This window comes from Halopseudomonas sp. T1L2 (assembly GCF_055397385.1).
On record NZ_AP040865.1, the window covers coordinates 1,981,767 to 2,039,437 of the forward strand.

At 60.8% G+C, this 57,671-nt stretch carries 48 protein-coding genes, 2 tRNA genes and 1 riboswitch (2 of these 51 cut by a window edge); of the genes, 15 read left to right on the plus strand and 35 right to left on the minus strand.

The genetic code is table 11. The features are described 5' to 3' along the window. Positions 1 to 1,798, plus strand: the 3' portion of a protein-coding gene (locus ACZ5WQ_RS09295) for a response regulator (protein WP_285676429.1). Its footprint begins 944 nt before the window's first position; the window shows 1,798 of its 2,742 coding nt (coding positions 945-2,742); its start codon lies off the left edge, out of view; its stop codon occupies positions 1,796 to 1,798. Between the two features lie 189 nt (positions 1,799 to 1,987). Here the strand turns inward: ACZ5WQ_RS09295 and ACZ5WQ_RS09300 are convergent, their stop codons facing one another. The 8 genes from ACZ5WQ_RS09300 to rnr all read right to left on the minus strand — a co-directional run bounded on the left by ACZ5WQ_RS09300 (position 1,988) and on the right by rnr (position 11,528). After that, on the minus strand, positions 1,988 to 4,228 hold the full coding sequence (locus ACZ5WQ_RS09300; RefSeq protein WP_464382215.1) for a YgiQ family radical SAM protein: 2,241 nt from the start codon (positions 4,226 to 4,228) through the stop codon (positions 1,988 to 1,990). Between the two features lie 2 nt (positions 4,229 to 4,230). Continuing rightward, positions 4,231 to 5,634 carry a replicative DNA helicase gene (gene dnaB / locus ACZ5WQ_RS09305; RefSeq protein ID WP_088273910.1) on the minus strand — a complete coding sequence of 468 codons (1,404 nt, stop codon included), beginning with the start codon at positions 5,632 to 5,634 and terminating at the stop codon, positions 4,231 to 4,233. A 135-nt stretch (positions 5,635 to 5,769) separates the two neighbouring features. Then, on the minus strand, positions 5,770 to 6,216 hold the full coding sequence (gene rplI / locus ACZ5WQ_RS09310) for a 50S ribosomal protein L9 (protein WP_088273451.1): 447 nt from the start codon (positions 6,214 to 6,216) through the stop codon (positions 5,770 to 5,772). An 18-nt stretch (positions 6,217 to 6,234) separates the two neighbouring features. Continuing rightward, positions 6,235 to 7,134, minus strand: a complete 900-nt coding sequence (locus ACZ5WQ_RS09315) for a YybS family protein (RefSeq protein ID WP_464382216.1) — start codon at positions 7,132 to 7,134, stop codon at positions 6,235 to 6,237. Between the two features lie 39 nt (positions 7,135 to 7,173). Continuing rightward, positions 7,174 to 7,404 (minus strand): 30S ribosomal protein S18, encoded by a 231-nt coding sequence (rpsR, locus tag ACZ5WQ_RS09320; RefSeq protein WP_083723771.1) that lies wholly within the window; start codon positions 7,402 to 7,404, stop codon positions 7,174 to 7,176. A gap of 40 nt (positions 7,405 to 7,444) precedes the next feature. Next, positions 7,445 to 7,870, minus strand: coding sequence for a 30S ribosomal protein S6 (gene rpsF / locus ACZ5WQ_RS09325; protein ID WP_088273449.1), 426 nt, complete (start codon positions 7,868 to 7,870; stop codon positions 7,445 to 7,447). A gap of 373 nt (positions 7,871 to 8,243) precedes the next feature. Then, positions 8,244 to 8,990, minus strand: a complete 747-nt coding sequence (gene rlmB / locus ACZ5WQ_RS09330; RefSeq protein WP_464382217.1) for a 23S rRNA (guanosine(2251)-2'-O)-methyltransferase RlmB — start codon at positions 8,988 to 8,990, stop codon at positions 8,244 to 8,246. Positions 8,991 to 9,005: 15 nt separating this feature from the next. Beyond that, positions 9,006 to 11,528 carry a ribonuclease R gene (gene rnr / locus ACZ5WQ_RS09335; RefSeq protein WP_464382218.1) on the minus strand — a complete coding sequence of 841 codons (2,523 nt, stop codon included), beginning with the start codon at positions 11,526 to 11,528 and terminating at the stop codon, positions 9,006 to 9,008. A 238-nt stretch (positions 11,529 to 11,766) separates the two neighbouring features. Here rnr and ACZ5WQ_RS09340 point away from each other — a divergent pair. Beyond that, positions 11,767 to 11,853: transfer RNA gene (locus ACZ5WQ_RS09340), tRNA-Leu, on the plus strand. 48 nt (positions 11,854 to 11,901) lie between these two features. After that, positions 11,902 to 11,988 (plus strand) — tRNA-Leu (locus tag ACZ5WQ_RS09345). A gap of 166 nt (positions 11,989 to 12,154) precedes the next feature. On the opposite strand, the gene ACZ5WQ_RS09350 is transcribed toward ACZ5WQ_RS09345, so the two are convergent. From ACZ5WQ_RS09350 to ACZ5WQ_RS09405, 12 genes are all read right to left on the minus strand, one after another. Further along, positions 12,155 to 13,444: an adenylosuccinate synthase gene (locus ACZ5WQ_RS09350; RefSeq protein ID WP_088273446.1), complete on the minus strand. Its 1,290-nt coding sequence runs from the start codon at positions 13,442 to 13,444 to the stop codon at positions 12,155 to 12,157. A 48-nt stretch (positions 13,445 to 13,492) separates the two neighbouring features. Continuing rightward, entirely contained in the window at positions 13,493 to 14,683 is a 1,191-nt protein-coding gene (locus tag ACZ5WQ_RS09355) for an ATP phosphoribosyltransferase regulatory subunit (protein WP_228245204.1), read from the minus strand. 54 nt (positions 14,684 to 14,737) lie between these two features. Then, positions 14,738 to 14,932, minus strand: a complete 195-nt coding sequence (locus ACZ5WQ_RS09360; protein ID WP_088273909.1) for a DUF2065 domain-containing protein — start codon at positions 14,930 to 14,932, stop codon at positions 14,738 to 14,740. Between the two features lie 191 nt (positions 14,933 to 15,123). Continuing rightward, positions 15,124 to 15,999 (minus strand): protease modulator HflC, encoded by an 876-nt coding sequence (gene hflC, locus ACZ5WQ_RS09365; RefSeq protein ID WP_269686896.1) that lies wholly within the window; start codon positions 15,997 to 15,999, stop codon positions 15,124 to 15,126. Continuing rightward, positions 15,999 to 17,198 carry an FtsH protease activity modulator HflK gene (gene hflK, locus ACZ5WQ_RS09370; protein ID WP_228245202.1) on the minus strand — a complete coding sequence of 400 codons (1,200 nt, stop codon included), beginning with the start codon at positions 17,196 to 17,198 and terminating at the stop codon, positions 15,999 to 16,001. Before hflK ends, hflC begins: the two co-directional genes overlap by 1 nt. Positions 17,199 to 17,303: 105 nt before the next feature. Beyond that, positions 17,304 to 18,605, minus strand: a complete 1,302-nt coding sequence (gene hflX / locus ACZ5WQ_RS09375; protein ID WP_228245201.1) for a ribosome rescue GTPase HflX — start codon at positions 18,603 to 18,605, stop codon at positions 17,304 to 17,306. Between the two features lie 17 nt (positions 18,606 to 18,622). Beyond that, positions 18,623 to 18,877, minus strand: coding sequence for an RNA chaperone Hfq (gene hfq / locus ACZ5WQ_RS09380; RefSeq protein ID WP_088273441.1), 255 nt, complete (start codon positions 18,875 to 18,877; stop codon positions 18,623 to 18,625). A 133-nt stretch (positions 18,878 to 19,010) separates the two neighbouring features. Beyond that, on the minus strand, positions 19,011 to 19,973 hold the full coding sequence (gene miaA, locus ACZ5WQ_RS09385) for a tRNA (adenosine(37)-N6)-dimethylallyltransferase MiaA (RefSeq protein ID WP_464382219.1): 963 nt from the start codon (positions 19,971 to 19,973) through the stop codon (positions 19,011 to 19,013). A 32-nt stretch (positions 19,974 to 20,005) separates the two neighbouring features. Then, positions 20,006 to 21,877, minus strand: a complete 1,872-nt coding sequence (mutL, locus tag ACZ5WQ_RS09390; protein ID WP_464382220.1) for a DNA mismatch repair endonuclease MutL — start codon at positions 21,875 to 21,877, stop codon at positions 20,006 to 20,008. Between the two features lies 1 nt (position 21,878). After that, positions 21,879 to 23,291, minus strand: coding sequence for an N-acetylmuramoyl-L-alanine amidase (locus ACZ5WQ_RS09395; RefSeq protein WP_228245198.1), 1,413 nt, complete (start codon positions 23,289 to 23,291; stop codon positions 21,879 to 21,881). A gap of 10 nt (positions 23,292 to 23,301) precedes the next feature. Beyond that, positions 23,302 to 23,775, minus strand: a complete 474-nt coding sequence (gene tsaE / locus ACZ5WQ_RS09400) for a tRNA (adenosine(37)-N6)-threonylcarbamoyltransferase complex ATPase subunit type 1 TsaE (RefSeq protein WP_464382221.1) — start codon at positions 23,773 to 23,775, stop codon at positions 23,302 to 23,304. Further along, the gene (locus ACZ5WQ_RS09405) at positions 23,772 to 25,274 is read right to left on the minus strand and encodes an NAD(P)H-hydrate dehydratase (protein WP_464382222.1); all 1,503 of its coding nucleotides are present in this window, start codon (positions 25,272 to 25,274) and stop codon (positions 23,772 to 23,774) included. Before ACZ5WQ_RS09405 ends, tsaE begins: the two co-directional genes overlap by 4 nt. A gap of 69 nt (positions 25,275 to 25,343) precedes the next feature. Between ACZ5WQ_RS09405 and queG the strand changes: the two genes are divergently transcribed. Next, positions 25,344 to 26,405: a tRNA epoxyqueuosine(34) reductase QueG gene (queG, locus tag ACZ5WQ_RS09410; protein WP_464382223.1), complete on the plus strand. Its 1,062-nt coding sequence runs from the start codon at positions 25,344 to 25,346 to the stop codon at positions 26,403 to 26,405. 3 nt (positions 26,406 to 26,408) lie between these two features. On the opposite strand, the gene orn is transcribed toward queG, so the two are convergent. Further along, positions 26,409 to 26,951 carry an oligoribonuclease gene (gene orn / locus ACZ5WQ_RS09415; RefSeq protein ID WP_228245190.1) on the minus strand — a complete coding sequence of 181 codons (543 nt, stop codon included), beginning with the start codon at positions 26,949 to 26,951 and terminating at the stop codon, positions 26,409 to 26,411. A 99-nt stretch (positions 26,952 to 27,050) separates the two neighbouring features. Between orn and rsgA the strand changes: the two genes are divergently transcribed. Continuing rightward, complete coding sequence (gene rsgA, locus ACZ5WQ_RS09420; protein ID WP_228245189.1) at positions 27,051 to 28,073, plus strand: small ribosomal subunit biogenesis GTPase RsgA; 1,023 nt, start codon at positions 27,051 to 27,053, stop codon at positions 28,071 to 28,073. A gap of 6 nt (positions 28,074 to 28,079) precedes the next feature. On the opposite strand, the gene motB is transcribed toward rsgA, so the two are convergent. Together motB and motA are read right to left on the minus strand one after the other, a co-directional pair. Then, positions 28,080 to 29,138: a flagellar motor protein MotB gene (motB, locus tag ACZ5WQ_RS09425; RefSeq protein WP_464382224.1), complete on the minus strand. Its 1,059-nt coding sequence runs from the start codon at positions 29,136 to 29,138 to the stop codon at positions 28,080 to 28,082. A gap of 3 nt (positions 29,139 to 29,141) precedes the next feature. Beyond that, positions 29,142 to 29,996, minus strand: coding sequence for a flagellar motor stator protein MotA (gene motA / locus ACZ5WQ_RS09430; protein ID WP_228245187.1), 855 nt, complete (start codon positions 29,994 to 29,996; stop codon positions 29,142 to 29,144). A gap of 108 nt (positions 29,997 to 30,104) precedes the next feature. On the opposite strand from motA, the gene ACZ5WQ_RS09435 reads away from it, so the two are divergent. Genes ACZ5WQ_RS09435 through asd form a run of 3 tightly spaced genes read left to right on the plus strand, consistent with a single transcriptional unit; the run spans position 30,105 to position 33,403 of the window. Further along, on the plus strand, positions 30,105 to 31,679 hold the full coding sequence (locus ACZ5WQ_RS09435) for a hypothetical protein (RefSeq protein ID WP_464382225.1): 1,575 nt from the start codon (positions 30,105 to 30,107) through the stop codon (positions 31,677 to 31,679). Between the two features lie 56 nt (positions 31,680 to 31,735). After that, positions 31,736 to 32,545, plus strand: coding sequence for a rhodanese-like domain-containing protein (locus tag ACZ5WQ_RS09440; RefSeq protein ID WP_228245185.1), 810 nt, complete (start codon positions 31,736 to 31,738; stop codon positions 32,543 to 32,545). A gap of 9 nt (positions 32,546 to 32,554) precedes the next feature. Beyond that, positions 32,555 to 33,403, plus strand: coding sequence for an archaetidylserine decarboxylase (asd, locus tag ACZ5WQ_RS09445; RefSeq protein ID WP_464382226.1), 849 nt, complete (start codon positions 32,555 to 32,557; stop codon positions 33,401 to 33,403). Between the two features lie 3 nt (positions 33,404 to 33,406). On the opposite strand, the gene epmA is transcribed toward asd, so the two are convergent. Together epmA and efp are read right to left on the minus strand one after the other, a co-directional pair. After that, the gene (gene epmA, locus ACZ5WQ_RS09450) at positions 33,407 to 34,369 is read right to left on the minus strand and encodes an elongation factor P--(R)-beta-lysine ligase (RefSeq protein ID WP_464382227.1); all 963 of its coding nucleotides are present in this window, start codon (positions 34,367 to 34,369) and stop codon (positions 33,407 to 33,409) included. 69 nt (positions 34,370 to 34,438) lie between these two features. Continuing rightward, entirely contained in the window at positions 34,439 to 35,005 is a 567-nt protein-coding gene (gene efp, locus ACZ5WQ_RS09455; protein ID WP_228245181.1) for an elongation factor P, read from the minus strand. 106 nt (positions 35,006 to 35,111) lie between these two features. On the opposite strand from efp, the gene epmB reads away from it, so the two are divergent. From epmB to ACZ5WQ_RS09470, 3 genes are all read left to right on the plus strand, one after another. Continuing rightward, complete coding sequence (gene epmB, locus ACZ5WQ_RS09460) at positions 35,112 to 36,161, plus strand: EF-P beta-lysylation protein EpmB (protein WP_335600337.1); 1,050 nt, start codon at positions 35,112 to 35,114, stop codon at positions 36,159 to 36,161. Between the two features lie 163 nt (positions 36,162 to 36,324). After that, positions 36,325 to 38,109 carry a molecular chaperone gene (locus tag ACZ5WQ_RS09465; RefSeq protein ID WP_464382228.1) on the plus strand — a complete coding sequence of 595 codons (1,785 nt, stop codon included), beginning with the start codon at positions 36,325 to 36,327 and terminating at the stop codon, positions 38,107 to 38,109. Positions 38,110 to 38,169: 60 nt separating this feature from the next. Continuing rightward, positions 38,170 to 40,239, plus strand: a complete 2,070-nt coding sequence (locus ACZ5WQ_RS09470) for a GGDEF/EAL domain-containing response regulator (protein WP_464382229.1) — start codon at positions 38,170 to 38,172, stop codon at positions 40,237 to 40,239. A gap of 44 nt (positions 40,240 to 40,283) precedes the next feature. Here ACZ5WQ_RS09470 and serB read toward each other — a convergent pair whose 3' ends face one another. After that, entirely contained in the window at positions 40,284 to 41,495 is a 1,212-nt protein-coding gene (serB, locus tag ACZ5WQ_RS09475) for a phosphoserine phosphatase SerB (protein WP_228245177.1), read from the minus strand. Between the two features lie 162 nt (positions 41,496 to 41,657). Here serB and ACZ5WQ_RS09480 point away from each other — a divergent pair, with 162 nt between their 5' ends. Continuing rightward, positions 41,658 to 43,217 carry a hypothetical protein gene (locus ACZ5WQ_RS09480; RefSeq protein WP_464382230.1) on the plus strand — a complete coding sequence of 520 codons (1,560 nt, stop codon included), beginning with the start codon at positions 41,658 to 41,660 and terminating at the stop codon, positions 43,215 to 43,217. A 17-nt stretch (positions 43,218 to 43,234) separates the two neighbouring features. On the opposite strand, the gene parC is transcribed toward ACZ5WQ_RS09480, so the two are convergent. From parC to thiC, 8 genes are all read right to left on the minus strand, one after another. Next, positions 43,235 to 45,520, minus strand: a complete 2,286-nt coding sequence (parC, locus tag ACZ5WQ_RS09485) for a DNA topoisomerase IV subunit A (RefSeq protein ID WP_464382231.1) — start codon at positions 45,518 to 45,520, stop codon at positions 43,235 to 43,237. A 51-nt stretch (positions 45,521 to 45,571) separates the two neighbouring features. Beyond that, complete coding sequence (locus ACZ5WQ_RS09490) at positions 45,572 to 46,051, minus strand: retropepsin-like aspartic protease family protein (RefSeq protein WP_228245362.1); 480 nt, start codon at positions 46,049 to 46,051, stop codon at positions 45,572 to 45,574. A gap of 41 nt (positions 46,052 to 46,092) precedes the next feature. Next, on the minus strand, positions 46,093 to 47,118 hold the full coding sequence (locus ACZ5WQ_RS09495) for an esterase-like activity of phytase family protein (RefSeq protein ID WP_464382232.1): 1,026 nt from the start codon (positions 47,116 to 47,118) through the stop codon (positions 46,093 to 46,095). Further along, on the minus strand, positions 47,118 to 49,013 hold the full coding sequence (gene parE, locus ACZ5WQ_RS09500) for a DNA topoisomerase IV subunit B (protein WP_088273420.1): 1,896 nt from the start codon (positions 49,011 to 49,013) through the stop codon (positions 47,118 to 47,120). The genes ACZ5WQ_RS09495 and parE overlap by 1 nt, the downstream gene beginning before the upstream one ends. Before the next feature lie 143 nt (positions 49,014 to 49,156). After that, positions 49,157 to 49,957, minus strand: a complete 801-nt coding sequence (gene cpdA, locus ACZ5WQ_RS09505; RefSeq protein WP_228245172.1) for a 3',5'-cyclic-AMP phosphodiesterase — start codon at positions 49,955 to 49,957, stop codon at positions 49,157 to 49,159. 72 nt (positions 49,958 to 50,029) lie between these two features. After that, entirely contained in the window at positions 50,030 to 50,491 is a 462-nt protein-coding gene (locus tag ACZ5WQ_RS09510) for a DUF1249 domain-containing protein (protein ID WP_228245361.1), read from the minus strand. Then, positions 50,491 to 51,147 (minus strand): NUDIX domain-containing protein, encoded by a 657-nt coding sequence (locus ACZ5WQ_RS09515; protein ID WP_464382233.1) that lies wholly within the window; start codon positions 51,145 to 51,147, stop codon positions 50,491 to 50,493. The genes ACZ5WQ_RS09510 and ACZ5WQ_RS09515 overlap by 1 nt, the downstream gene beginning before the upstream one ends. 103 nt (positions 51,148 to 51,250) lie before the next feature. Next, entirely contained in the window at positions 51,251 to 53,134 is a 1,884-nt protein-coding gene (thiC, locus tag ACZ5WQ_RS09520; RefSeq protein WP_464382234.1) for a phosphomethylpyrimidine synthase ThiC, read from the minus strand. 73 nt (positions 53,135 to 53,207) lie between these two features. Then, a riboswitch (TPP riboswitch) is annotated at positions 53,208 to 53,307 on the minus strand. Between the two features lie 220 nt (positions 53,308 to 53,527). On the opposite strand from thiC, the gene ACZ5WQ_RS09525 reads away from it, so the two are divergent. Then, entirely contained in the window at positions 53,528 to 54,964 is a 1,437-nt protein-coding gene (locus tag ACZ5WQ_RS09525) for a TolC family outer membrane protein (RefSeq protein WP_464382235.1), read from the plus strand. 62 nt (positions 54,965 to 55,026) lie between these two features. On the opposite strand, the gene waaA is transcribed toward ACZ5WQ_RS09525, so the two are convergent. Continuing rightward, complete coding sequence (gene waaA / locus ACZ5WQ_RS09530; protein WP_464382236.1) at positions 55,027 to 56,289, minus strand: lipid IV(A) 3-deoxy-D-manno-octulosonic acid transferase; 1,263 nt, start codon at positions 56,287 to 56,289, stop codon at positions 55,027 to 55,029. A 136-nt stretch (positions 56,290 to 56,425) separates the two neighbouring features. Here waaA and ACZ5WQ_RS09535 point away from each other — a divergent pair, with 136 nt between their 5' ends. After that, a complete protein-coding gene (locus ACZ5WQ_RS09535; protein WP_464382237.1) occupies positions 56,426 to 57,604 on the plus strand; it encodes an NAD(P)/FAD-dependent oxidoreductase in 1,179 nt (392 codons plus the stop codon). Continuing rightward, positions 57,601 to 57,671: the 5' portion of an aldo/keto reductase gene (locus tag ACZ5WQ_RS09540; RefSeq protein WP_285676446.1), read on the plus strand. Its footprint extends 733 nt past the window's final position; 71 of the gene's 804 nt are visible here — the first part of the coding sequence; the start codon lies at positions 57,601 to 57,603; its stop codon lies beyond the right edge, outside the window. Before ACZ5WQ_RS09535 ends, ACZ5WQ_RS09540 begins: the two co-directional genes overlap by 4 nt.

The window sequence follows — 57,671 nt, forward strand, 5'->3', positions numbered from 1 at the left end:
ACGTTTGGACGTCCCCTTCACCAGTGCAACCTGCCTGCTGCTGGGTAACGGCCTGATGGAGGCCATGGCTGGCCAGCAACAGCCGGAGGCCTATCTGGCGGAGCTGCTGCTCTGGAGTGCGCTGGTGGGTTACAGCTGGAGCCTTTATCGCCGCCTGCAGGGAATCATCAGTCGCCGCGCACGCGACCGCCAGGACAGCGCAACCGCGCGTGCCGAGCAACGCGCCAAGGCCGAGTTTCTGGCACGTATCAGCCACGAGATCCGGACGCCGATGAACGGTGTTCTGGGCATGAGTGAACTGCTGCTTGATACCGCCCTGTCCGCCAAACAGCGTGATTACGTGCAGACCATCCATGGCTCCGGCAACGACCTGCTCAACCTGATCAACGAAATTCTCGACATGTCGCGGCTGGAGTCCGGTCAGTTGACCCTCGAACGGGTGCAGTTCGATCTGCATGCGCTGGTCAACGATTGCCTCGATATCTACCGCGCCCGCGCCGAAGGACAGGGCATTGAACTGATCGGCTTCGTCCACCCGGAGGTACCTCGCACCCTTCAGGGCGACCCTACACGCCTGCGTCAGATCCTGATGAACCTCCTTGCCAACGCCCTGCACTATACGGAACAGGGTGAGGTGCTGCTGGTGGTCGGAATGGAACAGAAAGATGGCGCTCCTCAGCTGCGCTTTGCAATTCAGGACACCGGCGCCGGCATGCCGGAAGATGCATGCAACAGTCTGCTCAACAGCGATTTCAAGGTCACCCGCTTCCTCGATCAGTCCGATACTGACGGCAAGTTGCCACTGGTGATCACCCGCCAGTTGATCGGCATGATGAAGGGCCAACTCGGCATCAAGTATGCCAACGACCAGGGCACCACCGTCTGGTTTACCCTGCCGGCAAGCAGCATCGATGCAGGGCTTGACGCAGACACGGATGGCAGCAGCCTGACTGACCGCAATGTGCTGATCGTTGACGACAACGCCACCTGCCGCAAGGTCCTGCAACAGCAAACCGCAGCCTGGGGCATGCGCGCGCAATGCGCATCAAACGGTCGCGAGGCACTGGCCCTGCTGCGCAGCCAGGCCAACCTGGGCAATCCGTTCGAAATCATTCTGCTCGATCAGTCGATGCCCGGCATGAGCGGCGTTGAACTGGCCGCCCGCATCAAGGACGACCCGACCATAAACAGCGATCTGCTGATCATCATGCTGACCGGAATCAATCAGGTACCCAGTCGGGTCATTGCCCGCAATGCCGGTATTCGCCGGATTCTCAGCAAACCGGTTGCCGGCTATACCCTGCGCACCACTCTGATAGACGAGTGGGCACAGCGCCGTACCCCGGCCCAGGACAGCAGTGACCGCGACCAGCCGGTCGCGACCCGGGAGGAAAACCACTTCAGGGTTCTGGTTGCCGAAGACAACGCGATTTCAACCAAGGTCATTCTCGGCATGCTGGCAAAGCTGCAGGTGTCTGCCACAGCGGTGGATAACGGCGCCAGAGCGCTGGAGGCAGTGCAGCAGCAGCCCTTTGACCTGGTACTGATGGACTGCGAAATGCCCGAAATGGATGGCTTCACCGCTGCCGAACGCATACGCCAGTGGGAGCAGCGTACTGGCAGCCAGCCGATTCCAATCATCGCCCTGACCGCCCATATCCTTCCCGAGCACCGCGAGCGGGCACGCAAGGCCGGCATGAACGGCCATATGGCAAAACCGGTGGAGCTGAGCCAGTTACGCGAACAATTGCAACACTGGCGCGAACTCAAAGCCGAGAGCGACCTGTCCCTGCTCTGAGGTTCTCACCTCTAACAGGCCGACGCGGCGGCATAGTCGGCCCACCAGCGCATCCAGATTTCGTTCAGCATGACGGAGCCCTCTGTGAATTGCAGCGGCGCCTGACGACGCCACCTGATAATCACTGTAGGCAGAGAATGCTCTCACGGCCATTCGAAAACGGCTATCAGCACAATAGCCCCGTCGCCTCTATCCGCGACGGGCCGGCTTGCGCCTTCCGCCTGACGGCTTGCCAGCCCCCTTCCCTGCGCCCTTGCCCGCGCCAGTCTCGCGCGGCGGCAGTCCGGTATGCTGGGTGAGCACGCGCCCGGCCTTCTTGCTGCCGGCGGGTGTCGAGTTCTTGCGGCGGGCGCTCTGGTATCCGGCCACTGCGGGCTGGAATGCCGGAATCAGCTGATGCTTGCCGTTGCCAATCAGATCAGCGCGACCCATATTGGTCAGCGCCTCGCGCAGCATCGGCCAGTTGTTCGGATCGTGATAGCGCAAAAAAGCCTTATGCAGGCGCCGCTGGCGCTCGCCCTTGACGATGTTCACGCCGTCGCTCTTGTAGGTGACCTTGCGCAGCGGGTTCTTGCCCGAGTGGTACATGGCCGTCGCAGTCGCCATAGGTGACGGGTAGAACGCCTGCACCTGATCAGCGCGGAAGCCGTTGCGCTTGAGCCAGAGCGCCAGGTTCATCATATCCTCATCGGTGGTGCCCGGATGCGCGGCGATGAAGTACGGGATCAGGTACTGCTCCTTGCCCGCCTCTTTCGAGAACTTCTCGAACATCTGTTTGAAGCGATCGTAGGAGCCGATGCCCGGCTTCATCATCTTGGTCAGCGGCCCTTCTTCAGTATGCTCCGGAGCAATCTTCAGGTAACCGCCCACGTGGTGGGTGACCAGCTCCTTGACGTATTCCGGCGACTCCACGGCCAGGTCGTAACGCAGCCCGGAGGCAATCAGAATCTTCTTCACCCCCGGCAGATCACGAGCCTTGCGATACAGTGAGATCAATGACGAGTGATCGGTATTGAGGTTCTCGCAAATACCGGGGAACACGCAGGATGGCTTGCGGCAGGCAGCCTCGATTTCCGGGCTTTTGCAGGCGATGCGATACATGTTGGCCGTTGGCCCGCCGAGATCCGAAATCACCCCGGTAAAGCCGGGAACCCGGTCGCGAATTTCTTCGATTTCGCGAATGATCGAGTCGTGTGACCGATTCTGTATGATGCGCCCCTCGTGCTCGGTGATCGAGCAGAAGGTACAGCCACCAAAGCAGCCACGCATGATGTTGACCGAGAAACGAATCATTTCGTAAGCCGGAATGCGCGCATCACCATAGGCCGGATGCGGAACGCGGGCGTACGGCAGACCGAACACGTAGTCCATCTCTTCAGTCGACAACGGAATTGGCGGAGGGTTGAACCACACATCGCGGTCACCATGGCGCTGCACCAGAGCCCGGGCGTTGCCCGGGTTGGTTTCCAGATGCAGCACGCGGTTGGCGTGAGCATAGAGAACCGGATCGCCTTTGACCTTATCGAACGCAGGAAGGCGGATCACCGTGCGGTCACGCTCCAGGCGCGGATGCGGCAGCAGCTCGACTACCTGAACATCATCGTCACTTTGCTGGTCCGGGCCCTTGGCCTGCTCTACAGCGCAGGCTGCTGTGTCCTGAGTATTGACGTAGGGATTGATGATCTTGTCGATCTTGCCGGGGCGATCGATGCGGGTCGAATCCAGCTCGAACCAGCCCTCGGGGGTATCACGACGCACAAAGGCCGTGCCACGCACGTCGGTAATACTCCGGATCGGCTCGCCGCGGCTCAGACGATGGGCCACCTCGACGATAGCCCGCTCGGCATTGCCGTAGAGAAGAATATCGGCCTTGGCATCGATCAACAGCGAATGGCGAACCTTGTCCTGCCAGTAGTCATAGTGGGCAATGCGGCGCAGCGATGCCTCAATCCCGCCGAGCACAACCGGCACATCCTTGAACGCCTCACGGCAGCGCTGGCTGTAGACCAGGCTGGCACGATCCGGGCGCTTGCCGCCACTGCCACCGGGCGTATAGGCGTCATCGGAGCGCACCTTGCGGTCAGCCGTGTAGCGGTTGATCATCGAGTCCATATTGCCGGCAGCCACACCGAAAAACAGGTTTGGCTTGCCCAGCTTCATGAAGTCATCTTTGCTGTGCCAGTCCGGCTGGCTGATGATACCAACGCGGTAACCCTGCGCCTCGAGCAGCCGCCCGATAATGGCCATGCCGAACGACGGATGGTCGACATAGGCGTCGCCGGTAACAATGATCACGTCGCAGCTGTCCCAGCCGAGCAGGTCCATCTCCTCCCGACTCATCGGCAGGAAAGGCGCCGGACCGAAGCACTCGGCCCAGTAACGCGGGTAGTCGAACAGTTGGTGCTTCGCGACCGGAATGCTGACCGCCATGCTTACTCCTCCCCGTAGCCGGAATAGGAACCGGGTGCGAGGTTTTCAAAACGGGTGTATTTGCCCAGAAACGCCATCCGTGCCGTGCCGATGGGGCCGTTACGCTGCTTGCCGATGATCAGCTCGGCGATACCCTTGTCCTGGGTATCTGGGTGATAGACCTCATCACGGTAGACGAACATGATCACGTCCGCGTCCTGCTCGATCGCGCCGGATTCCCGCAGGTCAGAGTTGATCGGGCGCTTGTTCGGGCGCTGCTCCAGCGAGCGGTTAAGCTGCGACAGCGCAATAACCGGTACGTTGAACTCTTTGGCCAGCGCCTTGAGCGAGCGGGAAATTTCGGAAATCTCGTTGGTCCGGTTTTCCGAGCTGGCCCCACCAATGCGCATCAGCTGCAGGTAGTCGATCATGATCAGGCCAAGATCGCCGTGCTCGCGCACGATACGACGCGCGCGTGTGCGCATCTCCATCGGGGACAGGCCGGCGGTGTCGTCAATGAACAGCTTGCGGTCATTCAGCATGTTGACCGCCGAGGTCAGGCGCGGCCAATCCTCATCGTCCAGACGGCCGGAACGCACCTTGGTCTGATCAATGCGCCCAAGCGATGAGAGCATACGCATGATCAGCGACTCGCCCGGCATCTCGAGGGAGAACACCAGTACAGCTTTATCGCTGCGCATCACTGCATTTTCGACCAGGTTCATCGCAAAGGTAGTTTTGCCCATCGACGGACGACCGGCGACAATAATCAGGTCAGCCGGCTGCAGGCCCGACGTCATGTTGTCCAGCTCGGTAAACCCGGTGGACAGGCCGGTAATCGAGCCTTCACTGTTGAACAGGGTATCGATTCGGTCAATGGCCTTGGTCAGCAGGCTGTTGACGCCCTCTGGGCCACCGGTCTTGGGGCGGCTTTCAGCAATCGAGAAAATCTTGCGCTCGGCTTCATCGAGCACTTCGGTCGCCTGCATTCCCTTGGGATTGAAGGCGGTGTCGGCAATTTCGGTGCTGACACTGATCAGTTGCCGCAACGTTGAACGCTCGCGAATAATCTGCGCGTAGGCGCTGATGTTGGCAACCGAAGGGGTATTTTTGGCCAGTTGGCCGAGATAGGCGAGCCCGCCCACCTGATCAATCAGACCTTCCTTGTCGAGATCTTCCGCCAGCGTCACCACGTCGAATGGCTGGTTACGCGAGGCCAGGCGCACCAGCGCCTTGAAGATCATTCGGTGATCGTGCCGATAGAAATCACTTTCGCTGAGCAGCTCTGAAACGCGTTCCCAGGCCATGTTGTCCAGCATGACCCCGCCCAGCACAGCCTGCTCGGCCTCAATGGAGTGCGGCGGTACCTTCAATGCTGCGGTCTGCAGATCGAGTTCCGGATGTTCGCTATACAGTGTGTCAGTCATGAAAGGGCGCTCAAAACGGCTGGTACAGAAATGCAACACGGCGCCTGTCCGGAGACAGGCGCCGTGTGACAAGTCTAACGAGAATGCACCGGCAAATCACCCGCCGCGGGCGAGCACTGCCGGTGCAACCCGTTATCAGCCGGCTACAACAACCAGCTTGACGGTGGTTTCAACGTCAGTGTGCAGCTGCACGACGACATCGAACTCACCTACGTTGCGCAGCGCGCCGTCGGGTAGACGAACTTCGCTCTTCTCGATGGCAACGCCAGCTGCGGTAACGGCATCGGCGATGTCGCGAGTACCGATGGAACCGAACAGCTTGCCCTCTTCGCCAGCGTTGGCGGCGATGGTAACAGTCAGTTCGGCCAGCTGAGCGGCACGGGCGTCAGCCTCGGCCTTCTTCTCTGCAGCCAGTTTTTCCAGTTCGGCACGACGTGCTTCGAACGCGGCAACGTTTTCAGCGGTAGCCGGAGTAGCCTTGCCGAAAGGCAGCAGGAAATTGCGAGCGTAACCAGCCTTGACAGCGACTTTGTCGCCCAGGTTACCCAGGTTCGCGATCTTTTCGAGCAGGATAACTTCCATTGCGATGACCTCTTAAATTCAACCTTGACCGTTTGAGTCATCGTTTCCACTGGCACCGGAAGCCGGCTGCAAGCGGGAACGGAAATCAAACAGACTATCAATAAACGCCAAAAACATGATCAGGGGGTACAGCACTTGCCAGACAAAAATCAGCGTCGCGTAAAGCACCACCAGCGGGCCGATACCCAGCCGCTTGATACCGACAACGCCATGCACCAGCGCCAGTCCGGCAAACAGCAGCGGCACTGTGGCAATCGGTGCAAGCATTGCCAGCCCATCAAACTGCGGGCCAACAAACACCAGCAAGGCCAAAACGATGCTCATCCACGGTGCCAAGCGCAAACGGTGAAACTCGTCGCGAAACCCGCCAGGGTTGAACAACCGGGCTTGCCAGCTGCGCGCGAGAATCAGGCACACCAGTGTCATGGCTGCGTGGGTAGCCCCCATCAAACCGGCCAGCAGCGGCACCATAAGTGCCTGCAGGCGGGCCACTGCAGCCTCGTCGACTTCTGCGCTCAACTCGGTCAACATCTGCGGCAGCGCAGAGCGAATCTGATCTGCCACCTCTTGCAACGGGCCCTGCAGGGTAACCAGCAGTACCAGTGCAAAAACCAGCCCGAGCGGCGCAGTCGCCATCGTCACCAGCGACCACTCACTGCGCTGGCGCAACAACAGCGCCAACGCCGAACAGCCCAACAACACCATCAGCGGGGTGGGATCACCCAACAGCGCCCAGGCAACTGCAGGCAAGGACGCCCAAACCAGCACCGGGAGGCCTTCCGACCACCCGCGGCGCAACAGCACCAACGCCATTGCCACCGCACCAAACCAGAACAGCATGGGTACTGCGACCGACAAACCTACCACCAGTGTGGCTTGTCTGCGACCGCGCATGATGAACTCAGCCAGCCCCTGCATGCCGATTCGGTTTCCTGATCAATTACTTTTGGCTACCAATTAACGACCGTGGCCGTCGGTGTAAGGCAGCAGAGCCAGGTAGCGGGCGCGCTTGATAGCAACGGCCAGCTGACGCTGGTACTTAGCCTTGGTACCGGTAATGCGGCTCGGGACAATCTTGCCGGTCTCGGTAACGTAGGCCTTCAGAGTGTTGAGATCCTTGTAATCGATCTCTTTAACGCCTTCAGCGGTGAAACGGCAGAACTTTCTGCGGCGGAAAAAACGTGCCATGGCAGCGTCTCCTTAATTCTGGAATGGGAACTGAAAAAACTTACTCGTCGTCACCGTTGTCATCGGTGTCATTGCTGTCAGCGTTATCGCCGGAGTCATTGTCGTCGTTGCGCTCGCGACGCTCGCGACGCTCACCACGACCACTCTCTTCAGCCTTGAGCATGTCGGACTGTTCGGTAACGGCTTCGTCACGACGGATGACCATGTTACGGATAACGGCATCGTTGTAACGGAAGTTTTCAGTCAGCTCTTCCAGTGCTTTGGCGCTGCACTCAACATTCATCATGATGTAGTGAGCTTTGTGAACCTTGTCGATCGGGTAAGCCAGTTGACGGCGGCCCCAGTCTTCCAGACGGTGCAGTTTGCCGCCGTCTTCTTCGATCAGCTTGGTGTAACGCTCAACCATCGCGTTAACCTGCTCGCTCTGGTCCGGGTGAACCAGAAATACGATTTCGTAATGACGCATACAAGCTCCTTACGGGTTATAGCCAGCTGCCCAAACAGTCTGGCAAGGAGTGGAACATAGGGTTTGGGGCGCACATCATAGTGAACGGCCGCCGAGCTTGCAAGGGAAATGCCAGCAAGACGCAATTCTTGGCTGGAAGCTTGAAGCTGGAAGCTGGAAGCTGGAAGCTGGAAGCTGGAAGCTGGAAGCTGGAAGCTGGAAGCTGGAAGCTGGAAGCTGGAAGCTGGAAGCTGGAAGCTGGAAGCTGGAAGCTGGAAGCTGGAAGCTGGAAGCTGGAAGCTGGAAGCTGGAAGCCAATAGTGTGGGTGGGGGCTAGCTACCCTGCAAGGGTTGAGTTACACCGACGGCGCCCTCGGCACCGTCGGCATCCGGATCAGCTCGATGCCCCGCGCTGGCGTATCGCTTCAAACAGGCAGATGCCGGTAGCGACCGAGACATTGAGACTGCTGACACTGCCGGCCATCGGCAGCTTGGCCAGATAATCGCAGTGCTCACGGGTCAGACGACGCATACCCGCGCCCTCCGCACCCATAACAATCACCGACGGAACGGTGAAATCCACATCATAAATAAGTTGTTCCGCTTCGCCGGCAGTACCAACCACCCACAGTCCGCGCTGCTGCAACTGCTTCAGCGTACGACTGAGGTTGGTTACAGCCACCAGTGGCACAGTCTCCGCTGCGCCACAGGCCACCTTGCGTACCGTCGGATTCAGGGTCGCGGAGCGATCCTTGGGCACAATCACGGCGTGCGCCCCGGCGGCATCCGCACTGCGCAGGCAGGCGCCGAGATTATGCGGATCTGTCACACCATCCAGCACCAGCAGCAATGCCGGACCATCGAGCCTGTCCAGCAGATGTCCCAGCATCTCCTCGGACCACAGCTGACTGGGCGATACTTCTGCCAGAACGCCCTGATGAACGCCATCTGCCTGGGCATCCAGTTCATCAACCGCCAAACGAACAACACTCAGTCCGACCTGCTCCGCCTCGGACAAAAGCCGCTGCTGACGCTCATTCAGACGACCGGACTGAATTATCAGACGCTTGACGCGCTTGGGGTGACGCTCAATCAGCGCCTGCACGGCATGTACGCCGAACACCCGTTCAAGATCACTCATCAAACTGCACTCACCCTATCGCGCCTTGCGCTTTCGCGGGCCGCGACTTGTCGGCGCCGCCCCCTTGCCATCCGCCTTGCCACCAGCAGGCGCCTTTGCGGGCCGAGCAGTCTTGCTACGCGCGCCCCCTCCCGGCTTGCCGGTGCTGGCGTCGGAGCGCCCCTTGCGCGGCGCATTGCCACGCGGCGGCACCTCTCCGGCGGCACGACGGGCATCAGCGAGCAGCTTTTCACGCATGGCGCGACTGGCCGATACCTGACGTTCCACAGGGGCCTGTGGCGTATCTGCCGCCATCTCGAAGTCGATCTTGCGATCATCAAGATCAACTCTGGCCACCTGAACCCGTACCGAGTCGCCCAAACGGAAGCGGCGACCGGAACGCTCGCCGATCAGCGAGTGATGCACCGCATCAAATTCGTAGTAGTCGGCAGGCAATGCCGTAATGTGCAGCAACCCTTCCACATAAATATCTGTGAGCTCGACGAACAACCCAAAGCTGGTGACCGCAGTAACCAAGCCATCAAAACTGTCGCCGACGCGATCCTGCATGAACTCGCACTTGAGCCAGCTCACCACATCCCGAGTCGCCTCGTCGGCACGCCGCTCATTCTGGGAACACTGCTCGCCCAGCTCGACCAGACGCTGATGGTCATAGGGATAGATTTTCGCCTTCGGAATCACGCCGGCGCCGGCGCGACGTACCAGAGAGGTATTACGACGCGAGCGGATGACACTGCGAATGGCGCGATGCACCAACAGGTCCGGATAGCGACGAATGGGCGAGGTGAAATGGGTATAGGCCTCGTAGTTGAGACCAAAGTGCCCGGCATTGTCCGGGCTGTACACTGCCTGGCTGAGCGAGCGCAGCATCACCGTTTGAATCAACTGGGCATCGGGACGACCCTGGACGCGCGCGAGCACTGCTGCATAGTCTTCCGGCGTCGGATCACCCTTCTTGCGGGTCAGACTCAGGCCGAGCGAGTTGAGAAACTCGCGCAAACGCTCGATTTTTTCCGCCTGCGGACTGTCATGCACACGATACAACCCCGGCAGCTCAAGCTCCTGAAGGAAGCGCGCAGTCGCCACGTTGGCGCACAGCATGCATTCCTCGACAATCTTATGCGCATCATTGCGCGTTGTCGGCAGAATCTCGACGATCTTGCGATCATCTCCAAACACCATACGCGTTTCGGTCGTTTCGAAATCGATCGCCCCTCGCCCCTGGCGCGCCTTGGCCAGGGCCTTGTAGAGCTCATACAGGTTTTCCAGATGGGCAACCACCTCGGAATACTCGTCACGCAGCGCCTTGCCTTCACGACTGCGCGGATGTTCAAGCATGCTGGAGACCTTGTTATAGGTCAGGCGCGCATGCGAGTGGATAACCGCCTCGTAGAACTCGAAGTCAGTCAGCTCGCCACTCTTCGACACGGTCATTTCGCAGACCATGGCAAGGCGATCAACATGCGGATTCAACGAGCACAGCCCGTTGGACAACTCCTCAGGCAGCATCGGAATGACCTGACTGGGGAAGTAGACCGAGGTACCTCGCAGTTCGGCCTCTTCATCCAGCGCCGAGCCCAGCGGCACGTAGTGCGAGACATCCGCAATGGCAACATAGAGCTTCCAGCCACCCGAGAACAGACGCCAGCCGCTGGCCTTATGCGGCTCACAGTAAATCGCATCGTCAAAGTCACGCGCATCTTCGCCGTCAATGGTGACCAGCGGCAGATGGCGCAGATCAACCCGCTTCTGCTTGTCCTTTTCGACCACATGATCTTTCAGCAGAGCGGCCTCTTTCAACACCGCCTCGGGCCACTCGCTGGGGATATCGTAACTGCGCAGCGCAACTTCAATTTCCATCCCGGGCGCCATATAGTCGCCCACCACCTCAATGACCTCACCCTGGGCCTGACGACTCGGGGTCGGCCAGTGGGTGATGCGTACCTCGGCATATTGACCATGCTTTACACCGCCCTTGGCGGTGGGAGCAATCAGCACGTCCTGATTGATACGGGCGTTATCGGCGACGACATAGCCTATGCCGTCTTCCTCGTAGTACCGGCCAACCAGAATTTCGTGCGCGCGGGAGATCACTTCGACTACCGCACCTTCGTTGCGCCCGCGCCGGTCGACCCCAGTGATGCGCACCAACGCGCGATCACCGTCGAAGACCAGGCGCATTTGCGACGGGCCGAGAAAAATATCACCGCTGCTGTCGTCGGGAATCAGGAAACCGAAGCCATCACGATGCCCCTGGATACGTCCGGGAATCAGATCCAGCTTGTCGACTGGGGCATAGGCGCCGCGACGGGTATAGATTACCTGCCCGTCGCGCTCCATGGCGCGCAGACGGCGGCGCAGCGCCTCGATACTGTCTTCATCGGACAGGCCGAACTCCTGCTGCAGCTGCGCACGGGTCGCAGGCGCGCCACGGGACTCCAGCAGATGCAGGATCAGTTCGCGGCTCGGAATGGGGTTATCGTACTTTTCGGCTTCGCGCCGAGCTTCCGGGTCGAGATGACTCCAGTCCTTGGTCAAATCGAGATCGGGGGAAGCGTTTGAGGTGGTCGACCGAGAGGTCGAACCGGGGGATTTCGTCTTTTTCGTCATAGGGCCCTATTGAACCGAAAATGAAGCCTGCATGCACCTGTTTAAAAAAATAATTTTTCCGTGCCAGGGGTTTACAAGTGCGCCGGGACTATCTAAGATTCGCGCCGTCAGCAGGAAACAGCTACTGCAACGAACTTCGGTTCAGCATAGCAGGTCCGCATGACATGCCCAGGTGGTGAAATTGGTAGACACGCTAGCTTCAGGTGCTAGTGGCCTTACGGCCGTGGAAGTTCGAGTCTTCTCCTGGGCACCAATTTCGAAAATCGGATTATCTTCTCCGGATTTTCAACATTAGTAAATCGCCCAGGTGGTGAAATTGGTAGACACGCTAGCTTCAGGTGCTAGTGGCCTCACGGCCGTGGAAGTTCGAGTCTTCTCCTGGGCACCAATTTCATAAAAGAACCGAGCCTTGCGCTCGGTTTTTTTATGCCTGCAAATCCCCTCCCCCCGCAGACAACACGCAACACCGCCACCCTCTTGCGCAGACCGCCAGGCACCCAAAACAAAAAAGGCGCCCCGCAGGACGCCTTTTCAGCACCGAACCAATAACCGCGTCAGAATACCTGACGCAGAATCACTGTTTCGTTGCGATCAGGGCCGGTCGAAATAATATCGATCGGCGCACCAACCAACTCTTCGATGCGGGCGATATACGCACGCGCGGCAGCCGGCAGCCCCTCAATGGTCTTGATGCCCAGAGTAGACTCCTGCCAGCCCGGCATATCCTCGTAAACCGGCTCCAGACCAATGTAGCTGTCTGCATCGGTCGGCGCCTCAAGCACATCACCGGCTGCATTGCGATAGCCAACACAGATACGAATCACATCCAGACCGTCCAGCACGTCCAGCTTGGTCAGGCAGAGGCCACTGATACTGTTGATCTCGATGGCGCGGCGCAGGATGACTGCATCGAACCAGCCACAACGGCGAGCACGACCGGTTGTCGAACCAAACTCGTGACCCCGCTCGGCAAGCCGGCTACCCACATCGTCAAACAGTTCGGTCGGGAACGGACCGGAGCCCACGCGCGTGGTGTAGGCCTTGGTGATACCCAGCACATAATCCAGATACAGCGGACCAAAACCGGAACCGGTCGCAGTACCACCAGCCGTAGTGTTGGAGCTGGTAACGAAGGGATAGGTGCCGTGATCGATATCCAGCAGCGAACCCTGAGCACCCTCGAACATGATATTCGCACCTTCGCGACGCAGTTCGTGCAGGCGCGAGGTTACATCGGTCATCAACGGCGCCAGCCACTCGGCATAGCCCATCGCCTCATCCAGCGTTTTCTGGAAATCGATCGGATCAACCTTGTAGTAATGCTGCAGCGCGAAGTTGTGATAGTCGAGCACCTCACCCAGCTTGGCAGCGAAACGCTCGCGGTGGAACAGATCCGCCACGCGCAGGCCGCGACGCGACACCTTGTCCTCGTAGGCCGGCCCGATACCGCGACCGGTAGTACCGATCTTGGCTTCGCCGCGAGCCTTCTCGCGCGCCTGATCCAGGGCTACGTGATAAGGCAGGATCAGCGGACAGGCCGGGCTGATGCGCAAACGTTCGCGAACCGGCACACCCTTGGCCTCAAGCTCGGTCAGCTCCTTGAGCAGCGCTTCGGGCGACAGCACAACGCCGTTACCGATAAAGCACTGGACGTTGTCACGCAGAATCCCGGAAGGAATCAGGTGCAGTACGGTTTTCTCACCATCGATTACCAGCGTGTGACCGGCGTTATGCCCGCCCTGATAACGCACTACTGCAGACACCTGATCGGTCAGCAGGTCGACGATCTTGCCCTTGCCTTCATCGCCCCACTGGGTCCCCAGGATGACAACATTCTTACCCATGTTCAGCCCATGCCTCACTAGAAATAAAATGACCTTTCGGCCTTGTAATCACGAATTCAGTTCGACTACCTGCCAACCACCGCCCGAATAGGCAAGCCGCCGGCTACAGCCATGCTGCGCAGCCTCGGCATCCCCTTGCCCGGGCAGCGCCACTATTACGCGCTCACCCTGAGCCCGCAGCCCGGCAACCACATCCTGCAAATCCGCCTCAGCGCTGTGCGGCGCCCAAATTGAAGCAGGGACGCCGGCATCAGGCAGTTCGCCGCGCTGGACCAGAAAACGCAGATCAGTGGAGAAGCCGGTGGCCGGACGGGCACGACCGAAGTCGCGACCGATATCGTCGTAACGACCACCCTGAGCCACACTCTGACCGATACCTGGTACAAACGCTGCAAACACCACCCCGGTGTGGTAATGATAGCCACGCAACTCACCCAGGTCGAAATACAGCGGCACATCCGGATACCGACGCGTCAGTACCTGGGCAACCTCGGCCAGATCATCCAGCGCAGCCATGACCGACTCGGGCGCCCCATCGAGCAACGCATGAGCCCGGTCAAGCACCTCGACCCCACCGGACAACTCAACCAGACTGCACAGCATGGCCCCGATAGACGCCTGCGGCAGACCTCCGACCAGAGCTGCCACCTCATCGGGCGCCTTGCGCTGCAGCGCATCAAACAGTGCCTGCTCGGTAGCCTCGTCCAGATTTGCAGCCTGCACCAGACCACGATAGATACCGACATGCCCGAGGTCCAGGTGAACACCCTTTACCCGACAGACCGCCATGGTCTCAAGCATCAGGGAAATGACTTCGATGTCACTGGCACTCGACGCGTCCCCGTACAATTCCGCACCCAGCTGAATCAGGCTGCGAGAGGTAGACAGCGGTCGTGGCAGGGTATGCAGTACGCTACCGCAGTAACAGAGACGGGAAGGCCCTTCCGCCCCCAGCGTGTGCGCATCGATGCGCGCTACCTGAGGGGTAATATCCGCCCGCAAGCCGAGCATGCGCCCGGACATCTGGTCGATCATCTTGAACGTCTGCAGTTCAAGATCGTGACCGGCACCAGTCAGCAGGGATTCGAGGTATTCGATATGCGGGGTGATGACCAGGTCATAGCCCCAGCGGGAGAACAGATCCAGCAACTGCCGACGGGCTGACTCGATACGCACCGCCTCGCGGGGCAGCACCTCGTCGATGCCATCGGGCAGCAACCAGCGATCTACAGTAGGCATTTTCAGAACCTTTCATACAGGGTGACGAGGGGGAGGACTATAGCCCTGCCCACATCACGCCACCTGGCGAACCAGATACAGACACAGGGTACCGAGCACCATACTGGCAAGCGCTGCCAGCCGAACCTGACGCGGACTCAGGTCGCCGATACCACTCATCATTCGTTGCCAGCGCTCAGGCACCAGAAAGGGCAGGATACCCTCGAGTACCAGCACCAGGCACAGCGCGGTAAGAAAATCCTGCCACATGCGAGCCTCTTCCAGCGCCGACCCGCCAGCCATAGGCGTGGAGCGGTCACAAAAAAGCCGGGATTTCCCGGCTGCGCAAGTGTAACACGTTTTACGCAGCAGACACCCGGGCATTCAGCCAATTTAACGTTACGCCGACAGCAAAACGGGCCACCTGTCGGGTGACCCGTTTCATGGCTCTAGTCAGCCTGTCAGGGATTGGCCTGATTGCCCTGCATGTATCTGAAGAACTCGCTTTCCGGATCCAGCACCAGCATGTCGGACCGCTCCGCGAAACTCTCACGATAGGCCTGCAGGCTACGCGTGAAGGAGTAGAACTCAGGATCCTTGTTATACGCCTCGGCATAGATGGCTGCGGCCTTGGCATCACCATCACCACGAATCTTTTCGGACTCACGGAAGGCTTCAGCCAAAATTACGCGCTGCTGACGATCCGCATCTGCACGAATACCCTCTGCCAGTTCCGCGCCCTTGGCTCGATGCTCGCGCGCTTCACGCTCACGCTCGGTACTCATGCGATCAAAGACGCTGCGGTTGACCTCAGCAGGCAGATCAATGGCCTTGACCCGAACATCCACAACCTCGATACCCAGCTCGCGGCGAGCATTCTCGTCGAGGGTAGCGGTGATGTCAGCCATCAACTGGTCCCGCTCACCCGAAACCACTTCATGCAACGTGCGGCGAGCCACCTCGTTACGCAGACCGGATTCGAGCTGACGCGACAAACGCTCCTCCGCGATTGCACGCAGGCCGGATGTAGCAGTGTAGAAACGCTGAACATCCGCAACGCGCCACTTGGCATAGGAGTCCACCATCAATGCCTTCTTCTCCAACGTCAGGTAACGCTGGGTGGCGGTATCGAGGGTGAGCAGGCGACCATCAAAAATCTGCGCCTCCTGCACGAACGGCAGCTTGAAGTGGAGTCCAGGCGCTACATCGCTCTGCACAACCTTACCAAACTGCAGCACGATGGCGCGCTCGGTCTGGTTGACCACGAAGAAGCTGTTCCAGCCGACGATCACTACCGCCAGCAGACCAATCAAACCCATCAGAGACTTGTTACTCATCAGCGAGACTCCCTGGAACGCAGATCGCGCTGCTGCGATGTAGTTGAGCGTGTCGAAGCGTCGCCCTGCGACATCGACGGCAGACTGGAAGCACCGGTAGCAGATGATGTCGAACCACCTTGGCCGATCATCTTGTCCAGCGGCAGGTAAAGCAGGTTGTTACTGCCCTCGCCACCCGCGATCAAGACCTTGCTGGTGTTGCTCAACACATCCTGCATGGCGTCCAGATAGAGACGCTCGCGCAACACGCCCGGCGCAGCCTGATACTGCTCCAGCAACAGATCAAAGCGCTGAGCTTCACCCTCTGCCCTCGCGATCACCTCATCGTGGTAACCGCTGGCTTCCTCGAGCATGCGCTGGGCGCGACCACGGGCCTCCGGGATAACGCCATTGGCATAGGCTTCAGCCTGGTTGCGAGCACGCACCTCGTCTTCCTTGGCACGAATCACGTCGTCGAAAGCATCCTGCACCTCGGCCGGTGCCTGGGCATTCTCGATATTTACCTGAGTGACGGTAATACCGGTGTTGTAGGCATCAAGATAACGCTGAAGCCGCTCGGTCACCTCTACCGCCATCTGCTCACGACCCTCGGTCAACACCTGGTGCATCGGCGTGGAACCCACCACATGACGCACGGCGCTCTCGGTAGCGTGGCGCAGACTGGTTTCCGGGTCTTCCACCTTGAGCACGAAGTTTTCCAGATTGGAAATGCGGTACTGAATTGCGACCGGCACCTCAACGATATTCTCGTCCTCGGTCAGCATCTGCCCCTTCTGGCGATAGGAACGCACCTGGGTGACATTGCGCTGAAACTTGCTTTCCACTGGCGGGAAATACAGGTGCAGACCAGGGCCGACGGTCCGGTGATACTCACCGAAGCGCAGAATCACGGCCTGCTCCTGCTCATTGACCATATACACAGCCTTGAACGCCCAGAAACCCAGCACCACAACCAGCGCCAGCCCCCAGATCCAGCCGGGAACACCAGCACCACTGCCGTTACCGCGGTCAGACCCGCCATTACCACTGCGCTTGCCCGAGCCAAACAGATTATTCAGGCTGTCCTGCAACTTGCGCAGCGCCTCGTCCAGATCCGGCGGACCTTGCTTGCCGCCGCGATTACCGCCGCGATTGCCGCCGCTACCCCAAGGGTCCTGGTCGTTTGAATTATTGCCGCCACCAGGCTCATTCCAGGCCATAGCGTTCTCCGTTGTCTGTAACGTTCAAGGTCAGGGAGTTGCCCCGTAACCGGGTGACATCCTACCGTAAAGGGCGCGACGGACGCGAACCGCGCCCTCGCACTTTCATTGCAAAGTATGTTGCTGCAGAAACTGCTCGGGCAACCAGCCTTCACGTTTGAGCAGCCGATTGAAATCACTGCGCTGCAGGCGCACATTCAACTGCTGGCGTCCGTCGTCGCCGACCTGCTCGCTCAGCACCGCCCCCACAGCATAGAACTGGGCACGCAGTCTCGCCTCGGCATGCTCAAGCACAATCTGCGCGTGCACCACCTCATCACCCACCCGCTCGGCGATTGCCTGCTGCAGCAGCTCCAGCCCAAGCCCCTTCTGCGCTGAGATCCAGACGCGTACCGCGACACCGTCCTCGTTACGCTGAATCTGCGGCTCGAAGTCATCCAGCAGGTCGATCTTGTTATAGACCTCCAGCATGGGCAACTCGAGCGCACCGATCTCCCCCAACACCGCGAGCACCTGCTCCATGTTGGACTCGCGCTCCTCGTCCGCCGCATCAATCACATGCAGCAGCAGATCGGCCTGGCTTGACTCTTCAAGTGTCGCGCGGAAAGCCTCAACCAGCTTGTGCGGCAAATGGCGGATAAAACCCACCGTATCGGCGAGAATGACCGGCCCGACGTCGTCAAGCTCAATGCGTCGAAGTGTCGGATCCAGGGTAGCGAACAGCTGATCAGCCGCATAGACGGTAGCGGTAGTGAGGGCGTTGAACAGCGTTGACTTGCCGGCGTTGGTATAGCCCACCAGCGACACCACCGGAATCTCTGCACGCTGACGAGCTCGACGGGCCTGATCGCGCTGGCTGCGCACCTTCTCCAGGCGCTTGTTGATCTGCTTGATCCGCACACGCAGCAGGCGGCGGTCGGTTTCAAGCTGGGTTTCCCCCGGCCCGCGCAGACCAATACCGCCTTTCTGGCGCTCAAGGTGGGTCCAGCCGCGAACCAGGCGGGTACTCAGGTGATCAAGCTGGGCCAGCTCCACCTGCAGCTTGCCCTCGTGGGTCCGGGCACGCTGGGCAAAGATATCGAGAATCAGGCCGGTACGGTCAAGCACACGACACTCAAGCTCACGCTCGAGGTTTCGCTCCTGACTCGGTGTCAGTGTGTGATTGAAGATCACCACTTCGCCTTCACTGGCCTTGACCAGCGCCCGCAATTCCTCGACCTTGCCAGGTCCGATCAGGAATCGCGGCGTGGGCTTGTGACGCGTGATGGTAAGGAAGCCTGCATTTTCAGCCCCGGCCGAACGCACCAGCTCGATGAATTCATGCGGGTCTTCACGACGCTGTTCATCAACGCCCTCAAGGTGAACGAGGATGGCACGTTCACCCCCTTCATGACGCTCAAAAAACAATCAGGCCTCCTGCATCATCAGGGATTGCCAACCTCAGCGTCGTCAGCACCGGGCTGGGTCGGCAGACGTACCGGGCGACCCGGAACGACGGTAGAAATGGCGTGTTTGTAAACCATCTGACTGACAGTATTCTTCAGCAGAATGACAAACTGGTCGAAAGATTCGATCTGACCCTGCAGCTTGATGCCGTTAACCAGATAAATGGATACCGGAACACGTTCCTTGCGCAGAACGTTCAGGTAAGGGTCTTGTAGAGAATGCCCTTTTGACATTGCCTCACTCCTTTCATGGAAACCGTATAATTTTTACGCATCATAACAATGCAATTTGGCCGGCCTGTCCATTATCCAAAAGACGAGCAGGCATGTACCGCGAACAGACAGGGAACTGGCAGAAACGTCACGCCTATATTGCGACGGTATCCAGCACTTTCAAGGCCCGCTCAAACCTTTTCGGATCGAGACTGTCGAGCCACTCGATTGAAGTATGCCAACCGCGCAACCAGGTAAACTGCCGCTTGGCCAATTGCCGCGTCGCAATAATGCCGCGCTCACGCATTTGCTCGTAATCAAGCCGCCCTTCCAGATAATCCCAGACCTGCCGATAGCCAACCGCACGGATTGAGGGCATACCGACATCCAGATCCCCTCTCGCATGCAACGCTTCGACCTCGGAAAGCAGCCCTTGTTGCAACATCAGCGAAAAACGTTCGGCAATTCGTTGATGCAGCACCGAACGCTCCTGCGGTGCGACCGCCAGATAGCGCACAGTATAAGGTAAAACACCGCTCTCCGGCGCCTGCCCCGAGGCTTTTTCTGCATGCTGGCGACGGTGCCATTGACTCAGTGTAATACCACTGCTGAGAAATACCTCATACGCCCGCTGAATCCGCTGCGGATCGTTCGGATGAATGCGTGCTCCAGCTTCGGGATCGACCTCGGCCAGCGCAGCGTGCACCGTCTCCCAGCCACCCTCCAGCGCCATGCGTTCGATCCTGGCCCGTATCACCGGATCGGCCGAAGGCATTGTTGCCAGGCCGTCGGTCAATGCCTTGAAATACAGCATGGTCCCGCCCACCAGCAGCGGCACCTTGCCCCGCGCCGTAATATCGCGCATCAACGCCAGCGCATCATCCCGAAAGCGCGCGGCAGAATAGGCCTCGGCCGGGTCAAGAATATCGATCAAATGGTGCGGATAACGCTGCAGCGTCTGAGCATCAGGCTTGGCCGCACCGATATCCATCCCACGGTAGACCAGCACCGAGTCAACGCTGACCAGCTCACACGGAAACCGGTCGTAAAGATGCATGGCAAGTTCGGTCTTGCCCGAGGCGGTTGGCCCCATCAGACAAATGACCGGCGGACGCATGGCCGATGCGTCGCTGTCTGGCACGCTCATACTCAGCGCCCCCGCAGGAACAGCTTGTCCAGCTCAGCCATGCTGAGCTGCGTCCAGGTCGGGCGTCCGTGGTTGCACTGCCCGCTGCGCTCGGTCTGCTCCATATCCCGCAGCAATCCGTTCATTTCCGCCAGTGTAAGACGCCGGTTGGCGCGCACGGCACCATGGCAGGCCATGGTCGCCAGCAGCTCGTTGAGATGCGCCTGAATACGATCACTGGTGCCGTATTCCAGCAAATCACTCAGCACATCACGGACCAGCTGCTCGGCATCCGCCTGCCGCAACAGGGCTGGCACCTCGCGGATGGCCAGCGATTCGGGCCCCATTCGCTGCAACGACATGCCCAGCCGCGCAAACCAGTCCGCATGTTCATCCGCGCAATCAGCTTCCCGCTGACTCACCGCAAGGGTTTCCGGGACCAGCAGCGGCTGACTGCGCAGCCCCTCCTGATCCATCGCCAGCTTCAGCCGCTCGTAGGTAATGCGTTCGTGGGCAGCATGCATATCCACGACAACCAGACCGGCCGCATTTTCGGAAAGGATGTACACCCCATGAAGTTGTGCGACCGCATAACCCAGCGGCGGAATGGCTTCGTCCTTGCCGCTATCGGGCAGGCCTGCGTCAGCCGCTGGTGCCCCGTACAGACCGGCGTAGGCTGCGCCGGTACCGGCCGGAGGCCTTGACTGCACCTGCTGACCGGGCAACGGCATGGTTCCAGCTTCCCAGCGGGCGGGCGGTTCGTTCAGCGCCATTCGCTGCTGCCCTGAAAATACGCCCGCATCAATGCCACTGACGGCAGGCTGCGCCTGCACCGGATGCAACGCCGGAGCGCCGCCTCCCTCGCCCTCTTCCCCTGCCGACTGATCGCCGGGACGCTGATCAGCCAACGCCCGGTACAGAGTGCTGAACAGAAAATCATGCACCATCCGGCCGTCCCGGAAGCGAACCTCATGCTTGGTCGGATGCACATTTACATCGACCACAGCAGGGTCCAGCTCCATAAACAGCACGAAGGTTGGATGCCGCCCGTTGAACAGCACATCGCGGTAAGCCTGGCGTACCGCGTGCACCACCAGCTTGTCGCGAATCATTCTGCCGTTAACAAAGAAATACTGCAGATCGGCCTGGCTGCGCGAGAACGTCGGCAAGCCCACCCATCCCCACAGCCGCAAGCCGCTGCGCTCATGATCGATGAAGCGCGACTGTTCAACGAACGCCGGACCACACACCGTGGCCACGCGGCGACGCGCCTCCTGTTCGGTACGTGCCGGCGGCAAGCTGAACACCGGACGGCCGTTATGCCGCAGATTGAAACCCACATCGAAACGCGACAATGCCAGTCGTTTGACCACCTCTTCCAGGTGAGCAAACTCGGTCTTTTCGGTACGCAGAAACTTGCGCCGGGCCGGCGTATTGAAAAATAGGTCCCGCACCTCGACAGTCGTACCCTGCGGATGCGCGGCAGGTCGGATGTTCGGGGCCATGTCACGCCCCTCGGTCTCGACCTGCCAGGCCTGATCGCCGCCTTCGGGACAGGACGTCAGCGTCAGACGCGATACCGAGCTGACCGATGCCAGTGCCTCACCCCGAAAGCCAAGCGTGGCGACTCTTTCCAGATCGTCCAGATCACGAATCTTGCTGGTTGCATGGCGAGACAGCGCCAGCGGCAAATCATCCTGCTCGATCCCGGAGCCATCATCACGCACACGAAGCAGCTTGACGCCAGCTTGTTCAACATCGATGTCGATGCGCCTTGCACCGGCATCCAGGCTGTTTTCAAGCAACTCCTTGATAACCGATGCCGGACGCTCAACGACCTCACCAGCCGCGATCTGGTTGGCCAGACGCGGGCTCAACAATTGAATTCGGGACATATCAGCGTTCGTTTTGGACCAGCATGCTGCTGGCCGGCACATTCAGCACCTGGCCAACCCGGATCTGGTCGGTAGAAAGATCATTGGCCGCGCGCAGGCTCGCCAGCGAGACTTGATAGATGTTCGCGATCATAGACAGGCTGTCGCCACGGCGGACGGTATGCTGCCTGGGCCCTTGTGCCAGCTGCCCGCCCGCCTTCAGCGCGGCGATACGCGTACCTGGTGGAGGATTGCGATGGAAATAGCCTCTAACGCCAGTATAAATGGCCCGGGCCATGGCCTGCTGATGGCTGCGGGTAACCAGCTTGCGCGCCTCGCCGGGATTGGAGATAAAGCCGGTCTCCACCAAAATCGACGGGATGTCCGGCGACTTGAGCACCATGAACCCGGCCTGCTCCACCCTTGGCTTGTGCAGACGATTGACCTGACCAACCGAGGACAGCACCTGTTGCCCCACATCCAGACTGGCAGACAGGGTGGCAGTCATGGACAGATCCAGCAGGACGCTGGCCAGCACCTGATCCTTGTTGTCGAGACTGACGCCACCCACGCCGCCGATCAAATCGGAGCGGTTCTCCCGATCTGCCAGCAGACGCGCCGTCTCCGACGTCGCACCCCGGTCAGACAGGGCGAATACGGAGGCGCCATTGGCACTGGCGCGAGTGAAGGCATCCGCGTGAATCGAGACAAACAGGTCGGCGTTGTGCTGGCGAGCGATCTCCGTGCGTCGACGCAGCGGAATAAAGTAGTCGCCGGTACGCACCAGCTCCCCGCGGAACCCCGGCTCTGCATCAATCAGGCGCTTGAGATCGCGTGCGATAGCAAGCACGACCTCTTTCTCACGAGCCCCACCGTGCCCGATGGCTCCGGGATCTTCCCCCCCATGACCGGCATCAATTGCAATCACGATATCGCGATTGCCCGCTTCGGCCGCAGAGCGGGTCGGTGTCTGCGGCAGGGGAGATGCCGATGGCGCCGCCGGTTGCGGCAGGGAAGCAGTCGGGCGACCGTTATCAAAGAGGTCAACAACCAGACGATCACCGTACTGCTGGTTGGGCGGCAGCACAAAACTCTTGGGATTGACTTGCTCGGACAGATCCAGCACCACACGCAGGCCGTCACCATCGCGGGGTGCAGCGCGCAAGCCACGAAGCGGCGTATTTTCCAGCGCCAGCGCGCTGGTATCAGCCATCAGACGGGCATTACTGATATCGATGACAATCCGCTCGGGATTGGACAGGGTAAACAGGGTATGTTCAGCCGGACCACTGAGATCAAATACCAGACGCGTATTATCCGGCGCGCGCCAGAGGCGAACGCTCTTGATATCGGCAGCCTGCACAAAGCCTGACAGCAGGCCAAGGAGCAACAGCACCCCACCCGCAACCAACCGGCTGCCTTTCCTTGCGTTCATGCGCGCCACGCTAGCCTTCACTCCGCATCTGTTGCATCCGTCGACACGTCAGTTCACCGTGGGTGGTTTGCCCAACGAGCGTCAGACGACGCCCCTCACCCTCGGCGCCAATGGTAATCGTCAGGTCGGCTGTTGGCAAAACCCCCCGCCCCTTCGCCGGCCACTCGATCAGACACAGGTTCTCACCGTCAAAGTAGTCACGAACACCAAGGAACTCCAGCTCCTCCGGATTCGCCAGGCGATAAAGGTCGAAGTGATAGACGTTCACCTCACCCAGCTCGTAGGGTTCGACCAGCGTGTAGGTAGGACTCTTGACCGGCCCTTGCTGGCCCAGAGCCCGGATGATGCCGCGACTCAGCGTGGTCTTGCCCATCCCGAGGTCACCCTCCAGATAGACGATCCCCCGCCCTTCCAGCGCCCTGGCAATGTCGCCGCCAAGCGCTGTCATGGCATCTTCCCCCACCGCATGCAGCTCCAGCTTCATTCAACGCCCCGCCGATTCAAAACCCTGCGCATGGCAGGCATCATTTCGCCGGCACGCATGCCGACCTCCCCCAACTCCCCAGCCAACAGATCGCCGGCCAGGGCATGAACCAGCACAGCATACCGTGCCGCCTGCCCCGCGGGAACGCGCTGCGCGAGCAGCGCACCCAACAAACCGGACAGCACGTCACCCATGCCGCCTACCGCCATCCCCGGATTACCCGCGGCACAGACCGCCGGCAACATTTCAAAGCGGGCGGGACTGCCAACCAGGGAACCGACCCCCTTTAGAACCGCGTGACAGCCCAGAGGTTCGATCAGCTGCTGCAACGCAGCCAAACGATCATCCTGCACCTCGGCCGTTGAACACCACAGTAACCGGGCAGCCTCCGCCGGATGGGGAGTGATCACGGTATCGGCACCCAGTTCGGGCATGGCGGACTGGCAGGCCAGCAAGTTCAGCGCATCCGCATCCAGCACCCGCGGCAACGCGGCATCCAGGCACGCCGAGATCATCTGTTCAGCCCAGGGACTGCGCCCAAGCCCCGGACCCAGCACCAGCGCATCGGCCGTTGCCAGCAAGGGCGCCAACGCCTCGGCATCAGCAACCGCGCGCACCATTACCTCAGGACAGCGCGCCAGCAAGGGTGCCACGTGCTCGGCAGAGGTGGCCACGCTGACCTTGCCGGCTCCGCTGCACAACGCGGCTTCCGCCGCCAGCATGATGGCCCCACCCATTCCGGGCCCACCACCAACCAGCAGCAGGTGGCCGAAACGCCCCTTGTGGGCAGATTTCATGCGCGCAGGGAGACAGCCCTGCCAACGCGACCATTGCAGCAGCTCCAACGCGGCCGGCACGTTACTCGGCAGCGGATCAGCCAATGCCGCATACACCAGCTCGCCGCACAGGTCGGGCCCCCGTGAGGTCAGCAGACCGAGCTTTAAGGCAATAAAGGTAACCGTGACATCGGCCTTCACTGCCACACCCAGCGCAACGCCCCGATCGGCGTCGAGTCCGCTGGGTACATCCACAGACAATACCGGGCAGCGGGCGCCGTTAATCGCTGCGATGGCCTCGGCGAAGGGCGCGCGCACACTGCCGGTCAGCCCGGTGCCCAGCAGCGCGTCAACCAATACACCGTCCAGTGTCGCGCCGGAAAACCAGTTAGCTATCGGCACGCCGGCGTCCCGCGCCTGCTGCCAGGCAAGTGCAGCATCTCCAACCAACCGCTCCGGTGCCGACACGGCCCACACCTGCACCCGCCATCCCGCCAGCAACGCCAGACGGGCAATCAGATAGCCATCGCCGGCATTATTGCCGGAGCCACACAACAAAGTGATGCAGCCTGCATCAGGCCAGCGTGCAAACACCGCCTGCCATGCCGCCATCGCGGCGCGTTGCATCAGATCGATCCCGGGAATACCAGAGGCGATAAGGGCGGCATCAAGCTGGCGCGTCTGTTGCCGGGAATGCACCCACGCTGGCATCGGGTCGGACATTGATAGGCTCCTGCAGGGGTTGTCTGGCACAATTATACGAGATTCCAGACAGCCAGCCCCAACATCATCATGTCCGACCAACCAGACTACCAGGCACTTGCTGAGCAGATTCGCGTCTTCGCGCAGGATCTGGGGTTCCAGCAGCTGGGCATCAGCGCGCCTGATATTGGCGAGCATGAACAGTGGCTGCAACGCTGGCTTGATGCCGGCTATCAGGGCGAGATGGAATGGATGGCCAGCCACGGCAGCAAACGCACGCGGCCGCCGGAGCTGGTGCCCGGCACGCAACGGGTTATCTCCGTGCGCATGGACTATCTGCCTGCCGACGCAGCCATGGCCAGGCGCCTGGCCAGCCCGGACACTGCCTACATTTCACGCTATGCGCTGGGCCGCGACTACCACAAACTGATCCGGCGTCGCCTTCAGCAACTGGCCGACCGCATACAGGAACTGATAGGCCCGTTTGGCTACCGGGCATTCGTCGACAGCGCCCCGGTGATGGAACGCGCACTGGCCAGCCGTTCAGGGCTCGGCTGGATCGGCAAGAACACCATGCTGATAAACCGCAAGGCCGGCAGTTACTTCTTCCTCGGCGAGCTGTACACCGATCTGCCACTGCCGACTGACTCGCCCCAGCAAACCGAACACTGCGGCAAATGTACGGCCTGCCTGGAGCGCTGCCCGACCGACGCCTTTGTCGGCCCGCACGTGCTGGATGCCCGGCGCTGCATTTCGTATCTGACTATTGAACTCAAGGGCGCGATCCCCGAAAACCTGCGAGCAGCCATGGGCAATCGGGTATTTGGCTGCGACGACTGCCAACTGGTGTGCCCATGGAACCGGTTTGCCAAGCCAACCGGGGAGCCTGACTTCAGCCCGCGCCACCAGCTCGATCAGGCGGACCTGGTCGAGCTGTTCAGTTGGGACGAGGCGACATTTCTGCAACGTACCGAGGGGTCGCCGATACGCCGTATCGGCCATGAACGCTGGCTGCGCAATCTCGCCGTAGGGCTGGGCAACGCCACCACCAGCATCCCGATCGTCGAAGCCCTTAAACGACGGCGCGCCGATACCTCAGAGCTGGTTCGTGAGCATGTTCGCTGGGCGCTTGAACAGCACGGCGCAAGCTGACTATCAAAACTTGATGAAGTGCTCGCGGTAGTGTTTCAGCTCGGCGATCGAATCACGAATGTCGTCCAGCGCCAGGTGACTGCTCTGCTTCTTGAAGCCGTTCTTCACCTCGGGCGCCCAGCGCGCCGCCAACTCTTTCAGGGTCGAGACATCCAGGTTGCGGTAGTGGAAGTATTTCTCCAGCTCTGGCATACCCCGATAGAGAAAGCGCCGGTCCTGGCAAATGCTGTTGCCGCACATCGGAGACTTGCCCGCCGGAACCCAGGCGGACAGAAAGTCGATTGTCTGCCGCTCGGCATCAGCCGGACTGATAGTGCTTTCACGCACCCGGCGGGTCAGCCCGGATTGACCATGCTGCCGGGTATTCCATTCATCCATACCATCGAGCAATGCATCGGGCTGTTTGATCGCCAGCGACGGCCCTTCGGCCAGCACATTCAACTGCGGGTCAGTGACAATGGTCGCAATCTCGATGATGACGTCGTTGTCCGGATCAAGGCCGGTCATTTCAAGATCGATCCAGATCAGGTTGTCAGGGTGTTGCATGGGAGCTCCTGGCTAGGCGTAAAGGCGCGCTAAACGCGCGATGGCTGCAGTATAACTGCAGCGTGCTAAACTGCCGCCGATTATTCAGACGCAGAGCCCATGGCCAAACGAAATCTTACCCGCCGCCAGAACTGGCGCATCCAGAAAATCCAGGACGAGCGCGCAGCTCGCGCCGAACGTCGCGCCGAACGTGCTGAGGAAAGCCTGGTCGGTGGCGACCTTGGCCCCGAGCAGTCCGGCCTGGTAATAGCGCATTTTGGCGTTCAGGTTGACGTCGAAGCCACCAGCGGCGAGCTGGCCGGCCAGATTCGACGCTGCTACCGACGCGCCAACCTGCCGGCACTGGTCACTGGCGACCGTATTATCTGGCGGCCAGACAACCAGCAAGGCGGGGTTATCGTCGCGCAGCAGGAGCGCCAGACCGAACTCTGCCGCCCCGATCAACGCGGCCAGCTGAAGCCGGTTGCCGCCAATGTCGACCGCCTGATTATCGTCTTCGCTCCCCTGCCGACGCCCTACACCAACCTGATCGACCGCTATCTGGTTGCCGCCGAGCAGGCCGGCATCGAGCCGCTGCTGGTAATGAACAAGTCGGATCTGCTGAAAAACAGCCCCGATCCCGAGTTGCTGCAGTGGCTGGATGACTACAGTCAGCTGGGATATCACACCCTGTTGCTGTCCGCCGACGAGGGGGATGGTCTGGACACGCTGCGCGCCGAGCTGAAAGACCACACCAGTGTCTTTGTCGGGCAATCGGGGGTCGGCAAGTCATCCCTGATCAACGCGCTGCTGCCGGGCCAGGATCTACGCGTCGGTGCCCTTTCCGAAAGCACCGGTAAAGGCACTCATACCACAACAACGGCCCGGCTCTTTCATTTCCCGGCGGGCGGCGACCTGATCGACTCGCCCGGTATTCGCGAATTCGGCCTGACGCATATTTCGCACGACGAACTGCTGGAGGGCTTTATCGAGTTCCGCCCGTTTCTGGGCCACTGCCGTTTCCGCGACTGTCAGCATCTGCACGAACCTGGTTGCGCCCTGCTTCAGGCGGTTGAGGCCGGAGCGATATCGCCCATTCGCATGAGCAGCTATCGCCACATCCTCTCGACCCTTACCGGCTGAGCCGCCTCACTGCTGCAGACGCCTGATCGGCTCGGCGTTATCGAACAGGTTTAGACGTCGTTCGCGAGCAGGCTCGGTTGAAGCCGGTTGATCAACCGGCGCAGCCTCTTGCGGCTCTTCAGGCTCAACCGGGAGTTCGACAGCCGGCTCTGCAGGCTCAGGCTCGGACTGCTCAGATTCAGACTCAGGCACAACCGGCTCGTCCGGCACCTGCGCCCCGGCCGCCTCGACACCCTCAAGCATCTGCTCTTCGGCATGCCGGTTAAGCACCACGATATCAATGCGCCGATTGGTCGGACTCAGAGGATCATCACGGTCGAACAGCGCCGAATCCGCGTAACCGACTACTCGCGCGACCTGCTGTTCGGGATAGCCCGCCGCGAGCAGGGTGCGGCGTGCCGCATTGGCGCGCTCGCTGGACAGCTCCCAGTTGCCGTAACCACGGCGACCGACAAAGGGCTGCGCATCCGTATGCCCACTGATACTGATCTTCTTGTTCACCTTGGCAATGGTATCGCTGAGCGAGAGCAGAATGTCCTCAAAATACGGCTGTAACTGGGCGCTGCCACTGGAGAACATGGGCCGATTCTCGGCATCAACGATCTGAATGCGCAGACCATCCTGGGTAATCTCGATCAGAATCTGATCCTTGAAGCGCTGCAACACAGGTTCATTGTCGATCTGATTCTGCAGCTCCTGCAGCAGCGCCTCCATATCCTGGCGCTCGATCTGATCGGCCAACTGCCGGGCAGAATCTTCGTCAATCAGTTGCTGATCCTCGGGGTCTTCGGTCTTGTTAAGGGTCCGCTCCGGCGCCACCGCAGGGGAGCCGCCAAGATCAATGGCAAAAGGACTGCCGCCCTCGCTGAAGCCGACAGGATCGTTGAAGTAACCGGAAATATTGCGCAACTGCTCCGGAGTCGCGACGGTCACCAGCCACATGACAAGGAAAAACGCCATCATCGCTACGGCAAAGTCGGCGAAGGCGATCTTCCATGATCCGCCATGATGACCGGCTTCCTTGCGGGTCACCCGCTTGACGATAATGGGTTGATTGTTATCCACCGCTTAGCGTCCCTTCACCGAATCTTCCAGCTCGGTGAAGCTGGGTCGATGCTCCGGCAGCAGCGACTTGCGCCCGAACTCGACAGCCAGGGCCGGCGGCAAGCCCTGGGCACTGGCAACCAGCGTCATTTTGATCGCCTCGTAGGTGTTGGCCTCTTCGTGGGCCGTATGCCCCATGGCCGTGGCGAAGGGGCCAACAAAACCATAGGCAGCCAGAATACCAAGGAAGGTACCCACCAGCGCGGTGGCCACTTTCTCGCCGATCTCGGCCTTGTCCGCATCCCCCAGGATGCTCATGGTGATAACGATACCGAGGACAGCAGCAACGATACCGAACCCGGGCAGGGCATCGGCTACACGGGTCACCGCATGCGACGGCTCCTGAAGTTCTTCGGAAATCGCGGAAATCTCCACGTCAAACAGCGCTTCCAGCTCATGCGGAGCCATATTGCCGGTGGACATAATGCGCAGATAGTCGCAGATGAACTCGGTCATCATCCGATCTTTGAGAATGGCTGGATACTTGCTGAAGATCGGGCTCTCGTTCGGTTCCTCGATATCCTGCTCGATGGCCATCATGCCCTCGCGCCGGCTCTTGTTCAGCACCTCGTACAGCAGACCCAGCACATCCAGATAAAACGGCTTGGAAAAGCGGTGCCCGAAAATGATGGCCGGCGCCGCGCCAAGGCACTTTTTCACCACCGCAATGCTGTTGGCTACCAGAAAGGCCCCCAATGCGGCGCCACCGATGATGAGGATTTCAAAGGGATGCCAGAGTGCGGCGATATGCCCGCCGGACAGCAGGAACCCCCCCAGCACACTGACGATGACGACAACGAAACCACCAATTTTCAACATATATTCGAGGTATCCAGAACAAGCCGGTGCGCATCACCGCGCAGAGCAGCAAACTGCTGCCATTCGAGTTATAGTCGTGCAGAAGACTAGTATAAAGCTGTGAAGCGCATGAGCACACACCCCAACATCGGTAGTAAAGAGGTTATCGGCGAGCTGCGTCAGAAACTGAACGCATGCGTGCTGCCGATCACTCGTGACCAGCAAAGACAACTGGTGGAACAGCTGGAAGGTGACCTGCTCAGCATCAACGAGCTGACCCAGGCGATCATGCGCGCCCCGGTGGCGGCCCTGCATATCTGCCGCGCAGCCGGTGCCGCAGCGCGCAACAGGGATGTGGACGTGTTGACGCTGGAACAGGCCTGCTCATTACTCGGGACCCAGCGCATTGCAGACCTACTCAAGGGCATTCCGGTGGTCGAACCCGATCAACTGCCCTGGGCCTACCGGCAGCTCCTGAGCATAAGCGAACACGCTGTCAGCCAGGCCCAGGGGCTGTTTGCAAACCGCATTGCCCGGCTGTGGCACGAGATGTCACTGGCGACCCTGCTGTTTCTCTCCCCCCTGTGGACACTTGCCTACCTCAAGCCACACCTGTTCGAACAGTGGGAGCGACTGAATGACGGCGTTCTGCCTGACGGCGTCAGCCGGCGCCAGATTGCCGATACCACCGCAAACGGCTTTCAGCTGGTTCAGCTGGTAGCGCAGGACTGGTGGCTGCCGCCCTGGATCCTGCAGGGATACCGCTCGCTTAACGCCAATCGTCGTACCATGGTCAAGGCTCTTCGCGTAGCGCGGGACAGCGCTCATCCGCAGGAACAGCAAGCCCAACTCGACGGCGACCGGGAGCTTTACCGCTGGCTGACCCAGCCCGCCAATAGCGCGCTGATCGCCAATGGCATGGCGCTGGGCACCCATCACAGCTGGTACAACCGACATACGTCCCGCTGGCAGAAATTGAGCGCCCTGTATCTCAATATTGAGGTCGCTGACGCCCAGCGCCTGACGCACGAGAACGCCGTCAATAGTGCGCATGACCAATTTACGCGCTGCAGCAACGACATCTTTCTGCCTGCCAGCACGCTTCCGCAACCGCCCCCCGCGACAGGCAAGACGCCTGCAGCATGCACCGGGACGCCGCCCAAAGCACAACCCGAGCCGGCAAGACCAGAGCCGCGATCAGCTGATCCGGATCTCTGGCGCAGCCTGTGCCTGCGCCTGAGCAAACAACCCGACTCCTTCGGCAACCTGGCCCAACTGCTCGAATGCGCGCAACACGCCCTGATCAAGGGGCTCGGCCTTACGACCTGCTGGATCGCCCTCTCCAGCGCTCGCAACCATCAGTTGGTAATTGCCGTTGCCAGCGGCTTTGCCTCAGGGCAGCCCCTGTCTGGGACAGCCGTGGGCAGCAGCCGCGAAGGTCACTGGCCCGCGTGGCTACGCAGCGCCAGCTGCCATGAGGTACAGCCGCAGCAAGCGCCTGGCGCCATGCCCGAGAAGGTGCTCGAACTCGGCGCAGGAAGTATCTTTTATCTGGCGCCCCTGACTCATAACGAGCAGCTGGTCGGTCTGATCTATGTCAGTAACGGCAGCGCCCAGCCACTTGACAGCAAACGCCAGCAGGCCGTGGTTAAAACCGCCGAATGTCTGCATAAAGCCTTGCTTCACCTCAAGCAACGCGCCTAGCATCCACCCTTTTTTTGACGGAGCGCCAGTTTGCTCCACTGCAGGAGACCTTTTTCATGGCATCCCTTACGCTGCCACTACTGATTGAACCCGCTGAGCTACCGCTGCCTCTGAACAGCGAACAGGTCCGCCTGGTTGATCTCTGCAGCACGGCCCAATATCAGGCAGGGCATATTCCCGGCGCCGTGCATCTTGCGCCCGCACGTACCGCCTCACCCGCACCACGTCCAGGCCCGCTGCCCGGCCTGCCCGAGTTGCAGGCCATTTTTGCCGAGCTGGGTCACCGTGACGATCTCCACTATGTCGTTTATGACGACGAGGGTGGAGGCTGGGCGGGGCGTTTTATCTGGATGCTCGACTGCATTGGTCACACCCGCTACAGCTATATCAACGGCGGCCTCAAGGCCTGGATCGAAGACGGGCTGCCGCTGGAAAGTGCACCGCAGCTGGCCACACCCACGACGCCAACAATTACACCGAACAACGACCACACCATCACTCTGGCGCAGCTGATGGCAGACCTGCACAATCCCGACCGGGTCATCTGGGATGCTCGCTCGCCACAGGAGTACCGTGGTGAGAAGGTTGTCGCCAGCAAAGGCGGCCATATTCCCGGCGCAGTCAATTTTGAATGGACTGCCGGGATGGACCCCGAGCGAGGCCTGCGCATGCGCTCGGACATGGCCGAACAGCTGCTCAAGCTGGGCATCACACCGGACAAGGAAATCGTCACCCACTGCCAGACGCACCACCGTTCCGGCTTCACCTATCTGGCAGCCAAGCTGCTGGGCTACCCGCGCGTCAAAGCCTACGCAGGCTCATGGTCCGAGTGGGGCAACCATCCAGACACCGCAGTAGAATTTTAAGGAAGCACCATGCCTGATCGTCTGTTTATCCTGTTTCAGTACCTGCTGCCGCACCACCTGCTCTCGCGTCTGGCAGGCTGCCTGGCCAATTGCACCCGGGGCTGGGTCAAAAACCCGTTCATCACCTGGTTTGTCAAACGCTACCAGGTCGACATGAGCGAGGCACAAGAAGAGAACCCGACTGCCTACAGCAGCTTCAACGACTTTTTCACCCGCGCGCTCAAGCCCAATGCCCGCCCGCTGGATCAAACCCCGGGTGGCATCCTCTGCCCGGCCGACGGCGCCATCAGCCAGCTCGGCAAGATCGAACACGGCCGTATCTTCCAGGCCAAGGGGCACAGCTTCAGCGTGCAGGAGTTGCTCGGCGGTAACGCCGAGCTGGCAGCACCATTCCAGGGCGGAGAATTCGCTACCGTTTACCTCTCACCCAGGGACTACCACCGCGTACACATGCCCCTGGGCGGCACCCTGAAGGAAATGATCTACGTTCCGGGCAAACTGTTCTCGGTCAACCAGACGACCGCCGAGAACGTACCGGAGTTGTTCGCCCGCAATGAGCGCGTGGTGTGCCTGTTCGATACAGAGGCAGGCCCGATGGCACTGGTTCTGGTCGGCGCCATGATCGTTGCATCGGTTGAGACAGTGTGGGCTGGCCTGGTTGCCCCGCCCAGCCGCACGCTGCGCAGCACCGCCTACGGCCAGGCCGCACCGAGCCTGGAAAAAGGTGACGAGATGGGCCGCTTCAAACTGGGCTCAACCGCTATCGTGCTGTTCGGCCCAGATGCGATGCGCTGGAACGAAACCCTCAAGGCCGGGGATAGCGTGCAGATGGGGCAACTGATGGGCAGCCTTGCCTGATCCTCAGGCACGCTGCGCATCGAACGCGATAACCTCACCAATCGTGCTGGCGCCCAGCGCCAGCATCACCAGCCGATCCACCCCCAGCGCCACACCTGCGCAGGAGGGCATGCCAGAGCGCAACGCGTCTACCAGTGGCATGTCGATCGGTAATGCCGCAATACCCAGTGCCTCGCGCTGCGCCTGATCTGCCTCAAAGCGCCGCAACTGCTCATCGGCATCAGTCAGCTCGAAGTAGCCGTTGGCCAGCTCCATGCCCTTGGCGAACATTTCGAAGCGCGCAGCGCTCGGCACCCGATCATCGCCCTCGACAACGCGCGCCAGCGCCGCCTGCGAAGCGGGAAACGCGTAGACCAGGGTCGGCGCCTGCAACCGGGGCTCGACACATTCGGAAAACAGCAAATTCAGGTAGCCGTCGCGCGACAACTCACCCTGAAAGCCGCAGCGCGCGGCGGCCAGGCTTTGCAGATCGGCATCACTGCACTGGTGAATATCCAGACCGGTATGCTCGGCAAACACGGCGGCATAAGTAACCCGCCGCGCCGACTCGCCGGCAAGCACAGCGCGCACCAGCGCATCCACTTCATCCATTAGCTGATGGTGATCAAACCCTGGGCGATACCACTCGAGCATGCTGAATTCAGGATTATGCCGCCTGCCAATCTCGCCGTTGCGATAGACCTTGCACAGTTGCCAGATCGCACCACTGCCCGCCGCCAGCAGACGCTTCATCGGATATTCCGGTGAGGTATGCAGATACAGCATCGCCGCCTGGCCGCCGCCCTCCGGGACATACTCGGTGGCAAAGGGGTGCAGAAACGGATCACTGACTGCGGCATGCGACAGGCTGGGCGTATCCACCTCCAGCACACCACGCTCGGCAAAGAACTCGCGAATACGATTGATAATGCCCGCGCGCCGACGCAGAGCGTCGATGGTTGCACTGGGTTGCCACGGTCGATTCATGCTGCCTACCTCGATTTACGGACACAAAAAACCGGGGACGGGCCCCGGTTTCTTCAACCACCAAAACCGTTACGCGCGACCAACATACTCGCTGGAACGGGTATCAACCTTGAGCACGTCGCCGGTGTTGATAAACAGCGGCACCTTGACCACGGCACCGGTTACCAGCTTGGCCGGCTTGTTGCCGCCACCGGAGGTATCACCACGCACGCCCGGGTCGGTCTCGACCACTTCCAGCTCAACGAAGTTCGGCGGAGTAACGGCAATCGGTGCGCCATTGAACAGGGTTACAGTGTAAATAACCTGCTCTTTCATCCAGTTCATGCAGTCGCCAACCGCCTTCTCGTCAGCGCCGTACTGCTCGAAGGAGCCGTCGGTCGCCATGAAGTGCCAGAACTCACCGTCGGAGTACAGGTATTCCATCTCGCGATCCATCACGTCGGCGCCTTCCAGGCTGTCGCCCGACTTGAAGGTACGCTCGTTGACGCGACCGGTCTTCAGGTTACGAACCTTGACGCGGTTAAACGCCTGGCCCTTACCCGGTTTGACGTATTCGTTCTCGAGAATCGAGCACGGATCGCCGTCCAGCATCACCTTAAGACCCGGTTTGAATTCGTTGGTAGAATAGTTGGCCATACAAGTTCCCACTTTAAATTGAATGGATGATCCGACTCGCGCCACACCAGCCAGTGTGCGAGGCAGTCAGTCGGACACCCTGACACCCATGCGCGGAAAAACGCCAATGATACATGGTTCTGCAGTTCGTGTTGAGTCCGCCAGCTGGCAAAATATTCTGGCCAACAGCATCACCAGCCCCGCCGAGCTTCTGCGCCGCCTGCATCTCGAAAGCACACTGCTGCCAGCGGCTCTGGCTGCAGCGGAGACATTTCCGCTGAGGGTTCCGGAGCCTTACCTCAGCCGGATGCGTCCGGGCGATATCAATGACCCGTTGCTACGTCAGGTCCTGCCAATCGGCGAAGAGCTGGCAGAGCAGCCGGGGTATGTACTCGACCCCCTCGGAGAACAGCACACCAATGCCCGGCCCGGGATCATTCACAAGTACCATGGTCGCCTGCTGCTGGTCGTCAGCAGTGGTTGCGCCGTCAACTGCCGCTATTGCTTCCGTCGCCATTTTCCCTACGACGACAACAACCTCAGCACCAGCGAGTGGAACGAGGCCCTCGACTATATCCGCAACGACAGCAGCATCAGCGAAGTCATTTACAGCGGCGGTGATCCGCTCGCAGCCAACGACCGCCGTCTGGCCTGGCTGACCCGCGAAATTGCCGCCATTGCCCACGTGCGACGCCTTCGCGTGCACACCCGGCTGCCTGTCGTCATACCGCAACGCATCACCCCGGAGCTGATCGACGCGCTGTGCGGCACGCGCCTGCCGGTCACCATGGTCTGGCATTGCAATCATGCAGCCGAACTGGACGCCCGAACCGCAGAAGCAGCAGCCCTTTTGCGCCAGGCCGGCGTCATACTGCTCAATCAGGCCGTCTTGCTGCGCGGCGTCAACGACAGCCTGGAGGCGCAGCAAGCGCTGGGTGAGGCACTAGGCGATGCCGGTATATTGCCCTATTATCTCCATTTGCTTGACCGCGTCCGCGGCGCCAGCCACTTTATGGTCCCGGACGACGAGGCTCGCGCGCTGGTCGGCACCATGCTTACCCGCATGCCGGGCTACCTGGTACCCAGGCTGGTGCGGGAAGTTGCCGGCGAGCCGGGCAAGGTGCCGGTCAGCGTCGAGCTGCAACAGAACGCGCCCCAAACGGGCAATCAGGCATAATCATCAGACTTGGTGACAACGGCAGGGAGCAGGCTTAGCCAGTTGTCAGCTAAGCTGCTAGAGTGTGTTTTCGGAAGGCTGTTTCCCCCACTGAGCCACGGAAGACCGGCACACCCCGTGGGCCGGAATCAGGCCATAGACGCTTGTACTGGATACGACAGTTATGGATAGCACAACGCAAAAGCTGCATTTGCGGATACCCCAGCAGACACTCAGCAACCTGAGTTTTGCAGAAGGGTCCGAGAAAGGCATAGCCCAGTGGCTAGCCAACCTGCCAAAAGCCAATATCGGTGAAACGGCGCGCCAGCTCTATCAGGGACTGATTGAACTGAACCAGTACGACGTGCCTGCCGACAAGCGCCTGGCCATGCTGGAGCGCATTCGGCCCGAGGTGCATTACGTCACCACAGCCCTTTCACGCTACTACCTGGGCCAATCGATTGTGCTCGAGGACAAGCCGCGCAAGGTTGCCAATCTGTCCCAGTCGCTGCAGAACCACCTGGCCAACGGCTACAAGATCATCGTTGCTCAGGAGCGCAGCATCAAATCACGCGATCACGCCAACCTGATGACACTGGCCCTGCAGCGATCAATCCGCGGATTGTGCGGGCCACTTCTGCGTGCCTTCCAGCTTTACTGCCCGGTAGCAGATGGGGTCTGGCTCGAGTTGCACCAGCTGTACCAGCTTGCACGCAAACGCAACTTCCACCAGACACCGGTACCGGACAGCGAGAGCGCTGACCGCCGCCCCCTGAGTATCGAACAATGCTATCTGGTCGCCCTGCTGATGGGCGCGAGCCGCCCCAATCAGATGCGCCAGAGCGCAATGGGTCGCCTGTTTGCCACTCTGGAAGACTGGAGCCGTTATGCACGGCTGGTCTCCCCGGAAGACTCGAAGGCACTGTTCATCATCAACCCTGACATGGACTGCCCGCCACGTTACAAATCGCTGATTCGTGGCGAAAGCCTTGACCACAGCCTGGGGCTCGACACCCGCAAGCTGGTCAATGGCATCAAGGAGTTCATGACTACCGGCAGCGACTACCGGGGCGAATTGCACATCCCCAGTGTTCTGGGCGTGGAATTGCTGCAGCATGTCAGCCAGTCCTGGGGAGACCTGGCCGAGCGCACCTTCAACCGAATCCCGAGCCAGGGGCACCTGCGTGTCAGCATTGGCATGAGCGCGACTCACTACCGGATTTCCGGCAAGAGCTTCGCACGCATGATCGACGCCAGCGATGCCGAGCTCAATCCGTTTTCGGATGCGGCGCAGCGGACCCGTGAAGGCGGCTGGAGCAGCGCGTTTGATGGCGGTGACTCGGTAGAGTGGCATGCCGCCGGCGTCGAGCAAATCAACTACGGCAGCAACTCGGAAGAAGCCGAAGAGGGTGACGAGCAATATCCGATCCACAACCTGCCGATTGTCAACCACAGTCCCGGCGGCTTCTGCCTGACCTGGCCGAAAGAGGTTCCAAAACAACTGCAGGCAGGCGAACTATTGGGTATCCAGGAAGCAAACGAACAGGACTGGAGCCTGGCCGTCGTGCGCTGGATTCGTCAGGTCCGCGGCGGTGGCACGCAGATGGGCATCGAACTGATTGCACCGCACTGCATACCCTGCGCCGCCAAGCTGATCCGCAAGACGGGCGAACCAAGCCAGTACCTGCGCGCCCTGTTGCTGCCCGCCGTGACAGCGATCGACCGCCCGGCCACCATCATCACCCCGCGCCTGCCATTTCAGGTCAACAGCAAGATCAACATTCTGCAGGGCGGAAAGGTCGAAAGGGCCAATCTGAGTAATCGCGTCAGCGCGACCGGCAGCTTCAGTCAGTTCGAGTATCACCTGATCGAGCAGGAGACCGCTGGGACCAGCCAATCTGAGACGGGGCACGCATCTCTGACCACTGGCCCCGAGGATGACTTTGACTCACTCTGGAAGTCTCTGTAGATTCAAGTTCCTTGATCTGTAAGGGGCCATTCAAACCGGCCCTGCACCCCCCGGAAGACCATGGCCAACGACAACCAAGCCATCAAGCTGCTGATCCTCGACGACTCCCAGAACAATGCCGAGCGTATGGTCAGTCTGCTGCGTAATGCAGGCCACGCCACACGCGCCCACAGGGTTACCTCCATCGAAGATCTGCAGGAATGCCTGCAGCAGAACTGGGATATCTGCCTGGCCCAGACCGAAACCAGTTACATGACGGCGGAAGACGCCATCACCCTGATCAAACGCCAATCCAGAGACATCCCGTTCATCCTGCTCAAGCCCGAAATTGATCTGGAAATGCGCACCGAAGCGCTACGCAGCGGCATGACCGACGCAGTCCCGCATGATGCCGACGTACTTCTGACCCTGATCGTCGACCGCGAGCTGGCCAATCTGAATGCGCGCCGCCAACGTCGCATCGTCGAACAGACCCTGCGCGAAGCCGAGAAGCGCTGCCAGCTGTTGCTGGACAGCTCCGTGGACGCCATCGCCTACGTGCATGACGGCATGCATATCTATACCAACCGTGCTTACGGCGAGCTGTTCGGCTATGAAGATCCGGATGACTTGGCAGCAGAACCGATGGTGGGGCTTATCGATGGCGATGATCAGGGCGCCTTCAAGGATTTCCTTCGCCACTACGCCAGCCAGGGTGGCCAGAACGAGATTCGCTGCAAGGCAGTGGACAGCAGCGGCAAGCGCTTCCCGGTGGTCTTGAACTTTTCTCCAGCCAGCTATGACGGCGAACCCTGCACCCAGGTCGTCATCCGGGCAGAAACGGCCAGCAGCGACTTCGAGGAAAAACTCAAGGCGATGGCCAGCCGTGACTTGGTGACCGGCATGTTCAATCGCGCCTACTTCCAGGAGCAACTGGATAGCGTGCGCGACCAGGCCGTTCGCCAAGGTCAGCCAAGTACCCTCGTCTACCTGAGCATAGATGGCTTCAGCAGCCTGCAAGCCGACATTGGCATCGGCGCTGCCGACCTGCTGCTGACAGATCTGGCACAGATGCTCCGTACCCATTTCAGTGAAGACACCCTGATGGCGCGCTTCGCCGACGACGCCTGCAGCATCCTCATTGAGGGCCAGGAGCCCGAGGCGGCCACAGAGCAACTCGAAGCCTTGCGAACCAAGATCGAGACCCATCTGTTTGAAACCAACGGCCGGACAGTTCGGATGACCGTCAGCATGGGTGTCGCATCCATCAGCGAAACCAACGCCGATCCGGTCGAAGCCATTGATCGCGCACACCGCCTCGCCGAGCAACTGGGCAACAGCGGCGGCAACGGCATCAAGGTGTTCAACCCGCTGGAAGAGCTGGCACTGCAGGCCAACCGCGGCAACCTGATTGCCCTGATCAGACACACCCTGGAAACCAACGGCTTCCGCCTGCTGTTCCAGCCGATTATCAGCCTGCGTGGTGACGAAGCGGAAAACTACGAGACCTTCCTGCGCCTGTTGAACCATGAAGGCGAGGAAGTACCAGCGACCGACTTCCTGCCAGCGGCCCAGGAAGCCGGGCTGGCACTGGAGATTGATCGCTGGGTAATCACCCAGGCAGTCAAGCTCCTCAGCAATCATCGCGGACGCGGCGCCGACACCCACCTGCTTCTGAATCTGAGCGGGGCAAGCCTGCAGGAAGCGGACATGGTGGAATGGATTGCCGGCAAGCTGAAGGAAGCCAGGCTGCCGGCTGACGCCATCATATTCCAGTTCCATGACGCCGATATAAACACCTACCTCAAGCAGGCCAAAGTGCATACCGAGGCACTGCACCGCATGCACTGCCGGGTCTCGATCAGCCATTTTGGCGGCGCACTAAACCCGTATGCGGCGCTGAAACATGTGCACGCAGACTACATCAAAATCGACGGTTCATTCACCCGCGACCTGTCCGACCCGAAAGCCGTAGAGACGCTCAAGGGAATCATCAACTCCCTGCACAGCCAGGGCAAGCTGACCATTGTGCCCTACGTCGATAGCGCAGCCATGATGCCAACCCTCTGGCAGGCAGGTGCCAATTACATTCAGGGCCACTACCTGCAGCCACCCAGCGACAGCATGAACTACGACTTCTCCGCAGACTGACCCTGCACCGGGCACCGCCATCAGGACGGTCCCGGTGCACGCTGCTACATGCCGTCGCGGTCGCGAAAGCCCAGCAGATACAAGATGCCGTCCAGCCCCAGTGTCGAAATCGCCTGCTTGGCCGATTGCTTGACCAGCGGCTTGGCCCGGAAGGCGACACCCAGGCCGGCAATCGACAGCATCGGCAGGTCGTTCGCCCCATCGCCCACAGCGATAGTCTGCTCCAGACTGATTCCCTCCCTGGCGGCCAGTTGACGCAGCAACTCGGCCTTGCGCTGACCATCGACAATCGGCTCCTGCACCTCGCCGGTGACCAGCCCGTCCTCTACCGGCAGCGCATTGGCATAGACATAATCGATACCCAGACGCTGTTGCAGGCGCTCGGCAAAGTAGTTGAAGCCACCGGAGAGGATGGCCGTCTTATAGCCCAACCGGCGTAACTGGGAAATCAGCGTTTCGGCGCCCTCGGTCAGCCGCAGCGATTCGGCAATGCTGTCGAGGGTAGAAACCGGAAGCCCCTTGAGCAGGGCCATCCGCTCGCGAAAACTGGCGCGAAAGTCCAGCTCGCCACGCATCGCCCGTTCGGTAATCTCCGCTACTGCCTCGCCAACGCCTGCCGCCTTGGCCAGCTCGTCGATTACCTCTGCATCAATCAGCGTGGAGTCCATGTCGAAAACGACCAGACGACGGTTGCGACGGAAGATGCTGTCCTGCTGGAAGGCGATATCGACATTCAGCTCCTGGGCGATGGCAAGAAACTCCGCACGCAGCGCTGCCGGATCGTCCGGCTCACCGCGCACCGAGAACTCTATGCAGCCCTTGCCCTGATCCTCGGGCAAGCCCTCCGGGATACGGCCGGACAAACGGTCAATATGGTCGATATTGAGGCCATAGCGCGCAGTAATCTCGCTAACCCGGGCAATGTGCTCGGCAGTTACCCGGCGAGCCAGCAAGGTTACGATATGACGCGCCTTGCCCTGCCCGGTGACCCAGCGGCTGTACTCGTCCGCACTGACAGGGGTAAAACGTACCTGCTGATCCAGCTCGTAGCCTCGGAACAGCACTTCTTTCAGCACATCGGAACTACCGTGATCGGCTGGGATCTCGACCAGAATGCCGAAGGACAGCGTGTCATGGATGACCGCCTGACCAATATCGAGAATATTGACCTGCGCCCGGGCGAGCAGCCCGGTGATGGCCGCGGTAAGACCCGGGCGATCAGGACCGGTGATGTTGATCAGAACGATTTCCTTCAAGACGCTCGCTCCCAGTTAAAAGTGAGGCGCCTATTCTACCCGCATTTGCCCAACACCTCACAGATCAGCCTTTTGCCCCATATAGGGAATGGCTATACTCGCGAAACCGGCAATGTCCCGTCTCCCCCGAGATCAATACCTGCGCAACCATAGAGTCCCGCTTTGAGCCACAAGACGCCATCCCACGACAATCTGTTCCTGCGCTGCTATGCCAACCTGCGCCGCCGCTCACCGACGCTGGCCGGCACGATGCCGCTGATGGTGGTCGCGCCCCTGGTCCTGATCCTGGCGCTCATCCTCTGGCTGGGCAAGGTGCAGTTACAACAGGATGTCGCCCAGCAGGCCGACCGCGTTGGCAGCACACTGGCGCGCCAGATAGCGGCGAGTGCCGCCGAGCCACTGGCAGCGGAAGATCGCTTGAGTCTCAACATCCTGCTGGCCCAGTGGAACCAGAACCCGATGATCGCCCACGCCAGCCTCTACTCACCGAGCAATCGCCTGATCGCCGAGGCTGGCAGCGAACCGCCCCGCCAGCAGCGTGCACCCGGCCAGGGGAAATACATTGCGGCGATACATCTGCAGGATCAACTCACCGGCCAGGTCCAGCTGACACTGGCAGCCTCGCCATTTATCCAGCCCGCCAACCTGATGCTGGAGCGCCTGATCTGGGGCCTACTGCTGATTGGCTGCGTCGCCGGGCTTTTCGCCTGGCATCGCGGCCGCGAACTGGCGCGTCAGCTCAACGCCCTGGCGCTGTGGGACAGCACCCCCGTCTACCCGGCACCTGCCTGCAAACGCAACGATGAACTGGGTGAACTGTCACGGACGCTGCTCAACAATCGCGGCCTGATGCCAGAGCCAGAGCCAGAGCCAGAGCCAGAGCCAGAGCCAGAGCCAGAGCCAGAAATAATAGCCGAGCCCGAGCCGTTAACCGAACCGGCACCGATTACCAGCGCACCCGCACTCAACACCGGTGCCATCCCGATACTGGTGCCTGACGCGCCGCAGGACGACGATGACGCCGCAGACGGCCCGCAAGCACCCGCAGACTCGCAGTCAACGAGCGACAGCGATGGCGAGGCCGTCGAGAATGCGCAGACTGCAGGGGAAACAGAGAGCGAGACCGAAGCAGAGTCCGAAGCACCGCTTCAGAAACAGGGCTTGCTGGCAGTGCGCCTGGGTAACCACGACGCCCTTCGCCGCCTGCCCCGCGACCGCCTGATGAGACTGCTGGAACGCTACCGTCAGCAAGTACAGCATGCCTGTCAACTCTACGGTGGAGAACAACATACCCTGCACGATGGCACCAGTATCGTACTGTTCCGAGATAGCACAGGGGATGGATCAGAACTGAAACACGGATTGTGCTGCGGCGAACTGCTGCGCGTGCTGGGCCATGATCTGCAGATCGAGATTGCCGACACCGGTATCGCGCTGCATCTGCAACTGGCGCTGGGTCATGCGGCCGGCCTTGAAGGGATGAGCGATGAAGCCCTGGGGCAGCATTCGGCCTGTCAGCAGGTTATGGAACACCTGCAGCACAGCCGTAACCTGCTGCTGGTGGATGCCGAACTGGCCGCCAGCGAAGGCCTGTCGCAATGCGCATCGGCGCGGCGTCTGGCAAGCCAGCCTGGCACCTTCTGCATCGAACGCCTGCTCGAGCCCTATCAGTCGCTGCTTGAGCGTCAGCTCAGCGCACTGTACAACCAGCGCCAGTCCTGACACTGGCGCCAGCCTCGCTACTCTGCGGCAGATTCACTGCTTGCCGCAGCTCCCAGCTCTACCGCAACCGCATCAACCTTCTGGAAGCCGCGAGGCAGCTTGTTCCCGCGCCGGCCACGCTCACCGCTATAGTGCTCAAGATCGGCCGCCTTCAGCGTCAATGTGCGCTTGCCGGCGGTCAGGACCAGCTGCGCACCCGGTGGCAACACCGCCAGCCCGGCAACGAACTCCTCACGCGATTTCACCCGCGCCGCAGGCAGCGAAATGATCTTGTTACCCTTACCCTTGGACAACTGCGGCAGGTCCTTGAGCGGAAATACCAGCAGCCTCCCCTCATTGGATACCGCAGCAAGGTGACTGCTTTGCGGATAGCGGACCGGCTGCGGAGCCAGAATTCGACCGCCGTCCGGAATGTTCAGCAACGCCTTGCCGTTCTTGTTCTTGGCCAGCATGTCCTCGCCCTTGACCAGGAAGCCGTAACCGGCGTCGGATGCCAGCAGATACAAGCCCTGCTCATCCGGCATCAATACCGCGTCAAATCCTGCCCCGGTCGGCGGACTGAAGCGACCGGTCAGCGGTTCACCCTGGCCACGCGCCGACGGCAGTGTATGCGCCGACAGTGAGTAACTGCGACCAGTGCTGTCGATGAATACCGTCTGCTGATTGGACCGCCCACTGGCCTGCGCTAGGAAGCCGTCACCCGCCTTGTAACTGAGCGCAGTGCCATCCACATCGTGGCCCTTGGCACAACGCACCCAGCCCTTCTCGGACAGCACCACCGTCACCGGCTCGGAAGGTACCAGCTCGGTTTCCGACAGCGCACGCGCTTCCTTACGCTCAACCAGCGGCGAGCGGCGCTCGTCACCATAAGTCTGGGCATCGGCAGCCAGCTCGTCGCGCACCAGCGTGCGCAGCTTGCGCTCGTCGCCGAGAATGCTCTGCAACTCGTCGCGCTCTTCGCGCAGCGCGTCCTGCTCGGCTCGGATCTTCATTTCTTCCAGCCGCGCCAGCTGACGCAGACGGGTGTCAAGAATGTAGTCGGCCTGCAGCTCGCTCAAGTCGAAGCGCGCAATCAGTTCCGCCTTCGGATGCTCCTCGGTGCGGATGATGTGAATGACTTCATCCAGATTGAGGAAGGCGACCAGCAAACCGTCCAACAGGTGCAGACGCGCCAGTACCTTGTCCAGACGGAATTGCAGACGGCGACGCACCGTGGCAACCCGGAAACCCAGCCATTCGCTGAGCATGCCCCACAGGTCCTTCACCGCCGGCTTGCCGTCGGTGCCGATCACGTTCATGTTGACCCGATAACTGTGCTCGAGGTCGGTGGTCGCAAACAGATGCTGCATCAGATCGTCCAGATCGACCCGATTGGAGCGCGGTACGATCACGATACGCGTCGGGTTTTCATGATCGGACTCATCACGCAGGTCAGCTACCATCGGCAGCTTCTTGTTCTGCATCTGCGCGGCAATCTGCTCGAGTACCTTGGCACCGGACACCTGATGCGGCAGCGCGGTGATAACCACCTCACCGTCTTCCCTGCTCCAGACGGCGCGGCAACGCACCGAACCGCGGCCGCTGGCGTACATCTTCAGCAGCTCCTGGCGAGGGGTAATAATCTCCGCCTCGGTCGGAAAGTCAGGCCCCTGTATATGCTCGAGAATCTCGTCAAGGCCGGCGCCCGGATCGTCCAGCAGACGAATGCAGGCCGCGGCAACTTCTTTCAGGTTGTGCGGCGGAATGTCAGTGGCCATGCCAACGGCGATACCGGTGGTGCCGTTCAGCAGCAGGTTCGGCAACCGTGCGGGAAGAACCATGGGCTCATCCATTGTGCCGTCAAAGTTGGGTTGCCAGTCGACGGTGCCCTGCCCCAATTCGGTCAGCAATACCTCGCTGTAGCGCGCCAGACGGGCCTCGGTGTAGCGCATCGCGGCAAACGACTTGGGATCGTCCGGCGCCCCCCAGTTGCCCTGACCATCCACCAGCGGGTAACGGTAGGAAAATGGCTGGGCCATCAGCACCATGGCTTCATAGCAGGCTGAATCGCCATGCGGATGGTACTTGCCCAGTACGTCGCCAACGGTACGTGCCGATTTCTTGTGCTTGGAGCTGGCTGACAGCCCCAGCTCACTCATCGCATAGACGATACGGCGCTGCACCGGCTTGAGGCCGTCGCCGATATGCGGCAGCGCCCGATCCATGATGACGTACATGGAATAGTTGAGGTAAGCCTCCTCGGTAAAGGACGCCAGCGAACGTCGCTCAATACCGTCCAGGCTCAGATCCAGTGCATCACTCATGCTTGTTCTCCACACAGGCGGCAGCGCGCATTGCCCTGCCTGCCAGATAACTCATTGATACTGTCGCAGCAGCAGATCACCGCCCTGCGAACGAAAATCCAGTTGCCTGAGGGCGCTCATGCCCAGCAATACCTCTTCACCCGCCATACCGGGCACGATACCGGCCTCGACGTCGTGCAACAGAATGTCGCCCAGCTGCAGTGTCTGCAGCCGCGTGGCGTAGCCCTCGGCGGTGCCGTTGGCAGTATCGACCATGAACTGCCGACCACGTGGCAACCCCAGCTCGTCAGCCAGCGCGGCAGGAACGGCGACAAAACTGGCACCGGTATCAACCAGCAGGGTCACCGCCTTGCGGTTGATCTGACCGATGAGCAGATAGTGCCCCTGCCTGTTCGGCTCCAGCCTCACTTCCACGGCATTGCCCAACTGACTCGATGCCGGTCGCTGATTGGGATTGCGCTGACGCTCTTCCACGCTGCTGAACCAGTAGGCCGCCAGCAGCAGCCCGGCCACCCAGGCCAGAATCATCATCCCGGTCCCCAGCTTGCGCTGTGAAGGTGGCAACGGCTCGGTCACGGCTGATAGCCCTCACGCCAGTCGTCAGGCAGAGCAAAGTGGAACAACCAGGGCCGCGTGTCACCATCCGGACGCGCCCGGCCGTTGTTATCCAGACCGATGATGATGCCGTCATCGCTGATCAGCAGTGCTTCGGCCAATCCGAAGGGAGCGTCCGGATAGAAATACGGTTCGACCAAAACGCTCTGGGCAAAGGACCAGCAGCGCTCACGCTTGCCCGATAGCGGATTGCGGCGGCAGACCTGATGCGCATTGCGCTCCAGCGTCCACAGCCGCCCCTGCCAGAACACCAGATCAGAAAAATCCACCGGCATCACTTCTCGATTCAAAATACCGGGACCAAAGGGCTCGGTTGGCAGGAATCGACGCTCCGCCAGCAGGACACAACCGGCCAGCGGGCATTTCCATTCATCGCCCTGACGTTGCAACTTGATCAGGCCCCGCGCCTGGCGCTCGGCAGCGAGCCAAAGGGTTCCAGCCTCGGCGTCAACCGCGATGCCTTCAGCCAGCGCGTTTATCTGCTGCCATAAGCCACGCGCCTCACCTTCGGTGTAAACGGCCGCATCCAGCGTCAGCCATTCACCGGTCACCGCTTGCTCAGCCGACGGCGGCAGACGCAACACCCCCAACTGGCTTTCGCTCACCAGATAGCGGTTGCCCTGGCTGTCGCACGCCAGACCCTCGAAATCCAGTGCCGGGCCACTCAGACCGCGCAACCAGGCACCTGCAAGCAGTTGCACAGGCAGCATCGAAGGCGCTTGTGCCGGCAGCAAAAACGCTTCAACCTCAGCCTGGTAGCTGTCTTCGGCACGTTGCAGCACAAACAGACTGCTATCTTCGCGATCAGATACAGCCAGCAAGCGCCCGTCGCAGCGCTGCAGTGCAGACAGATTGCCGCGCGGCATGCCATCCAGCGGCAAGGCAGACTCCAGCTGCAACTCCGGGGCGCGCTCAAATGCCAGCGCAGCACCGCTGACTGCCATCAGGAATGCGCCAAGCAGGCGCAGACGGATGCCACTCATCAAAGCAGCACCTCAGCCAGATTACCCTTGCTCTCGAGCCAGACCTTACGGTCGGAGGAACGCTTTTTGGCCAACAGCATGTCCATCAACTGCTCTGTATCCTGCGTCTCATCGACAGTCAGCTGCACCAGTCGGCGGGTTTCCGGCGCCATGGTGGTTTCGCGCAGCTGCAAGGGGTTCATTTCGCCCAGGCCCTTGAAGCGCGTTACCTGAATCTTGCCCCGCTTGCCCTCGGCTTCGATACGGTCGAGGATGCCCTGCTTTTCGGCATCATCCAGTGCGTAGTAAACATCCTTGCCGATGTCGATACGGTAGAGCGGCGGCATGGCCACAAACACATGACCGGCTTCAACCAGCGGGCGGAAATGACGGACAAACAAGGCACACAGCAACGTCGCGATGTGCAGGCCGTCCGAGTCCGCGTCGGCGAGGATACAGATCTTGCCATAGCGCAGTTGCTCGAGACTGGCCGCGCCCGGGTCAACCCCGATGGCAACCGCAATGTCGTGCACTTCCTGCGAACCCAGCACCTCACTGGATTCCACTTCCCAGGTATTCAGAATCTTGCCGCGCAGCGGCATGATGGCCTGAAACTCCTTGTCTCGCGCCTGCTTGGCGCTACCACCGGCGGAATCACCTTCCACCAGAAACAGCTCCGAGCGCTTGCTGTCCTGCCCGACGCAGTCCGCCAGCTTGCCCGGCAGGGCAGGACCCTGGGTAATGCGTTTGCGCTCGATCTTCTTGCCCGCCTTGAGCCGACGCCCGGCATGGCTGATCGCCATCTCGGCGATCTGCTGGCCGATCTCTGCGTGCTGATTCAGCCACAGACTGAAGGCATCCTTGACGACACCTGATACGAAGGCAGCCGACTCACGGGACGACAGTCGCTCCTTGGTCTGGCCGGAGAACTGCGCCTCGGCCATTTTCAGTGACAGCACATAGCTGACCCGCTCCCAGATATCCTCCGGCGCCAGCTTCAGACCGCGCGGCAGCAGGTTGCGGAATTCGCAGAACTCGCGAATCGCTTCAAGCAGCCCTGCGCGCAGGCCATTGACGTGGGTGCCGCCCTGGGCGGTCGGGATCAGGTTGACGTAGCTTTCCTGGACCAGCTCACCGCCTTCGGGCAACCAGAACACGGCCCAGTCCACCGCCTCCTGCTTGGCACTGAAACTGCCGGCGAAAGGTTCTTCCGGCAGTTTTGGCCATTCGGCGCAGCTGTCGACCAGGTAATCGCGCAGACCGTCTTCGTAGTACCAGCTGATCTTTTCCCCGGCCTGACGGTCGTCAAAGTCGACCTTGAGGCCCGGGCACAGTACAGCCTTGGCCTTGAGCAGATGCTTGAGCCGGCTGATGCTGAATTTGGGGGAATCGAAATATTTGGCATCCGGCCAGAAGATGACCGTGGTGCCGGTATTGCGCTTGCCGACGGTACCGATGACCTCCAGCTCACGGACCTTTTCGCCATTCTCGAACGCCATGGCGTATTCCTGTCCATCGCGCTTGACCCGGACCTCAACCCGCAGCGAAAGCGCGTTGACCACCGAGATACCAACCCCGTGCAAACCGCCGGAGAACTGGTAGTTCTTGTTCGAGAACTTGCCGCCGGCATGCAGGCGGGTAAGGATCAGCTCGACACCCGAGACGCCCTCCTCAGGATGAATATCCACCGGCATGCCGCGCCCATCATCGCTGACCTCAAGCGAATTGTCCTGATGCAGTACCACACTGATGCTGCGGGCATGCCCGGCGAGTGCCTCGTCGACACTGTTGTCGATGACTTCCTGCGCCAGGTGGTTGGGACGCGTGGTGTCGGTGTACATGCCCGGTCGGCGGCGCACCGGATCGAGACCGCTGAGTACTTCAAGCGCATCCGCGTTATAGGTCGAATCTGACATGGTGTGAGCAGGTATCCTTCTTGAATTTCTTCAACGCCCACCCGCCTGCCTGACTGACTGACGCCGGCCATCGGAGTGAGCTTGCATGGGGTCACATAGTATCCGGCGAGCGGACTGCCTGCCACCGTCAGTGCGGCTGCAACTCAATAGCCCACTGCTCCCGGCTCAGGCAAAAACAGGCCTTCCGGAAGGCGGCGAACAGCCGTTTCGATACGACCGTCGTCGTACAGACGCAGCCAACGATAACCAGGCGCCAGCGTATCAGTAGCAAAATCGCTGCTGCCCGCGGCAAACTGGACGCAGGTGGAAGGCGTGGCCAGCAGACGCAAATGACCAAGCTGCTGGTCGAACTGCTGGTGAATATGGCCCCAAAGCACCACCTTTACCTCGGGGCGATGCTGGATACGGCCCAGCAAGTCCTGCGGATTGAGCAGCCCGATCGGCGCCATCCAGTCGCTGCCGATGTCGACCGGCTGGTGATGCAGACAAACCATGACGTGGCGCTCGTCTGCTGACGCCAGTGCGTCATCCACAATCTGGAGCTGTGATGCTGCCAGTCGGCCAGGCACGGCACCGGAAATACTGGTATCGAGCAGAACAATTCGCCAGTTGCCGAGGTCAACCCAGGGCCGGCTAAGGCCAAGAGGCCTTCCAACCTCGGCCATCAATTCGGCGTCATCGTGATTGCCGGGAATCCAGTAGCAGGGTGCGGGCAGGCGCTGGCTGGCGGCGATAAACCGACGGTAGGCATCTTCGCTGCCATCCTGGGTTATGTCCCCGGTCGCCAGCACCACGTCCATCTCGGGTGTCTGTTCAAGCACCATATCAATGACAGCGTTCAAACTGGCGTGCGTATCCAGCCCCAGCAGGTCAGCACCCGCATCGGCAAACAGGTGACTGTCCGTCAACTGCACCACGCAGACGAAATCCGCCCCTAACGACATCGTGCCCCCACTTCTCGCTCCTTGTTTACACTCAATCTTGGCCGTTGCCGCCACAGGAATCCAGCGATTCGGTCACAGACCCTGGCCGGCAATTGATAACGGCTGCGCGCTTTGTCCATTGCGCTGACAGTATCCCAGCCACTCCCCGAGAAACTGATTCAACTGAAACTTTTCGTCCGGCTGCAACATCTGCTCGTTCGGATAGGGGTACACCCCCCGAAACCGGCGACTGTTATAGGCCGCAACCACCTCCGCCAGGCCCGCATCGTGATAAAGCCGAACTTCCATACTCGGCGGTGTTACCCACTCGTGCCGCCGCTCGTGAAACAGCTGCAGCGTCGAGGTATAGGGGCAACGCTCAAGCACGCGCATGACCAGCGCCTGAACCGCACCATCGCCAGCATCGACCACAATGCGGTGCTCATCCTCCTCGTGCATACGCGGCATCAGCTTCAGCAGCTTCCAGTAATTGCTCTCGCACAGCGCCTGCAGGCCAATCAGGTCAACGTGATAACGGGGCTTGCGCAAGGTCATCATGGCTGGGGCCCCGCCTCGGCGCGCAAGCGCTCGGCATGCAGCTGCAGCCACTGCAGCGCGATGATGCTGGCGGCATTGTCGATCCGGCCATCCTCAACCGCGGCAATGGCCTCGGCCCGCGGCCACAGGCTGACGCGAATATCCTCGCCTTCCTCGGCCAATCCGTGAATACCGCCCGCACCACGACTGTCGACCAGCGCACAATACAGATACACACGCTCGTCACTGCCGCCGGGGGACGGGAAATAGCGGGTAATGGGGTGCAGAGACAGCAGCGTCAAACCGGCCTCTTCCTGCGCTTCGCGGTGAGCGACCTGCTCCGGCGCCTCATCGGTATCGAGCAGGCCGGCGACCAGCTCCAGCATCCACGGACTGTCACTTTTTTCCAGCGCACCCACCCGCACCTGCTCGATCAGCACCAGCTGATCCAGCCAGGGGTCGTAGGGCAACACACAGACAGCGTCGTGGCGCACGAACAGCTCACGGCGCAGTACCGGGCCCCAGCCACCGTCGAACAGACGATGGCGCAGCTGCAGGACATCCAGGCGATAGAAACCACGGAAGCCATCTTCCCGGCTGATGATCTCCACGTCGGCACGCGTAAAGGACAAGGCAATACCCCCAAAGGAAACGAATCGCAGCAGATCAGGCATATCCATAACGGAGCAGGATCGGCTGCCGAGCGTCTAAGCTCGCATATCTTTCGGGGCAACGGCAAGGGTTCAGACGTGCCAGAACCCTCGCCGCACTGACTTGCTAGAGCTTGTGGTAGAGCTGCGATCCGGTAGTGCGAAACTCCTGCGACTTGGCCTTCATGCCCTCTTCAACCGCCAGATCAACCGCAGCGATGCGCTGTTCGGCTGCGTATTCGCGCACTTCCTGGGTGATCTTCATAGAGCAGAACTTGGGGCCGCACATCGAGCAGAAGTGCGCCACCTTGGCCGACTCCTTCGGCAGCGTTTCATCGTGGAAGGCACGCGCGGTATCCGGATCCAGACCCAGGTTGAACTGATCTTCCCAGCGAAACTCGAAGCGCGCCTTGCTCAGGGCGTTGTCACGAATCTGCGCGCCCGGGTGCCCCTTGGCGAGATCGGCAGCGTGGGCGGCGATCTTGTAGGTAATGATGCCGGTCTTGACGTCATCCCGATTCGGCAGCCCCAGGTGTTCCTTGGGCGTTACATAGCACAGCATGGCGCAGCCGAACCAGCCGATCATCGCCGCACCGATACCGCTGGTGATGTGGTCGTAGCCGGGAGCTATATCGGTCGTCAGCGGACCCAGGGTGTAGAACGGTGCCTCATCGCAGCACTCCAGCTGCTTGTCCATGTTCTCCTTGATCAGTTGCATCGGCACGTGGCCCGGACCTTCGATCATGACCTGCACATCGTGCTTCCAGGCGATCTTGGTCAGCTCGCCCAGGGTTTCCAGCTCGCCGAACTGGGCTTCGTCGTTGGCATCGGCAATGGAGCCGGGACGCAGGCCATCGCCGAGCGAGAAGCTGACGTCGTAGGCCTTCATGATTTCGCAGATGTCCTCGAAGTGGGTATAGAGGAAATTCTCTTTGTGGTGCGCCAGACACCACTTGGCCATGATCGAGCCACCGCGCGACACGATGCCGGTGACCCGTTTGGCGGTCATCGGCACATAGCGCAGCAACACGCCAGCGTGAATGGTGAAGTAATCCACGCCCTGTTCAGCCTGTTCGATCAGCGTGTCGCGGAAGATGTCCCAGGTCAGGTCTTCGGCCACGCCGCCAACCTTCTCCAGCGCCTGATAGATCGGCACGGTGCCAATCGGCACCGGCGAGTTACGGATGATCCACTCGCGGGTTTCGTGAATATTCTTGCCGGTCGACAGGTCCATGACCGTGTCGGAGCCCCAGCGAATACCCCAGGTCATCTTCTCGACCTCCTCCTCGATGGAGGAGCCCAGGGCCGAGTTACCGATATTGCCGTTGATCTTTACCAGGAAGTTGCGGCCGATGATCATCGGCTCCAGTTCCGGGTGGTTGATGTTGGCCGGGATAATCGCTCGACCACGGGCGATCTCTTCGCGCACGAACTCGGGGGTAATTTCCTTCGGAATACTTGCGCCGAAACTGTGACCGGCATGCTGATCCTTGAGCAGCCCCGCATCACGCGCCTGCTGCAGTTTCATATTCTCGCGAATCGCGACGAACTCCATTTCCGGCGTAATGATGCCGCGGCGGGCGTAGTGCATCTGCGTCACGTTGCAGCCGGCCCTGGCGCGGCGCGGCGTGCGCACGTGGGCAAAACGCATGTGGTCGAGTGACGGGTCAGCCAGACGCGCGGCGCCAAACTCGGACGTCAGCCCCGGCAACACTTCTGTATCACCACGTTCGTCGATCCAGGCACTGCGTACATCGGCAAGCCCCGCGCGCAGATCGATGCTGACGCCCGGATCGGTATAGGGGCCGGAGGTGTCGTAGACCAGCACCGGTGCGTTGGCCTCGCCACCAAAGTCGGTTGGCGTGTCGGCCAGGCTGATTTCCCGCATGGGTACGCGGATATCCGGGCGCGAGCCGGTCAGGTAGACCTTGCGGGAATTGGGGAAAGGCTGGGTGGCGGCGCTGTCGGCACCGGAGGTGGCGATGGCGGTATCAGGCAACGTGCTGTTCATTATTGTGCTCCACTGCGTTGAGGTGCGCAGGGAACCGAATGACCACAACCACCCCAACCCGGACGGACTGAAGCCTGCGATCGATCTCGATTCCTACGCCGGTACTAACCGGTTCAGGTTCAACGGGTATCATCTCAGCCCCCTGCAAGCAGGCAGCACCCCGTCAAGATGTCCGCACAGTCTAGAGATATGCTGTTACCGTCTCAAGCCCACGACAGATATCCCTTCCCGACACGCAGATCAAAGCGCCAGTGATGGCTGACAAAATCCGCGAAAACGTCAGCAAAAGTCGCAACAACAGATTGTTCCCAATTGTGTCCCCCAAAGCCGCTTGACCCCGGCCCCCGACCCTTTTAGCCTTGCCTGACCTCCTCTCATGCGAAGGATTCGTGCATGTTGCGTCCGCTTACCGTTGCACTGCTGCTGGCCGGAGCTCCCGCTCACGCCGCTGCCAATACCGATCTGATGACCGTTTACCAGCAGGCGGTGCTCAACAGCGCTGACCTGGCCGCAGCACAAGCGGATGCACTGGCCCGTCAGGAAGCCCTGCCCCAGGCCCGCTCGCAGCTGCTGCCCAACCTCGGCGTCGCCGCCGGCGCCTCACGCCAGGACCTCGACATTGATAACGTAGGCGGCGACGAATACTCCAACCACCACTATCAGGCCAGCCTTACCCAACCCCTGTTCCGGGCTGACCGCTGGTTCAGCTACCAGGCCGCCAAGTCGGTGAGTCAGCAGGCCCAGCTGGAGTTCTCGGCGACCCAGCAGAACCTGATCCTTGAGGTCTCCCAGGCCTACTTCAACGTCCTGCGCGCTTCAGACAACCTGGCAACGGCAAAAGCCGAGGAAAAAGCCTTTTCCCGCCAGCTGGAGCAGGCACGGGAGCGTTTTGAAGTCGGCCTGTCCGCACGCACCGACGTCCTCGAGGCACAGGCGGGATACGACAGCGCCCGCGCAGCGCGCCTGACCGCCCAGACCAATCTGGACGTCAGCTACCAGGCGCTGACCCGTCTGACCACTCAGGACTACGACAGCCTGTACGGCATTAGCCACGAGCTGCCGATCCTGCCGCCGACACCGGCCAGCATGCAGCAGTGGGTCGAAACCGCCGCCGAACAGAATCTGACCCTTCAGGCCAGCCGTTACGCCATCGACAGCGCCGAAGACAGCCTGCGCAGCAGCAAGGCCGGCTATGCACCGGTCGTCGATGCCTTTGTGCGCTACAGCAAAGACAACGGCGGCGCCAGTATCGCCGGTACCGGTCAGGCCAGCACCGATACAGAGCTGACCAGCTTTGGCGTGGAACTGAGCATGCCGCTGTTTACCGGCGGCCTGACCACCTCCCGCGTGCGCGAGTCGACCTACCGCCTGACCCAGGCCGAGCAGAGCAGCGAGGCGCAGCTGCGCCGGGTTGTGGAAAGCACGCGCAACCTCTACCGCACCGTCACCTCCAGCGTTGATGAAGTGGCCGCACGGCGTCAGGCCATCGTCTCCGCCAAGGCCGCGCTCGACGCCACCCAGACCGGGTACGAGGTCGGCACACGCAACGTGGTGGATGTGCTGGAAGCCCAGCGCAACCTGTTTCGCACCGTGCGCGACTACAACACCGTGCGCTACAACTACATCATCAACAACCTCAGCCTGAAGCAGGCGGCCGGTACACTCAGCCCGCAGGATCTGCAGGACCTGTCACAGTGGCTGAACCCGAACTACGACCCGGATCGTGACTTCATCCCGCAGACAACCGAAGAGGAAGCCCGGCAGATGTCGATGGGCGGCCAGCCGCAGCCGCCTGCCATGCCAGCCAACGGCGACAGCAGCACGTTCTGAACGCCGGGCACAGAAACAAACACAGCGCCCGACGGCGCTGTGTTTGTTTCTGTGCCGAGTATTCAAGGCAACAACCGATCAATCCCCTGCAGCAAACGCTCCAGCGCCCCCTGATTGTCAGCCACTACCGCCTGCCCGGCCTGGCCCGCGCGCTGACGCGCAGGGCTGTCCTGCAACCATTGCTGTACGGCGACCGCCAACGCACCCTCGTCAGCTACCACCTGCAGGGCGCCTGCGCCTTCAAGCAACTCGCTGATTTCGGTGAAATTGAAGCGGTGCGGCCCGGACAACACCGGCAGCCCCAGTGCCGCCGGCTCAAGATAGTTGTGACCGCCGTTCGGCACCAGAGAGCCGCCGACAAACGCCAGATCAGCACAGGCGTAGAGAAACACCAGCTCGCCCATGGTGTCGCCAACCAGCACCTGCTGGTCAGCAGCCGGCAGCGCACCACTGCTGCGCCGTATCATACCGAACCCTGCCTCACTGACCTGGCGCGCGACCGAATCAAAGCGCTCGGGATGCCTCGGCACCAGAATCAGCAGCGCATCGGGCAGCGTATCCAGTACCTGACGATGCGCTCGCAGCACCTGCTCATCCTCACCAGCATGGGTGCTGGCCGCAATCCATACCGGGCGGTCGCTGCCCCAGCGCGCGCGCAGCTCCTGCGCCTGCTGCACCTGCTGCGGATCGGGACGAAAATCGAACTTGATGCTGCCAGTCACCTGCATCTGCTCGCGCCCCACACCCAGCTCGATAAAACGCAGAGCCTCGGCCTGGCTCTGCACGGCAACCCAGTCCAGCGCCGCAAACATTGGCCGAACCAGCGCGCCTACCCGCTGATAGCCACGGGCGGAGCGAGCCGACAGCCGCGCATTGGCCAGCACCAATGGCACCCTTGCGCGCCCGGCCTCGGCCACCAGATTCGGCCACAGCTCGGTTTCCATGATGATGCCGATCTTTGGCTGCAGCCGGCGCAATAACCGACGCTGCAGCCACGGCAGGTCATAGGGCAGATAGGCGTGACCAACCTGACCGCCGAACAGCTTGCGGATCTGCTCGGAACCGGTCGGCGTCATGCAGGTGACGGTGATCGGCAGCGCCGGATACCGCTTGAGCAATTCACGCACCATGGGCGCGGCGGCAATACTCTCGCCGACCGACACCGCGTGCACCCAGATTCCGCCGCTGCGCACATCGCCTCCCAGAGCAAAACGTTCGGCCCAGCGGCGGGCATAGGCAGGCGCCTTGATCGCGCGATACAGCAGACGCAACAAAATCAGCGGCAGGCAAAGGAAGAAAAACAGGGTATAGAGACGACGGGCCATGAAAGCATCCTGTAGCAGCTAGGCGTCCGGTAAGGGCTGCGCTAAAACAGCGCTGGCTCCTAGGGTAACAGATGTGACCAGGCAGGCCCCCAGTGACTATACTAGGGAGCCTTTTTAACCAGAGCTGCGGGAGCACATGAGTACAACCCTGGATACTGACATCTGCATTATCGGCGGCGGCGTCGCCGGGCTATGGCTCAACGCACGCCTGCGCAAGGCTGGCTATCATACCGTGCTGATTGAGCGTGGCGCCCTGGGAGGCGGTCAGAGCGTCAAGTCACAGGGCATCATCCATGGCGGTATCAAGTATGCACTCGGTGGCAAGCTCAACGCCGCAACGGAGGCGATCGCCGACATGCCCAACCGCTGGCGGCAGTGCCTGACCGGCGAAGGCGAACTGGATCTGAGTGGCGTGCGGGTGCTTTCCCAGCACCATTATCTGTGGTCGCCCGGCAGCCTGATCAGCAATCTGGCCGGTTTTTTTGCCAGCAAGGCCCTGCGCGGGCGGGTGGATCAGATCAAGGGCAAGGCGTTACCCACCGTATTCAACAACCCGGGCTTCAAGGGCAAGGTGTATCAGCTCGGTGAGCTGGTACTGGACGTGCCGGATGTCATCCAGCGTCTGGCAGAGCTCTCGGGCGACAGCCTGATCAGCGACAATAACCCACACATCCTGCGTGACGACAGCGGCGAGATAGCCGGGATTCAGCTGGCCGGCACACGGGTTCGCGCGAGCCGTTATGTGCTTACCGCCGGTGAAGGTACCGAAGGCCTGCTGCAGGACTGGGGCGTCAGCGAGCCGGCAATGCAGCGTCGCCCGCTGCAAATGGTGCTGGTCAAGGGCCCGGATCTGCCACCCCTGTATGCCCACTGTCTCGGCGCCAGCCCCAAGCCGCGCCTGACCGTCACCACTCACCCCTGTGAAGACGGCCAGTGGTGCTGGTATCTGGGTGGCGACCTCGCAGAGCAAGGGGTCAATCAAGCACCGGACCAGTTGATCGACCAGGCTCGCCGCGAACTCCGTGAGCTGCTGCCGTGGATCGACCTGAGCGCGTGCCAGTGGACCACCCTGCCGGTCAACCGGGCCGAGCCGGCCCAGAGCGGGCTGGTACGCCCCGATAACGCCTACGTTCAAGCCTGCCACAACGCGCTGATCAGCTGGCCGACCAAGCTGGCCCTGGCACCCAATCTGAGCGATCTGGTAATGCAGGAACTGAACCGCCAGCAGGTAACATCGACCGGGCATCCACCGCTGCCGCCAGACCTGCCGCGCCCACGTGTGGCAGCACCGCTTTGGGACGCCTGCTTCCAATGAGTACCCTGCACCCCTTCTACCGCACCCTGGGAGACACCGGCCTGCGCCTGTCTCCCCTCGGGCTGGG

Bases quoted from the DNA above. Each gene is read 5' to 3' on its own strand.
- ACZ5WQ_RS09300 (WP_464382215.1), bottom strand. From the start codon at position 4,228: ATGGCGGTCAGCATTCCGGTCGCGAAGCACCAACTGTTCGACTACCCG.
- dnaB (WP_088273910.1), bottom strand. From the start codon at position 5,634: ATGACTGACACACTGTATAGCGAACATCCGGAACTCGATCTGCAGACC.
- rplI (WP_088273451.1), bottom strand. From the start codon at position 6,216: ATGGAAGTTATCCTGCTCGAAAAGATCGCGAACCTGGGTAACCTGGGC.
- ACZ5WQ_RS09315 (WP_464382216.1), bottom strand. From the start codon at position 7,134: ATGCAGGGGCTGGCTGAGTTCATCATGCGCGGTCGCAGACAAGCCACA.
- rpsR (WP_083723771.1), bottom strand. From the start codon at position 7,404: ATGGCACGTTTTTTCCGCCGCAGAAAGTTCTGCCGTTTCACCGCTGAA.
- rpsF (WP_088273449.1), bottom strand. From the start codon at position 7,870: ATGCGTCATTACGAAATCGTATTTCTGGTTCACCCGGACCAGAGCGAG.
- rlmB (WP_464382217.1), bottom strand. From the start codon at position 8,990: ATGAGTGATCTTGAACGGGTGTTCGGCGTACATGCCGTGCAGGCGCTG.
- ACZ5WQ_RS09350 (WP_088273446.1), bottom strand. From the start codon at position 13,444: ATGGGTAAGAATGTTGTCATCCTGGGGACCCAGTGGGGCGATGAAGGC.
- ACZ5WQ_RS09355 (WP_228245204.1), bottom strand. From the start codon at position 14,683: ATGCCTACTGTAGATCGCTGGTTGCTGCCCGATGGCATCGACGAGGTG.
- ACZ5WQ_RS09360 (WP_088273909.1), bottom strand. From the start codon at position 14,932: ATGTGGCAGGATTTTCTTACCGCGCTGTGCCTGGTGCTGGTACTCGAG.
- hflC (WP_269686896.1), bottom strand. From the start codon at position 15,999: ATGAGTAACAAGTCTCTGATGGGTTTGATTGGTCTGCTGGCGGTAGTG.
- hflK (WP_228245202.1), bottom strand. From the start codon at position 17,198: ATGGCCTGGAATGAGCCTGGTGGCGGCAATAATTCAAACGACCAGGAC.
- hfq (WP_088273441.1), bottom strand. From the start codon at position 18,877: ATGTCAAAAGGGCATTCTCTACAAGACCCTTACCTGAACGTTCTGCGC.
- miaA (WP_464382219.1), bottom strand. From the start codon at position 19,973: ATGCGTCCGCCGGTCATTTGTCTGATGGGGCCAACCGCCTCGGGCAAG.
- mutL (WP_464382220.1), bottom strand. From the start codon at position 21,877: ATGTCCCGAATTCAATTGTTGAGCCCGCGTCTGGCCAACCAGATCGCG.
- ACZ5WQ_RS09395 (WP_228245198.1), bottom strand. From the start codon at position 23,291: ATGAACGCAAGGAAAGGCAGCCGGTTGGTTGCGGGTGGGGTGCTGTTG.
- tsaE (WP_464382221.1), bottom strand. From the start codon at position 23,775: ATGAAGCTGGAGCTGCATGCGGTGGGGGAAGATGCCATGACAGCGCTT.
- ACZ5WQ_RS09405 (WP_464382222.1), bottom strand. From the start codon at position 25,274: ATGTCCGACCCGATGCCAGCGTGGGTGCATTCCCGGCAACAGACGCGC.
- queG (WP_464382223.1), top strand. From the start codon at position 25,344: ATGTCCGACCAACCAGACTACCAGGCACTTGCTGAGCAGATTCGCGTC.
- orn (WP_228245190.1), bottom strand. From the start codon at position 26,951: ATGCAACACCCTGACAACCTGATCTGGATCGATCTTGAAATGACCGGC.
- rsgA (WP_228245189.1), top strand. From the start codon at position 27,051: ATGGCCAAACGAAATCTTACCCGCCGCCAGAACTGGCGCATCCAGAAA.
- motA (WP_228245187.1), bottom strand. From the start codon at position 29,996: ATGTTGAAAATTGGTGGTTTCGTTGTCGTCATCGTCAGTGTGCTGGGG.
- ACZ5WQ_RS09435 (WP_464382225.1), top strand. From the start codon at position 30,105: ATGAGCACACACCCCAACATCGGTAGTAAAGAGGTTATCGGCGAGCTG.
- ACZ5WQ_RS09440 (WP_228245185.1), top strand. From the start codon at position 31,736: ATGGCATCCCTTACGCTGCCACTACTGATTGAACCCGCTGAGCTACCG.
- asd (WP_464382226.1), top strand. From the start codon at position 32,555: ATGCCTGATCGTCTGTTTATCCTGTTTCAGTACCTGCTGCCGCACCAC.
- epmA (WP_464382227.1), bottom strand. From the start codon at position 34,369: ATGAATCGACCGTGGCAACCCAGTGCAACCATCGACGCTCTGCGTCGG.
- efp (WP_228245181.1), bottom strand. From the start codon at position 35,005: ATGGCCAACTATTCTACCAACGAATTCAAACCGGGTCTTAAGGTGATG.
- epmB (WP_335600337.1), top strand. From the start codon at position 35,112: ATGATACATGGTTCTGCAGTTCGTGTTGAGTCCGCCAGCTGGCAAAAT.
- ACZ5WQ_RS09465 (WP_464382228.1), top strand. From the start codon at position 36,325: ATGGATAGCACAACGCAAAAGCTGCATTTGCGGATACCCCAGCAGACA.
- ACZ5WQ_RS09470 (WP_464382229.1), top strand. From the start codon at position 38,170: ATGGCCAACGACAACCAAGCCATCAAGCTGCTGATCCTCGACGACTCC.
- parC (WP_464382231.1), bottom strand. From the start codon at position 45,520: ATGAGTGATGCACTGGATCTGAGCCTGGACGGTATTGAGCGACGTTCG.
- ACZ5WQ_RS09490 (WP_228245362.1), bottom strand. From the start codon at position 46,051: ATGATGATTCTGGCCTGGGTGGCCGGGCTGCTGCTGGCGGCCTACTGG.
- ACZ5WQ_RS09495 (WP_464382232.1), bottom strand. From the start codon at position 47,118: ATGAGTGGCATCCGTCTGCGCCTGCTTGGCGCATTCCTGATGGCAGTC.
- parE (WP_088273420.1), bottom strand. From the start codon at position 49,013: ATGTCAGATTCGACCTATAACGCGGATGCGCTTGAAGTACTCAGCGGT.
- cpdA (WP_228245172.1), bottom strand. From the start codon at position 49,957: ATGTCGTTAGGGGCGGATTTCGTCTGCGTGGTGCAGTTGACGGACAGT.
- ACZ5WQ_RS09510 (WP_228245361.1), bottom strand. From the start codon at position 50,491: ATGACCTTGCGCAAGCCCCGTTATCACGTTGACCTGATTGGCCTGCAG.
- ACZ5WQ_RS09515 (WP_464382233.1), bottom strand. From the start codon at position 51,147: ATGCCTGATCTGCTGCGATTCGTTTCCTTTGGGGGTATTGCCTTGTCC.
- thiC (WP_464382234.1), bottom strand. From the start codon at position 53,134: ATGAACAGCACGTTGCCTGATACCGCCATCGCCACCTCCGGTGCCGAC.
- ACZ5WQ_RS09525 (WP_464382235.1), top strand. From the start codon at position 53,528: ATGTTGCGTCCGCTTACCGTTGCACTGCTGCTGGCCGGAGCTCCCGCT.
- waaA (WP_464382236.1), bottom strand. From the start codon at position 56,289: ATGGCCCGTCGTCTCTATACCCTGTTTTTCTTCCTTTGCCTGCCGCTG.
- ACZ5WQ_RS09535 (WP_464382237.1), top strand. From the start codon at position 56,426: ATGAGTACAACCCTGGATACTGACATCTGCATTATCGGCGGCGGCGTC.